General features: G+C 38.6%; 56 protein-coding genes, 2 tRNA genes, 2 riboswitches and 1 other annotated feature. Of the genes, 39 read left to right on the forward strand and 19 right to left on the reverse strand.

Features of this window, described 5'->3' with window-relative positions:
• The first annotated feature begins 77 nt into the window (after positions 1–77).
• The 7 genes from ACMX9J_RS17580 to ACMX9J_RS17610 all read left to right on the forward strand — a co-directional run bounded on the left by ACMX9J_RS17580 (position 78) and on the right by ACMX9J_RS17610 (position 8,518).
• A tRNA-Ser gene (locus ACMX9J_RS17580) sits at positions 78–168 on the forward strand.
• Between the two features lie 20 nt (positions 169–188).
• Positions 189–260: transfer RNA gene (locus tag ACMX9J_RS17585), tRNA-Glu, on the forward strand.
• Between the two features lie 294 nt (positions 261–554).
• Positions 555–2,516 (forward strand): 1,4-alpha-glucan branching protein GlgB, encoded by a 1,962-nt coding sequence (gene glgB, locus ACMX9J_RS17590; RefSeq protein WP_033579577.1) that lies wholly within the window; start codon positions 555–557, stop codon positions 2,514–2,516.
• Positions 2,467–3,618: a glucose-1-phosphate adenylyltransferase gene (locus tag ACMX9J_RS17595; protein WP_016765788.1), complete on the forward strand. Its 1,152-nt coding sequence runs from the start codon at positions 2,467–2,469 to the stop codon at positions 3,616–3,618. Before glgB ends, ACMX9J_RS17595 begins: the two co-directional genes overlap by 50 nt.
• 22 nt (positions 3,619–3,640) lie before the next feature.
• A complete protein-coding gene (locus ACMX9J_RS17600; RefSeq protein WP_025750736.1) occupies positions 3,641–4,666 on the forward strand; it encodes a glucose-1-phosphate adenylyltransferase family protein in 1,026 nt (341 codons plus the stop codon).
• Complete coding sequence (gene glgA / locus ACMX9J_RS17605; RefSeq protein WP_050688669.1) at positions 4,663–6,093, forward strand: glycogen synthase GlgA; 1,431 nt, start codon at positions 4,663–4,665, stop codon at positions 6,091–6,093. The genes ACMX9J_RS17600 and glgA overlap by 4 nt, the downstream gene beginning before the upstream one ends.
• A gap of 13 nt (positions 6,094–6,106) precedes the next feature.
• Positions 6,107–8,518 (forward strand): glycogen/starch/alpha-glucan phosphorylase, encoded by a 2,412-nt coding sequence (locus tag ACMX9J_RS17610; RefSeq protein ID WP_416226064.1) that lies wholly within the window; start codon positions 6,107–6,109, stop codon positions 8,516–8,518.
• A 38-nt stretch (positions 8,519–8,556) separates the two neighbouring features.
• Here ACMX9J_RS17610 and ACMX9J_RS17615 read toward each other — a convergent pair whose 3' ends face one another.
• On the reverse strand, positions 8,557–9,354 hold the full coding sequence (locus tag ACMX9J_RS17615) for a TIGR00266 family protein (protein ID WP_013059569.1): 798 nt from the start codon (positions 9,352–9,354) through the stop codon (positions 8,557–8,559).
• Between the two features lie 94 nt (positions 9,355–9,448).
• Positions 9,449–10,201, reverse strand: a complete 753-nt coding sequence (locus ACMX9J_RS17620) for a TraR/DksA C4-type zinc finger protein (RefSeq protein WP_013059568.1) — start codon at positions 10,199–10,201, stop codon at positions 9,449–9,451.
• Between the two features lie 353 nt (positions 10,202–10,554).
• On the opposite strand from ACMX9J_RS17620, the gene ACMX9J_RS17625 reads away from it, so the two are divergent.
• The 8 genes from ACMX9J_RS17625 to ACMX9J_RS17660 all read left to right on the forward strand — a co-directional run bounded on the left by ACMX9J_RS17625 (position 10,555) and on the right by ACMX9J_RS17660 (position 21,919).
• On the forward strand, positions 10,555–11,976 hold the full coding sequence (locus ACMX9J_RS17625; protein WP_047749710.1) for an isochorismate synthase: 1,422 nt from the start codon (positions 10,555–10,557) through the stop codon (positions 11,974–11,976).
• Positions 11,963–13,717 carry a 2-succinyl-5-enolpyruvyl-6-hydroxy-3-cyclohexene-1-carboxylic-acid synthase gene (gene menD, locus ACMX9J_RS17630; RefSeq protein WP_416226065.1) on the forward strand — a complete coding sequence of 585 codons (1,755 nt, stop codon included), beginning with the start codon at positions 11,963–11,965 and terminating at the stop codon, positions 13,715–13,717. Before ACMX9J_RS17625 ends, menD begins: the two co-directional genes overlap by 14 nt.
• 3 nt (positions 13,718–13,720) lie before the next feature.
• On the forward strand, positions 13,721–14,530 hold the full coding sequence (menH, locus tag ACMX9J_RS17635) for a 2-succinyl-6-hydroxy-2,4-cyclohexadiene-1-carboxylate synthase (protein WP_028411867.1): 810 nt from the start codon (positions 13,721–13,723) through the stop codon (positions 14,528–14,530).
• Positions 14,531–14,546: 16 nt separating this feature from the next.
• Positions 14,547–15,365 (forward strand): 1,4-dihydroxy-2-naphthoyl-CoA synthase, encoded by an 819-nt coding sequence (gene menB, locus ACMX9J_RS17640; RefSeq protein ID WP_013085280.1) that lies wholly within the window; start codon positions 14,547–14,549, stop codon positions 15,363–15,365.
• Positions 15,366–15,447: 82 nt separating this feature from the next.
• Positions 15,448–16,911: an o-succinylbenzoate--CoA ligase gene (locus tag ACMX9J_RS17645; RefSeq protein ID WP_028411866.1), complete on the forward strand. Its 1,464-nt coding sequence runs from the start codon at positions 15,448–15,450 to the stop codon at positions 16,909–16,911.
• Between the two features lie 3 nt (positions 16,912–16,914).
• The gene (gene menC / locus ACMX9J_RS17650) at positions 16,915–18,018 is read left to right on the forward strand and encodes an o-succinylbenzoate synthase (RefSeq protein WP_406900740.1); all 1,104 of its coding nucleotides are present in this window, start codon (positions 16,915–16,917) and stop codon (positions 18,016–18,018) included.
• Between the two features lie 278 nt (positions 18,019–18,296).
• Positions 18,297–18,483: riboswitch (cobalamin riboswitch) on the forward strand.
• Between the two features lie 132 nt (positions 18,484–18,615).
• Positions 18,616–20,859 (forward strand): ribonucleoside-diphosphate reductase subunit alpha, encoded by a 2,244-nt coding sequence (locus ACMX9J_RS17655; protein ID WP_416226066.1) that lies wholly within the window; start codon positions 18,616–18,618, stop codon positions 20,857–20,859.
• Positions 20,860–20,875: 16 nt separating this feature from the next.
• Positions 20,876–21,919: a ribonucleotide-diphosphate reductase subunit beta gene (locus tag ACMX9J_RS17660; protein ID WP_013059560.1), complete on the forward strand. Its 1,044-nt coding sequence runs from the start codon at positions 20,876–20,878 to the stop codon at positions 21,917–21,919.
• A 29-nt stretch (positions 21,920–21,948) separates the two neighbouring features.
• Here ACMX9J_RS17660 and ACMX9J_RS17665 read toward each other — a convergent pair whose 3' ends face one another.
• Positions 21,949–22,152 carry a hypothetical protein gene (locus ACMX9J_RS17665; RefSeq protein ID WP_013059559.1) on the reverse strand — a complete coding sequence of 68 codons (204 nt, stop codon included), beginning with the start codon at positions 22,150–22,152 and terminating at the stop codon, positions 21,949–21,951.
• A gap of 66 nt (positions 22,153–22,218) precedes the next feature.
• On the reverse strand, positions 22,219–22,377 hold the full coding sequence (locus ACMX9J_RS17670; RefSeq protein ID WP_013059558.1) for a DUF1540 domain-containing protein: 159 nt from the start codon (positions 22,375–22,377) through the stop codon (positions 22,219–22,221).
• 207 nt (positions 22,378–22,584) lie between these two features.
• Here ACMX9J_RS17670 and ACMX9J_RS17675 point away from each other — a divergent pair, with 207 nt between their 5' ends.
• From ACMX9J_RS17675 to ACMX9J_RS17685, 3 genes are read left to right on the forward strand one after another with little or no spacing between them, the layout of a single operon-like run.
• Positions 22,585–22,866 (forward strand): DUF2325 domain-containing protein, encoded by a 282-nt coding sequence (locus tag ACMX9J_RS17675; protein WP_028411863.1) that lies wholly within the window; start codon positions 22,585–22,587, stop codon positions 22,864–22,866.
• 54 nt (positions 22,867–22,920) lie between these two features.
• Positions 22,921–23,676, forward strand: a complete 756-nt coding sequence (locus tag ACMX9J_RS17680; RefSeq protein WP_230624654.1) for a hypothetical protein — start codon at positions 22,921–22,923, stop codon at positions 23,674–23,676.
• A gap of 15 nt (positions 23,677–23,691) precedes the next feature.
• Positions 23,692–24,150 carry a flavodoxin gene (locus ACMX9J_RS17685; protein WP_034271367.1) on the forward strand — a complete coding sequence of 153 codons (459 nt, stop codon included), beginning with the start codon at positions 23,692–23,694 and terminating at the stop codon, positions 24,148–24,150.
• Positions 24,151–24,179: 29 nt separating this feature from the next.
• Here ACMX9J_RS17685 and ACMX9J_RS17690 read toward each other — a convergent pair whose 3' ends face one another.
• Positions 24,180–25,217, reverse strand: coding sequence for a cytochrome d ubiquinol oxidase subunit II (locus ACMX9J_RS17690; protein ID WP_028411860.1), 1,038 nt, complete (start codon positions 25,215–25,217; stop codon positions 24,180–24,182).
• A 15-nt stretch (positions 25,218–25,232) separates the two neighbouring features.
• Entirely contained in the window at positions 25,233–26,567 is a 1,335-nt protein-coding gene (locus tag ACMX9J_RS17695; protein WP_028411859.1) for a cytochrome ubiquinol oxidase subunit I, read from the reverse strand.
• A gap of 152 nt (positions 26,568–26,719) precedes the next feature.
• Between ACMX9J_RS17695 and ACMX9J_RS17700 the strand changes: the two genes are divergently transcribed.
• Positions 26,720–26,965 (forward strand): type B 50S ribosomal protein L31, encoded by a 246-nt coding sequence (locus ACMX9J_RS17700; protein WP_013059552.1) that lies wholly within the window; start codon positions 26,720–26,722, stop codon positions 26,963–26,965.
• Positions 26,966–26,994: 29 nt separating this feature from the next.
• On the opposite strand, the gene ACMX9J_RS17705 is transcribed toward ACMX9J_RS17700, so the two are convergent.
• A complete protein-coding gene (locus tag ACMX9J_RS17705) occupies positions 26,995–27,954 on the reverse strand; it encodes a metal ABC transporter solute-binding protein, Zn/Mn family (RefSeq protein ID WP_028411857.1) in 960 nt (319 codons plus the stop codon).
• 83 nt (positions 27,955–28,037) lie between these two features.
• Positions 28,038–29,225, reverse strand: coding sequence for a GTP-binding protein (locus ACMX9J_RS17710; RefSeq protein WP_416226067.1), 1,188 nt, complete (start codon positions 29,223–29,225; stop codon positions 28,038–28,040).
• Positions 29,226–29,344: 119 nt separating this feature from the next.
• Between ACMX9J_RS17710 and ACMX9J_RS17715 the strand changes: the two genes are divergently transcribed.
• Positions 29,345–29,917: a beta-class carbonic anhydrase gene (locus tag ACMX9J_RS17715; RefSeq protein WP_028411855.1), complete on the forward strand. Its 573-nt coding sequence runs from the start codon at positions 29,345–29,347 to the stop codon at positions 29,915–29,917.
• Positions 29,918–29,920: 3 nt separating this feature from the next.
• Here the strand turns inward: ACMX9J_RS17715 and yidD are convergent, their stop codons facing one another.
• On the reverse strand, positions 29,921–30,148 hold the full coding sequence (yidD, locus tag ACMX9J_RS17720) for a membrane protein insertion efficiency factor YidD (protein ID WP_080754454.1): 228 nt from the start codon (positions 30,146–30,148) through the stop codon (positions 29,921–29,923).
• Positions 30,149–30,298: 150 nt separating this feature from the next.
• On the opposite strand from yidD, the gene ACMX9J_RS17725 reads away from it, so the two are divergent.
• The 5 genes from ACMX9J_RS17725 to ytkD all read left to right on the forward strand — a co-directional run bounded on the left by ACMX9J_RS17725 (position 30,299) and on the right by ytkD (position 32,853).
• Positions 30,299–30,772 (forward strand): S-ribosylhomocysteine lyase, encoded by a 474-nt coding sequence (locus ACMX9J_RS17725; RefSeq protein WP_013059547.1) that lies wholly within the window; start codon positions 30,299–30,301, stop codon positions 30,770–30,772.
• 163 nt (positions 30,773–30,935) lie between these two features.
• Positions 30,936–31,376, forward strand: a complete 441-nt coding sequence (locus ACMX9J_RS17730; RefSeq protein WP_013059546.1) for a Dps family protein — start codon at positions 30,936–30,938, stop codon at positions 31,374–31,376.
• 81 nt (positions 31,377–31,457) lie between these two features.
• On the forward strand, positions 31,458–31,883 hold the full coding sequence (locus ACMX9J_RS17735; RefSeq protein WP_014457957.1) for a phage holin family protein: 426 nt from the start codon (positions 31,458–31,460) through the stop codon (positions 31,881–31,883).
• A 74-nt stretch (positions 31,884–31,957) separates the two neighbouring features.
• The gene (locus ACMX9J_RS17740) at positions 31,958–32,278 is read left to right on the forward strand and encodes a hypothetical protein (protein WP_033579584.1); all 321 of its coding nucleotides are present in this window, start codon (positions 31,958–31,960) and stop codon (positions 32,276–32,278) included.
• A 104-nt stretch (positions 32,279–32,382) separates the two neighbouring features.
• On the forward strand, positions 32,383–32,853 hold the full coding sequence (gene ytkD, locus ACMX9J_RS17745) for an RNA deprotection pyrophosphohydrolase (protein ID WP_034271379.1): 471 nt from the start codon (positions 32,383–32,385) through the stop codon (positions 32,851–32,853).
• A gap of 46 nt (positions 32,854–32,899) precedes the next feature.
• Here ytkD and ACMX9J_RS17750 read toward each other — a convergent pair whose 3' ends face one another.
• Genes ACMX9J_RS17750 through ACMX9J_RS17760 form a run of 3 tightly spaced genes read right to left on the reverse strand, consistent with a single transcriptional unit; the run spans position 32,900 to position 35,463 of the window.
• Positions 32,900–33,706: an ABC transporter permease gene (locus ACMX9J_RS17750; RefSeq protein ID WP_416226068.1), complete on the reverse strand. Its 807-nt coding sequence runs from the start codon at positions 33,704–33,706 to the stop codon at positions 32,900–32,902.
• Positions 33,693–34,463: an ABC transporter ATP-binding protein gene (locus tag ACMX9J_RS17755; protein WP_025750714.1), complete on the reverse strand. Its 771-nt coding sequence runs from the start codon at positions 34,461–34,463 to the stop codon at positions 33,693–33,695. The genes ACMX9J_RS17750 and ACMX9J_RS17755 overlap by 14 nt, the downstream gene beginning before the upstream one ends.
• Before the next feature lies 1 nt (position 34,464).
• Entirely contained in the window at positions 34,465–35,463 is a 999-nt protein-coding gene (locus ACMX9J_RS17760; protein ID WP_416226069.1) for an ABC transporter substrate-binding protein, read from the reverse strand.
• Positions 35,464–35,635: 172 nt separating this feature from the next.
• On the opposite strand from ACMX9J_RS17760, the gene ACMX9J_RS17765 reads away from it, so the two are divergent.
• Entirely contained in the window at positions 35,636–36,418 is a 783-nt protein-coding gene (locus tag ACMX9J_RS17765) for an alpha/beta hydrolase family protein (RefSeq protein ID WP_416226070.1), read from the forward strand.
• 54 nt (positions 36,419–36,472) lie between these two features.
• Entirely contained in the window at positions 36,473–36,715 is a 243-nt protein-coding gene (locus tag ACMX9J_RS17770) for a DUF2584 domain-containing protein (RefSeq protein ID WP_028411849.1), read from the forward strand.
• Between the two features lie 34 nt (positions 36,716–36,749).
• Here the strand turns inward: ACMX9J_RS17770 and pckA are convergent, their stop codons facing one another.
• Positions 36,750–38,339 (reverse strand): phosphoenolpyruvate carboxykinase (ATP), encoded by a 1,590-nt coding sequence (pckA, locus tag ACMX9J_RS17775; RefSeq protein ID WP_028411848.1) that lies wholly within the window; start codon positions 38,337–38,339, stop codon positions 36,750–36,752.
• Positions 38,340–38,713: 374 nt separating this feature from the next.
• A riboswitch (SAM riboswitch) is annotated at positions 38,714–38,831 on the forward strand.
• A 132-nt stretch (positions 38,832–38,963) separates the two neighbouring features.
• Between pckA and metK the strand changes: the two genes are divergently transcribed.
• Positions 38,964–40,166, forward strand: coding sequence for a methionine adenosyltransferase (gene metK / locus ACMX9J_RS17780; RefSeq protein WP_013059536.1), 1,203 nt, complete (start codon positions 38,964–38,966; stop codon positions 40,164–40,166).
• A 33-nt stretch (positions 40,167–40,199) separates the two neighbouring features.
• Here the strand turns inward: metK and ACMX9J_RS17785 are convergent, their stop codons facing one another.
• The 3 genes from ACMX9J_RS17785 to ACMX9J_RS17795 form a co-directional block, all read right to left on the reverse strand.
• A complete protein-coding gene (locus ACMX9J_RS17785; RefSeq protein WP_033579587.1) occupies positions 40,200–41,345 on the reverse strand; it encodes a glycosyltransferase family 4 protein in 1,146 nt (381 codons plus the stop codon).
• A gap of 18 nt (positions 41,346–41,363) precedes the next feature.
• Positions 41,364–41,888: a phosphatase PAP2 family protein gene (locus ACMX9J_RS17790; protein ID WP_028411846.1), complete on the reverse strand. Its 525-nt coding sequence runs from the start codon at positions 41,886–41,888 to the stop codon at positions 41,364–41,366.
• Positions 41,889–42,079: 191 nt separating this feature from the next.
• A complete protein-coding gene (locus tag ACMX9J_RS17795) occupies positions 42,080–42,607 on the reverse strand; it encodes a gamma carbonic anhydrase family protein (protein ID WP_028411845.1) in 528 nt (175 codons plus the stop codon).
• A gap of 107 nt (positions 42,608–42,714) precedes the next feature.
• On the opposite strand from ACMX9J_RS17795, the gene ACMX9J_RS17800 reads away from it, so the two are divergent.
• Both ACMX9J_RS17800 and ACMX9J_RS17805 read left to right on the forward strand, forming a co-directional pair.
• Positions 42,715–43,491 (forward strand): alpha/beta fold hydrolase, encoded by a 777-nt coding sequence (locus ACMX9J_RS17800; protein ID WP_013059532.1) that lies wholly within the window; start codon positions 42,715–42,717, stop codon positions 43,489–43,491.
• 31 nt (positions 43,492–43,522) lie between these two features.
• Positions 43,523–44,581 (forward strand): tetraprenyl-beta-curcumene synthase family protein, encoded by a 1,059-nt coding sequence (locus tag ACMX9J_RS17805; protein ID WP_028411844.1) that lies wholly within the window; start codon positions 43,523–43,525, stop codon positions 44,579–44,581.
• Positions 44,582–44,593: 12 nt separating this feature from the next.
• Here ACMX9J_RS17805 and ACMX9J_RS17810 read toward each other — a convergent pair whose 3' ends face one another.
• Both ACMX9J_RS17810 and ACMX9J_RS17815 read right to left on the reverse strand, forming a co-directional pair.
• Positions 44,594–45,163 (reverse strand): class I SAM-dependent methyltransferase, encoded by a 570-nt coding sequence (locus tag ACMX9J_RS17810; protein WP_033579588.1) that lies wholly within the window; start codon positions 45,161–45,163, stop codon positions 44,594–44,596.
• Positions 45,160–46,122 (reverse strand): TIGR01212 family radical SAM protein, encoded by a 963-nt coding sequence (locus ACMX9J_RS17815; protein WP_033579589.1) that lies wholly within the window; start codon positions 46,120–46,122, stop codon positions 45,160–45,162. The genes ACMX9J_RS17810 and ACMX9J_RS17815 overlap by 4 nt, the downstream gene beginning before the upstream one ends.
• Positions 46,123–46,291: 169 nt before the next feature.
• Here ACMX9J_RS17815 and ACMX9J_RS17820 point away from each other — a divergent pair, with 169 nt between their 5' ends.
• The 7 genes from ACMX9J_RS17820 to ACMX9J_RS17850 all read left to right on the forward strand — a co-directional run bounded on the left by ACMX9J_RS17820 (position 46,292) and on the right by ACMX9J_RS17850 (position 53,603).
• Positions 46,292–46,555, forward strand: a complete 264-nt coding sequence (locus ACMX9J_RS17820) for a YtzC family protein (RefSeq protein ID WP_013059528.1) — start codon at positions 46,292–46,294, stop codon at positions 46,553–46,555.
• Between the two features lie 12 nt (positions 46,556–46,567).
• Positions 46,568–46,723: a hypothetical protein gene (locus ACMX9J_RS17825; RefSeq protein WP_013059527.1), complete on the forward strand. Its 156-nt coding sequence runs from the start codon at positions 46,568–46,570 to the stop codon at positions 46,721–46,723.
• A gap of 158 nt (positions 46,724–46,881) precedes the next feature.
• Positions 46,882–48,069, forward strand: coding sequence for an MDR family MFS transporter (locus ACMX9J_RS17830; protein ID WP_028411841.1), 1,188 nt, complete (start codon positions 46,882–46,884; stop codon positions 48,067–48,069).
• Between the two features lie 157 nt (positions 48,070–48,226).
• Entirely contained in the window at positions 48,227–49,549 is a 1,323-nt protein-coding gene (locus ACMX9J_RS17835) for a GntP family permease (protein ID WP_048019676.1), read from the forward strand.
• A 411-nt stretch (positions 49,550–49,960) separates the two neighbouring features.
• Positions 49,961–50,179 (forward strand) — a binding site (T-box leader).
• A 64-nt stretch (positions 50,180–50,243) separates the two neighbouring features.
• Positions 50,244–52,658 (forward strand): leucine--tRNA ligase, encoded by a 2,415-nt coding sequence (gene leuS / locus ACMX9J_RS17840; RefSeq protein ID WP_028411839.1) that lies wholly within the window; start codon positions 50,244–50,246, stop codon positions 52,656–52,658.
• Between the two features lie 239 nt (positions 52,659–52,897).
• Positions 52,898–53,209, forward strand: a complete 312-nt coding sequence (locus ACMX9J_RS17845) for a rhodanese-like domain-containing protein (RefSeq protein WP_028411838.1) — start codon at positions 52,898–52,900, stop codon at positions 53,207–53,209.
• A 214-nt stretch (positions 53,210–53,423) separates the two neighbouring features.
• Positions 53,424–53,603 carry a sporulation protein Cse60 gene (locus ACMX9J_RS17850; protein ID WP_013059521.1) on the forward strand — a complete coding sequence of 60 codons (180 nt, stop codon included), beginning with the start codon at positions 53,424–53,426 and terminating at the stop codon, positions 53,601–53,603.
• Positions 53,604–53,607: 4 nt separating this feature from the next.
• Here ACMX9J_RS17850 and ACMX9J_RS17855 read toward each other — a convergent pair whose 3' ends face one another.
• Positions 53,608–54,879: an NAD(P)/FAD-dependent oxidoreductase gene (locus tag ACMX9J_RS17855; protein WP_028411837.1), complete on the reverse strand. Its 1,272-nt coding sequence runs from the start codon at positions 54,877–54,879 to the stop codon at positions 53,608–53,610.
• Between the two features lie 210 nt (positions 54,880–55,089).
• Here ACMX9J_RS17855 and ACMX9J_RS17860 point away from each other — a divergent pair, with 210 nt between their 5' ends.
• Together ACMX9J_RS17860 and ACMX9J_RS17865 are read left to right on the forward strand one after the other, a co-directional pair.
• Positions 55,090–56,733, forward strand: coding sequence for a putative polysaccharide biosynthesis protein (locus tag ACMX9J_RS17860; protein ID WP_028411836.1), 1,644 nt, complete (start codon positions 55,090–55,092; stop codon positions 56,731–56,733).
• A 50-nt stretch (positions 56,734–56,783) separates the two neighbouring features.
• Entirely contained in the window at positions 56,784–57,500 is a 717-nt protein-coding gene (locus ACMX9J_RS17865; RefSeq protein WP_028411835.1) for a pseudouridine synthase, read from the forward strand.
• Positions 57,501–57,671: the final 171 nt, after the last annotated feature.

A 57,671-nucleotide genomic window follows, 5' to 3' on the forward strand; every position in this document is an offset into this window, starting at 1 on the left:
CCACAGTAGCTCAGTGGTAGAGCTATCGGCTGTTAACCGATCGGTCGTAGGTTCGAGTCCTACCTGTGGAGCCATACGGAGAAGTACTCAAGTGGCTGAAGAGGCGCCCCTGCTAAGGGTGTAGGTCGTGTAAGCGGCGCGAGGGTTCAAATCCCTCCTTCTCCGCCAGTCGTTTTAAATTTAAATATGGCCCGTTGGTCAAGCGGTTAAGACACCGCCCTTTCACGGCGGTAACACGGGTTCGAATCCCGTACGGGTCATCTTAAAAAGGTTTGCATATATGCAAACCTTTTTTTATTTGCGCTTTTTTAAAGATTAAGTAAACAGGAATAATAGTTAGGAATAATTACCATGAATTTTCAGAATAAAAAGTAAGTTTTAAGCAGGATTTTCCCTATATCATATGGAATTATTCATAAAGTAATAAAGTATGAAGAGTATGGAATAAAGAGTAATTTTAAAGAACATTTATTCTATTATATTTGTAGAAAAGGTTTATGTTTTTACTATAAAAGGGAATGAGTGGTAAGAAGCGTATATTATGTGCGTATATTATGTTTGAAGTTAAAGGGGTGGCAAAAGTGAATCTAGCGGTTCAGCCTACTGAATTTGATGTTCATTTGTATCACGAAGGAAACTTATTTCGCAGTTACTCTATTTTCGGTGCGCATCAGGTAACGGTAGAAGGAATTGAAGGCGTACGATTTTGCGTGTGGGCACCTCATGCAAAGGGTGTAAGCGTTGTAGGTGATTTTAATAAATGGAACGGTTTTCAACATTCAATGGTTAAAGTTAATGAAGAAGGTATTTGGATGACATTTATCCCTGAATTAGAACAAGGGACTATTTATAAATATGAAATCATCACACAAAGCAATCAAAAAAAATTAAAAGCAGATCCATACGCTTTCTTCAGTGAAGTGCGTCCAAACACTGCGTCTATTGTTTACTCATTGGATGGGTACAAATGGAACGACCAATATTGGCGTAGAAAGAAAAAACAGCAAAATATATATGAAAGACCACTGTGTATTTACGAGCTGCATGCAGGGTCTTGGAGGACTCATGAAGATGGCAGCCTTTATACATACAGTGAATTAGCACAGGAGCTTATTCCTTATATTGCTGAACAAGGTTTTACACATATTGAGTTATTACCAGTCATTGAGCATCCGCTCGACCGATCCTGGGGATATCAAGGAACTGGATACTATTCTGCTACCAGTCGATACGGTACACCTAAAGAGTTGATGAACTTTATAGATGAGTGTCATCAAAATAATATAGGCGTTCTTTTAGACTGGGTACCCGGGCATTTTTGTAAGGATGAACATGGTCTGTATATGTTCGATGGAGAACCTACTTATGAATACAAAAAAGAACCCGACCGTGAAAACTATGTTTGGGGAACAGCTAATTTCGATTTAGGCAAGCCTGAAGTACAAAGTTTTCTCATTTCGAACGCTTTGTTTTGGTTGGAGTACTTCCACATAGATGGATTTCGAGTAGATGCTGTAGCTAATATGCTTTATTGGCAAAATTCTTCTGGAAAAGCAGTAAATGATGGAGCTGTCAGCTTCTTAAAAAAATTGAATGAAGCTGTTTTTAAATCTGATGAAACGATATTAATGATGGCAGAAGATTCAACGGATTGGCCCCTTGTTACAGCACCTACGTATGAGGGCGGTTTAGGCTTTAATTATAAGTGGAACATGGGATGGATGAATGACGTTTTAACGTACATGGAAGCTGGAGTGGAAAGACGTCCCTATCTTCACGATAAAATGACCTTTTCACTAATGTATGCGTTTAACGAAAACTTTATTTTGCCGCTTTCTCATGATGAAGTCGTACATGGGAAAAAATCATTGCTTAATAAGATGCCAGGTGATTACTGGCGCAAGTTTGCACAGCTTCGACTGCTATATGGATATTTCTTTGCACACCCTGGAAAAAAGCTTTTATTTATGGGCGGAGAGTTTGGCCAATTTGATGAGTGGAAAGATTTAGAAGAGTTAGACTGGATGCTTTATGACTTTGACATGCATCGCAATCTTAACGGATATATGAAGGATCTCATCAAGATTTATAAAAGAAGCAAGCCTTTATATGAATTAGACCATAATCCAGATGGATTTGAATGGATTGATGTTAACAATCATCATCAACAAATTTTCTCCTTTATTCGCAAGTCGAAAGAAAATCAGGAGATTTTTATAGTTGTTAGCAATTTTTCTGAGCATCCATATCATTCTTACAAAGTTGGAGTTCCAGTTGAGACAGAGTACATTGAAGTTATTAACAGTGATGACGAAGTGTACGGCGGTTCAGGCATTGTAAATAAAAAGGCATTAAAATCAGTGGATGAATCGTTTCACGGTCAACCTTTTTGCATTGAAATGAATATTCCGCCGTTTGGCATTAGTATACTACGAGCAAAGAGAAAACGAGGGGAGAGAAAACAACATGTTAAAAAAGAAATGCGTAGCGATGTTATTGGCAGGAGGAAAAGGTAGTCGGCTAAGTTCGCTTACAAAAAATCTAGCAAAGCCAGCTGTACCATTTGGTGGTAAGTATCGAATTATTGATTTTGCTTTAAGTAATTGTACAAATTCAGGTATTGAAACAGTGGGTGTATTAACACAATATCAACCGCTAGTTCTCAATTCATACATTGGAATTGGAAGCGCTTGGGATTTGGACCGACGGAATGGTGGCGTCACAGTATTGCCTCCATACGCGGAGTCAGATGGAGTAAAGTGGTATAAAGGCACGGCTAGCGCTATTTATGAAAATTTAAACTATTTGACACAATATGATCCTGAGTACGTACTGATTCTATCAGGTGATCACATTTATAAAATGAACTATGAAAATATGCTTGATTATCATATAAACAAAGAAGCAGATGTAACGATTTCTGTTATTGAAGTACCTTGGGAAGAAGCGAGCCGTTTTGGTATTTTAAATACAAATAGTGACCTAGATGTAATGGAGTTCGATGAAAAGCCACAGCGTCCTAAAAATAATCTAGCTTCTATGGGGATTTATATTTTTAAATGGAGTATTTTAAAAGAATATTTAGAAATGGATGCACGCAATCCATACTCAAGCCATGATTTTGGTAAAGATGTTATTCCGCTTTTACTAGATGAAAAGAAAAAGCTAATTGCATATCCATTCCAAGGTTATTGGAAAGATGTAGGAACTGTAAAAAGCTTATGGGAAGCGAATATGGATTTGTTATGTGATAAAGACGAGCTTAATTTATTTGACTCTTCATGGAAAGTATACTCTGTTAACCCTAATCAGCCTCCTCAATATATTGCGCCAAACGCCTGCGTGGTGGAGTCATTAGTAAATGAAGGGTGCGTTGTCGAAGGAAACGTAGAGCAGTCCGTGTTATTTCCAGGTGTACAAATCGGTTCAGGTTCTGAAGTTAAGAAAACGGTTGTCATGCCTACTGCAAAGATAGGCTCTAACGTATATATTGAAAACGCAATTGTTCCATCGGACATTGAAGTTCCAGACGGTACTATCATTCGACCGACCAAAGGAAGCGAAGAAGTAATTCTTGTTACTCAAGAATTGATTGAATCAGTTGCTAAATGCATTTAACGAACAGAGAGGATGAACGACATTGAATAATCAAATGCTTGGTATTATTGATGCTTGTACAAACACAACAGCGCTGCAGCCTTTAACCTTTTATAGATCGATTGCTGCCATTCCTTTTGCAGGGCGCTATCGATTAATCGATTTTACGCTTTCTAATATGGTGAACTCTGGAATTTCGAGCGTTGCCATTTTTCCTCGTGATCGCTATCGCGCATTGATGGATCATATAGGTTCAGGAAAAGAATGGGATTTGGATCGGAAGCGAGATGGATTGTTTATCTTCCCTCCTATGACAAGTGATTTACACTTAGAGAGTCCATCACTATTCACGCAGTTCCGTTATCATATTGATTATTTCTTAAGAAGTAAGCAGGAATACGTATTAATTGCTAATAGTTATACGATATGTACAGTTGACTTTGAGCACGTGCTGCAGCGTCATATTGCTTCAAATGCAGATATTACTGAAATGAAGCAGGGTGATAAATCGCTTAATATGTATATTATTAATAAATCTATTCTAGTTAATATTTTGCAAAATGAATCGCATGATTTTTATACGATTAAAGAAATGGTTCGATATATGGCACAATCTCATCGTGTAGAAAAGTACGAACACCACGGATATACGGCTGAGATTTCTAGCTTAGATGCCTACTATAAAACAAGTATGGAAATTTTATCTCCAGATGTTTGGAAGCAGTTATTTATCAACGAACGTCCTGTTTTCACTAAAGTAAAAGATGAACCGCCTACTCGTTACGCAAAAAAAGCGGTTGTGAAAAACTCAATGATCGCAAACGGGTGCGTGATTGAAGGACATGTGGAAAATAGTATTATCTTCCGAGGCGTTAAAATTGGAAAAGGTACGGTCGTTAAGAATAGCATTGTGATGCAAAAAGGCGTTATTTTAGAAAATAGTGTATTAGAAAATGTTGTTTTAGACAAAGATGTGAAAATAGGAAGTAATGAAACGTTGCTAGGTGAGTCAGGTCTACCTAGAGTCATTGCTAAAGGAACAACTCAAGGAGCGTTGATGAAGTCGTGAATGTATTATTTGCTGTATCAGAATGTGTACCTTTTATTAAAACAGGAGGATTAGCAGACGTAGCAGGTGCCCTGCCTAAAGAATTAAAAAAGTTAGGAACGAACGTATGTGTAGTCATGCCAAAGTACGGAACCATTCCTCAACATTATCAAGATGAAATGGTGCTTGAAAAAGTTATTCATGTGCAGGTTGGGTGGAGAAGACAGTACTGTGGGATTGAATCGTTAACGATGGATGGCGTTAAATATATTTTCATTGATAATGAATATTATTTTAAAAGAGATAGCTTATATGGGCACTACGATGACGCTGAACGATTTGCTTTCTTCAGCAGAGCTGTGCTTGAAGCTATCCCATTTTTAGAGAATGAGCCTGATATCATTCATTGTCACGACTGGCATACGGCTATGATTCCATTTTTACTTCGTGCTAATTATGATATGTATGATCATATCCAGACGGTCTTTACGATTCATAACTTGCAATTCCAAGGAATTTTCCCTAAAAGCAATTTATATGAGCTATTAAATTTAAATGAATATTATTTTACTACAAGCCAGCTCGAGTTTTATGGGAATATTAATTTTATGAAAGCGGCTCTTGTATCAGCTGATAAAATTACCACGGTAAGTCCTACATATCGAGATGAAATTCAAATGCCCTATTACGGAGAAAGTTTAGATGGATTATTGCGTCAGCGAAATCAAGATTTAATTGGGATTGTAAATGGAATCGATGAAGAAGCTTATAGCCCAGACGCAGATCAGCTTATATCTTATCCTTATTCTGTAGAAGAGATTGAAGGAAAATATAAAAATAAAAAAGAGCTCCAGCGCTATCTTGAATTAGAGGAAAATAAGGATGTTCCAATTATTTCGATGGTTACAAGGTTAACCCAGCAGAAGGGATTGGATTTAGTCAAGCACGTTTTCCATGAGACAGTTAACTTAGGAGCCCAAATTGTTATTTTAGGAACTGGCGAACACGAGTTTGAGCAGTTTTTCCGTGAGATGGAAGATACGTACCCGCAACAAGTAAAAGCCATTATTGGTTTTAATGAGGAACTTGCTCATAAAGTTTATGCCGGTACGGATTTATTTTTAATGCCTTCCCGTTTTGAGCCTTGCGGACTCGGACAATTAATAGCCTTAAAGTATGGAACCATTCCAGTCGTGCGTGAAACGGGCGGCCTGAATGACACGGTCAAAGCTTATAATGAATATAGCGGAGAGGGAAATGGCTTCTCTTTTAAGAATTATAATGCTCATGACATGCTTCATACGTTAGAAAGAGCTGTTTCATTTTATCACCAGAAAGATGTATGGAAAAAATTAATGATGGATGCTATGAGTCAGGATTATAGCTGGGGGCAATCGGCATTTAAATATAATCAATTGTATTCAAATTTGACATCTACTCCATCGTGAAAGGGTGAGCAGATTGTTCTCTGATAAAAAAAGCTTTCAAGAGGCTTTTTTAAAAAAGCTGGAAATGACATATGGAAAGAGCTTTAAAGAATCTACTGTTCAAGATCACTATCATACATTAGGAAATATGGTGCGAGAGTATATTAGCAGCGATTGGATTTCAACCAATGAAATTCATAGGTCTTCACATACAAAGCAAGTGTATTATCTTTCTATCGAATTTTTATTAGGCAGACTGTTGGGTCAAAATCTGTTGAACTTAGGAATTCGGGAAGTTGTAAAAGAAGGATTAAGTGATCTGAATATTTCACTTGAAAATATTGAGGAAATCGAAGTAGACGCAGGATTAGGAAACGGGGGATTAGGCAGGCTTGCTGCTTGTTTTTTAGATTCTCTTGCTTCACTTAATCTTCCTGGTCACGGTTATGGGATTCGCTATAAACACGGTTTGTTTGATCAAAAGATTGTAAACGGCTTTCAAATTGAGCTCCCAGAACAATGGTTAAGGCATGGGAATTCATGGGAAGTACGCAAATTAGATCAAGCAATCGAAGTGAACTTTTGGGGCGAAGTTGAAATGGTACAGGAAGACGGAACATTCTCTTTTCGTCATGTAAAAGGAGAACCCGTCTCTGCTGTTCCTTATGACATCCCGGTTATCGGGTATAAAACAGATACAGTGAATACACTTCGCCTTTGGAATGCGGAGCCTTCATCATTTCCAGTACATAAAGATGTGATGGAGTATAAGCGTCAAACAGAGGCTGTATCAGAATTTTTATATCCGGATGATACACATGAAGATGGTAAAATATTAAGGTTGAAACAGCAATATTTTCTTGTTTCAGCTAGCTTACAAAGTATTATCAGAGCACATCGAAATACCTATCAAACACTTACAAACTTTCACGAAAAAGTAGCCATTCATATTAACGATACGCATCCTGTACTTGCGATTCCTGAGCTAATGAGAATTTTACTGGATGAAGAAAAAATGGAATGGGAAGATGCATGGCATATTACGTCCAATACCATTTCATACACAAACCATACGACTCTTTCTGAAGCCCTTGAGAAATGGCCGATTGATTTATTTCAACCCTTGCTTCCACGAGTGTATATGATTATTGAAGAAATTAATGAGCGCTTTTGTAAAGAATTATGGGAAGCATATCCAGGAGACTGGCAGCGGATTGAAAATATGGCTATTTTAGCGCACGGGCTAGTAAAGATGGCTCATTTAGCAATTGTGGGAAGTTATAAAGTAAACGGCGTGGCAAAGATTCATACTGATATTTTAAAAGAACGAGAAATGAAAGATTTTTATCAGTTTTATCCTGCTAAATTTAACAATAAAACGAATGGAATTACCCACCGGCGCTGGTTGTTAAAAGCTAACCCGCAGCTTTCCTCTCTTATTACCGAGGTGATAGGAGATAAATGGATTAAACAGCCGCATTCTCTTATAAAGCTCCAAGAGTATGTGGAAGATCCAAGCTTTTTACAAGGACTAAAAACAGTAAAACAACAGCGTAAAAAGCTGCTTGCCGATATTATTCAAGAGCAAACGGGAATTAAAATAGATTCACATTCTATTTTTGATGTACAGGTTAAAAGGCTTCATGCTTATAAAAGACAGCTTTTAAATGTACTGCACATTATGTATTTGTACAATCGATTAAAAGAAGACCCTAATTTTCAAATCGTGCCTCGTACATTTATTTTTGGTGCGAAAGCTTCTCCCGGCTATTATTATGCAAAAAAAGTCATCAAGCTAATTAATTCTGTAGCTGATGTTGTCAATCATGATCCACAAACATCACCGTTTTTAAAAGTCGTTTTTTTAGAAAACTATCGAGTGTCACTTGCTGAGTATATCTTTCCTGCAGCGGATGTCAGCGAACAGATTTCAACCGCCAGCAAAGAAGCTTCGGGAACGGGAAATATGAAATTCATGATGAACGGAGCGTTAACTCTTGGTACGATGGACGGAGCGAACGTCGAAATTAGCGAGGCAGTAGGAAAAGATAATGTCTTTATTTTTGGGTTAAAAGCCGAAGAAGTATTGAGCTATCAGCAAAATGGAGGATACCGTGCCTATGATTATTACCATCATGATAAGCGGATTCGACAAGTGCTCGAGCAGCTCACAAACGGCTTCTTACCTGACACATATGACTTATTCGAGCCTATATATGATTCATTATTAATGCAAAATGATGAATACTACGTACTCCGTGACTTTGACTCATACGTTACGGCACAGCAAAAAATAAACGAAGCTTATGGAAATGAAAATAAATGGCTTCAAATGAGTGCGACGAACATTGCACATTCCGGCTTTTTTTCTAGTGACCGAACGATTGAGGAATATGCATCTGATATTTGGGGAATTCATTCCACTAAAAATTTATTAAATCAATAAATAAAAAAGGTGTAGTCAACGACTACACCTTTTTTATTTTATCTGTTGTCACCGTTTAAGAAATCACCTAAAGAACCAAGGATACTGCCTTCACCTTTACCTCCCGTTGGTGAAACTGCACTTGATAAAACGCGATCGGCTAGTCGACTAAAAGGAAGAGATTGAATCCAAACTGTTCCCGGTCCTGACAGAGTAGCAAAAAACATGCCTTCTCCTCCAAACAGAGCTGTTTTAATTTTCCCTACATATTCGATGTTGTAATTTACATCACGGGTCATGGCCACTAAACAGCCAGTATCCACACGAAGGCGTTCACCCGGCTGCAGCTGTCTCTTATGAATGGTGCCGCCTGCATGCAAAAATGCGAGGCCATTGCCTTCTAATTTTTGCATAATAAAACCTTCACCGCCAAAGAAGCCAGTTCCTAGTTTTTTTTGAAAGTCAATACCAACGGATACGCCTTTGGCAGCGCATAAAAAGGAGCTTTTTTGACAAATAATTTTATGATCGAGCTGCTCTAAATCGACAGGAATAATCTTACCTGGAAAAGGTGAAGCGAAAGATACTTTTCGCTTGTGATATCCGTTATTTGTATATACCGTCATAAATAAACTTTCACCAGTTAATACGCGTTTCCCAGCACCTTTTAGTTTATTAAAAAGTCCGCTGCTGTTGGAGGAAGAACCGTCACCAAAAATGGTTTCCATCTCAATATCATCTTCCATCATCATCATTCCTCCAGCTTCTGCTATCACACTTTCTGAAGGATCTAATTCAATTTCAACAAACTGCATGTCATCTCCATACAATTTATAATCAATTTCATGTGCATTCATTATGTTCACCTCATTATTAATTCTAATCTCCTATTCATTCGATGTCATCTCCCATAGCTCCTACTAAAAATAGAAAAAAGAGTAGTATGAAGAACTACTCCTTTTCAGTGTATGGATCTTTCTCATAGGCCGGTAAATCTCCAAATATGGTCATCGTACCTTCTTCATCCAGTGCATTTTCATATCGCTCATGCTCTTTTGAAGGATAAATAGGAAGAGGCTGTCCATATAAATCGGTAGCGGCAAAGTTTTCATAATCTTCAACGTACCCAATAGCTTCATCCGCCTCAATATAGGTTTCACTATAGTTAGACGTATCTTCTATAAAATCAGAAGGAGATTCAGACGTCCCGTAACGCGCAACGTCTTGCCAAGAATCTTCTGCGTCGTATCCTGTCGTCTCGGTATCGTCATAGTCGTATTGACCAAATGGGTGATGGAGAACATTTTCTTCTACAGGTCTGTGCTTTGGAATATCCTGTGATGGGCTATGTTCTCTACAGTATAAAGTAGTTGGTACAGCCTGAAGTCTTTCAAACGAGATATCTGCTCCACATACTTTGCATGTTCCATACGTGCTGTGAGCGATTGCCTGCAGTGCTTCTTCTATTTCATGTAGCTCTTGTTTTGCATGTTCATTTAGTGCAAGGTCTTTTTCACGCTCGTATGTTTCTGTGGCTGTGTCACCAGGGTGGTTATCGTAGCTTGAAAGTTCTCCTACAGCATCGTGAGCGTCGCTTCGAGTTAGACCAAAATGATCATTTTGATCAAAGTGCGATTGAATATCAGCCTGCTGCTGCTGTAAATTTTGTTTTAACTGACTGATTTCTTGTTTTGAAAGTGTCATGAAGCTCCCCCTTAAAAATTTAGTGTGCTTTTGTAGTATGTGTTAAAAATTCAAAAAAACACGATTCATATTAGGAGGATTTGGGGTATTCATGAAGCTAAGAGAGAAATGGAGTGGAAAATTAAAGAAAGGTAAAGGTTATAGAAAAGGGTATGATAAAAATAACGTTCTTGAGGGCTAAAGAGTACTAAATAGATCATAAAGATTTTTTTATTGGTTTACTGAAAAGGCGTAATTTAGACAAGCGAAATTAATTTTTGCTCATGAATCGCGATGCTAGATTTTTTTGAACTGAAAGTTTATAATAAGTTAGTTACAGACTTAAGAAAAAAAGATGAACGGGGGGACGTAGTGTGATTGCAACGACCGAACAGTTAGTACAAGAATACATTAAAGATGCGATTGAGTGTGCAAAAAATGAAAATCAGCCAAAATTGGTCAGTTTAGTGAAAAAAGTAAGACCTATTGACCCCCTTATTTTTTATGCGAACGGACATGACCAGTTTTATAAAGAACGCTTTTTTTGGAAAGATCCCAACAGTTATTATACATTTGTTGGATTAGGATATGCGCATACTATTTGCACCAATGCGGCAAAAGAACGTTATTTCCACATTGAAAATGAATGGAAGCGCTTTATAAAAGAAGACTTTTATAAAAATAACCAAATTTCCCCTGATGGGACAGGTCCTCTTTTATTTGGAGGATTTTCATTTGACCCAAATCAGTATCGAGAAAACTATTGGAGTGATTTCCCGAGTTCAAAATTTATGATTCCAACTGTGTTATATACCCAGGTAAATAAAGAAGGATATCTTACCGTTAATATGATGGTTAAAGGACAAGATTCTGTAAAAGAGCACATCAATTATTTCGAAGAGGTCCAAAAACTTGTTCTTTGTGAAGAGTACGACGGGGAATCTCATATTTCACCTTTGCTGTTGGAAAAAGAAGAAATTGGGGTAGAGAAATTTAAAGGAAATATTGAAAGAGCTACTACTTTAATTAAGCAACAGGTTATAGAGAAAGTGGTTCTTGCTCGCCAATTAAAAGTAAAATTTAATGAAGATATTTCTACTGAATACGTGCTTCAGCGTCTGTTAAAGGAACAGCCAACTAGCTACACATATATTTTAGAGGGAGAGCATCAGCATTTTATCGGCGCTTCCCCAGAAAGACTAGTACAAAAACAAGGAGATTACGTGTTTTCCACTTGTTTAGCGGGTTCGATTCCAAGAGGAAAGACAAGGCAGGAAGATCACGAACTAGGTGAGGAATTGCTTCAGGATCCTAAGAACTTAATTGAGCACGATGTTGTTGTTCATATGATTAAAGAAGCGATGAATTCTTATTGTTATGAAGTAGAAATTCCAAGTAAGCCAAGTTTATATAAAACAAAGCATATTCAACATTTGTATACACCTGTGAAAGGGCGTATAAAGGAAGATGTGACGCTATTTTCATTTATTCAAAAGCTCCATCCAACACCAGCGTTAGGAGGATATCCTCAACAGGAGGCCTTGCCTATTATTCGAAAGCTAGAATCCTTTGACCGAGGGTGGTACGCAGCTCCTTTAGGATGGATGGATATCAATGGAAACGGTGAATTTATAGTAGGAATCCGCTCGGCTGTTATTCAGCAAAAAGAAGCTGTTTTATTTGCGGGCTGTGGAATTGTAGCAGATTCTACGCCTGAAAGTGAATATGAAGAAACAAAAATTAAATTCAACCCGATGCTTTCAGCTTTAGGAGGGATTATGCGTGGAACACATTAAATCATTAACAACGTATATTGCGTCATTCGTGGATGAATTAGTAGAAGCAAATGTTGAAGAAGTAGTGGTCAGTCCAGGGTCACGTTCAACGCCTATTGCGATGCTTATGGCTGAGCACCCTGATATTCATGTGCACTTAAACATTGATGAACGTTCTGCCGGTTTTTTTGCTCTAGGAATAGCAAAAGCAAAGAAAAAACCAGTGGCGCTTGTATGTACATCTGGAACAGCTGCAGCGAATTATTATCCTGCAGTAATTGAAGCTCACTACTCACGCATTCCTTTAGTCGTTATCACAGCCGATCGGCCGCACGAGTTAAGGGATATAGGTGCCCCGCAGGCAATTAATCAGAATCATCTTTTCGGTCAGTATGCGAAGTGGTTTGTAGATACAGCTTTACCAGAAGAAAGTGCAGATATGAATCGTTATATTCGAACAGTAGCTTCAAGGGCTGTTCATACAGCTCAAGCTATACCGAGCGGTCCTGTACACATTAACGTACCTTTACGTGAACCGATTGTACCAGATTTGTCTATTGAAGATTTATGGAGTCAGGGGAAACGCGGTAAATCATATGTGGCTGCTATTCATGGAGAAGCATCTCTATCTGAAAAAGGATTCGAAGAAATTGCGAAGCGCCTAGAGGGAACAACAAAAGGACTTATTATATGCGGAGATCAAATGTCTTTAAAAGCAGTAGACGGCGTATGCCGTTTAGCTGACGCTTTAAGCTTTCCGGTGCTCGCAGATCCGTTATCACAATTAAGAAGCGGCAAGCATTCAAAAGAAAATGTAATAGAGACATATGATACATTTTTAAAAAGTGATAAGGTTGATGAGCGTTTTTACCCCGAAGTTGTCATTCGTTTTGGCGCGATGCCGGTATCGAAACCGCTATTGCAATTTTTAAAAGCACACGAGCCGAAAGAAATGTTTGTAGTTGACCAAGGTAAAGGCTGGAGAGATCCTACTTTGCGTTCAACAGTGATGATTGAAGCCAATGAAACATTATTTTGTGAAGAACTGATCAAGCGCCTTTCAGCGAATCAAGAGGAGTCTACTTCATGGCTGAGTCTATGGAAAAAGATTAATGCTCAAACTGCACAGGCTCTCAAAACATTAACTTCTGGCCAGGAATGGTTCGAAGGACAAGTAGTTCAAGAAATTGTGGATGTAGTACCTGAAGGCACGGCTTTGTTTGTTGGAAATTCAATGCCTGTTCGAGATATTGATTCTTTCTTCTTAAATACGGAGAAAGATATTCCACTTTTTGTAAACCGAGGAGCAAATGGAATTGATGGTGTGGTTTCGTCTGCTCTAGGCGTAAGCACGGCTTACGATCACACCGTTTTATTTATTGGTGACCTATCTTTTTATCACGATTTAAATGGTCTGCTGGCAGCTAAGATGCATAATTTAAATTTAACCGTTGTGCTAGTTAACAATGACGGCGGAGGAATTTTTTCATTTTTACCGCAGTCAAAACAAGAAAAGCACTTTGAATTTTTATTCGGTACGCCAACTGGATTGAATTTTGAGCATGCCACTCGTCTGTATGATGGCACATTTTCTTCAGCAAGCAGCTGGGAAGAATTTCGACATGCAATGAACCATGCTTTCACAAAAGGCCGGTTACATGTTGTAGAGATTCGCACAACTCGTACAGAAAATGTAGAGACTCATCGCAGTTTGTGGAAACTTGTTTCCGAGGAAATAAATTTGTCAAACGGTGAGGAATAAGCAATGATGTATCAATTAAATGGTGTATCTTACTATGTGCACACCGAGGGAAAAGGAGAGCCGCTGCTGCTTCTTCACGGCTTTACCGGTTCTTCTCAAACCTGGCGTACCTTTATGAAGAAATTCGTTAAAGACTATCAAGTGATTGCTGTTGATATTATTGGTCATGGCCAATCAGCAGCTCCGAAAGAAATCAAACCATATTCAATGGAAGCAGTTGTTGAAGCACTGCATGAGCTGCTTCAACAGCTATCTCTATCACAGGTGAATGTAATTGGATATTCGATGGGAGGAAGGCTTGCTCTCTCATTTGCTCAGCGATATCCACACCTTGTGAAAAAGTTGGTATTAGAAAGCGCATCGCCTGGTTTAAAAACGCGAGAAGAACAAAAGCTAAGAAAAGAAAAAGATGAGCAGCTGGCGAGCCGCATTGTGAAAAATGGAATTGAAGAATTTGTGAACTTTTGGGAGGAAATCCCTCTTTTTCGTTCTCAAAAGCAATTGCCTAGCTATGTTCAAGAAGCGGTGCGTCAAGAAAGACTTTCGCATACAGAAATCGGCCTTTCCAACAGTTTGAAAGGAATGGGAACAGGAGTCCAGCCGTCCCTTTGGGAGAAGCTGGACGATCTGTTGATGCCGGTTTTGCTTATTACAGGAGAAGTAGATCAAAAGTTTTGTTTAATTTCCAAAGAAATGCAAACATTAATACCAAATGCTACTTCTAAAATTATTTTAGGGACAGGCCATGCAATTCACGTGGAACAACCCGAGATTTTTGGTAGAATAGTAAGTGAGTTCTTAGCTACTACATAATTAGGAGGAAATAAAGATGACAGTTGAATGGACATCAGTACGTCAATATGAAGACATTTTATACGAAACATATAACGGAATCGCTAAAATTACGATTAACCGTCCGGAAGTGCACAATGCATTCCGTCCAAAAACAGTAATGGAATTGATCGATGCATTTGCTTATGCTCGTGACGATGCAAGCGTTGGAGTAATTGTATTAGCAGGTGCTGGGGATAAAGCATTTTGCTCAGGCGGAGACCAAAGAGTTCGCGGTCACGGCGGCTATGTAGGAGAAGATGAAATTCCACGTCTAAACGTTCTAGATTTACAGCGTTTAATTCGCGTAATTCCAAAGCCGGTTGTTGCAATGGTATCAGGCTATGCAATTGGTGGAGGCCACGTTCTTCACGTTGTATGTGACTTAACAATTGCAGCGGATAACGCAGTCTTTGGACAAACAGGTCCTAAAGTTGGAAGCTTCGATGCAGGATATGGCTCTGGTTACTTAGCTCGCATCGTAGGCCATAAGAAAGCACGTGAGATCTGGTTCTTATGCCGTCAGTACAACGCTCAAGAAGCACTAGACATGGGATTAGTAAACACGGTCGTTCCATTAGAGCAGCTTGAAGCTGAAACAATTCAATGGTGTGAAGAGATGTTAGAAAAAAGTCCAACCGCTCTTCGTTTCTTAAAAGCAGCATTTAATGCTGATACGGACGGCTTAGCTGGTATCCAGCAATTTGCGGGTGACGCAACGCTTCTTTATTACACAACGGACGAGGCAAAAGAAGGTCGCGATGCATTTAAGGAAAAACGCAATCCAGACTTCCAACAGTTCCCACGTTTCCCTTAAAAAGCTGAAACAGCTTGGTGATTATCATCAGGCTGTTTTTTCAATTTGATTTAGTTAATTAGTATAAAAAGGAGAGAAATTTATGAGTGGCCAAACGATTCCTAATGGGCTTATGCAAAGAGCATATTTGACGCCAAACCGAGTGGCGGTAGAAACACTGCAAACGTCGCTTACTTTTCAAGAGCTTCATAAGCGTGTTCAAAAAGTAGCGCAGCAGCTTTCGTTTAACGGTGTAAAGCAAGGTGATACCATTGCTTTATGCATGAAAAACAGCGTGGAGTTTATTGAGATTTTACATGCGGTTTCTTATATTGGCGCTCGGGTGCTGCTCGTCAATACGCGTTTGACAAATGAAGAAATCAATTATCAGCTAACAGATGCAAACGTGTCGTTGCTTATTACGGATGAAGCATTTTTAACGAGAGAGTTCCAAAGTTCCATTACTCAGCTTCCTTTATCTTCTTTAAAAAGTTCTCCAGAAACAGAAACGTATTTTCAGAAAACGTGGAATCTCGAGGAGACGTTCACCATTATGTATACGTCTGGAACAACAGGTAATCCAAAAGGAGTGCTGCAGACATATGGAAATCACTGGTGGAGTTCCATTGGTTCAGCGCTTAATTTAGGATTAAATGAAAAAGACTGCTGGCTTATAGCGGTTCCTTTGTTTCATATTAGCGGATTATCCATTTTAATGCGGAGCGTCTTTTACGGAATGAAAATCATTTTAGAAGAACGATTTGAAGCAAGAGCGGTGAATGAAGCCATTGAAAACAAAGGAGTAACAATTATTTCGGTTGTCACTTCCATGCTATCGAATATGCTGGATGAATTAGCTGAACGTAAATACCCAAATACATTTCGCTGTATGCTTTTAGGAGGAGGACCCGCACCGCTTACTATTTTAGAGGCTTGTGTGAATAAAGAAATTCCTGTTTATCAAACGTATGGAATGACAGAAACATCTTCACAGTTCGTTACGCTTTCACCTGAAGATAGTTTGCGAAAACTGGGATCAGCAGGTAAACCATTATTTCCGTGTGCAATGAAAATTGTAGATGAGAATGGAAATGAAACACGTGAAGCAGGAGAAATCATTGTTAAAGGTCCAAATGTTACAAAAGGATATTTAAATAAACCTGAAGCTACTAAAAAAGCCCTTCAACAAGGCTGGTTCTATACAGGAGATATCGGGAAAGTGGATGAAGAAGGTTTTCTATATGTATTAGACAGACGTTCGGACCTTATTATTTCAGGTGGAGAAAATGTATATCCAGCTGAAATTGAAAATGTTTTGTTGAAGCATCCCGCTGTTAAAGAGGCCGGTGTAACGGGAGTAGCCGATGGAAAATGGGGACAAGTTCCTGCAGCATGCATTGTTATAAACGAAGACGTTTCAGATGAAGAGTTATCTTTACACATTCAACAATTTTTAGCAAAGTACAAACTTCCAAAGTATTTCGTTCGAGTAGAGGAGCTGCCGCGAACGGCCTCTAATAAAATCATACGCCGGAAGCTATCATCGTTCATACAGAAAGGAATTTAATCGATGATTATCAAAAAAGTACATCTTTATAAAATTGACATGAAGCTTCTTTCTCCTTTTTCAACAAGCTATGGTACGGTCCAGGATCGAGAATTGATTTTGCTTGAAGTAGAAGATGAAAAAGGATTTACAGGATGGGGAGAAGTCGTTGCTTTTTCATCTCCTTGGTATACGGAAGAAACGATTCAGACATGTTTTCATATGTTAGACGATTTTTTAATTCCTTCGCTTCTTCACCAGCAGCTTCAAAAACCAGAGGATGTTCAAAAGTTATTCAAACCTCTAAAGCGGAACAACATGGCTAAAGCAGCTTTGGACTGTGCTGTATGGGATTTGTATGCAAAGCGCCAAAATAAGCCCTTAGCTGAAGTAATTGGCGGAGTAAGGCCTGCTGTAGAAGCTGGAGTGGTAGTTGGCTTAAATGATATTTCCATCATGAAAGAACAAATAAAGACTTATATGAAAGATGGTTATAAGCGCTTTAAAGTGAAAATTAAGCCAGGCGCTGACTATGAGCTACTGAAACAAATTCGAGATGAATTTCCAAGCATTCCTCTTATGGCTGATGCCAATTCAGCCTATACGTTAAGCGATAGTGATTCATTGAAAAAACTAGATGAATTGAATTTAATGATGATCGAACAGCCGTTAAGTTCGGATGATATCCTTGATCATCGATTATTACAAAAGCAAATGAAGACGCCGATTTGCTTAGATGAAAGCATTGTGAGCTATGAAGATGCACGTCATGCAATCGAACAAAAAAGCTGCAAGATTATCAATGTGAAAATCGGTCGAGTTGGCGGAATGTCTGTAGCAAAAAAAATTCATGATTTATGCTCCCTACACGGTGTAAGGCTTTGGGTTGGCGGAATGTTAGAAGCCGGGATTTCACGAGCTCATAACATCGCCCTTGCCACACTGCCTTCTTTCACGATACCAGGTGACATTTCTGCGTCGTCTCGCTATTGGGAAAAAGATATTATTAAGCCCGAAGTAGAGGTAGAAGCCGGAGTAATAAAGGTGAAGGAAAAACCGGGGATCGGATACGATATTGATAAAAAGTTTATCAAAACAATCACAGCATTTGAAAAAGAATACAAATAATTAAAAACCGTTTTTTATGAAAAACGGTTTTTTTATTGATGTTGGCAATGTTTAGTAGAAAAATAGGACAAATTTTTTAAAAAGAGCACATTGTTCCATCAAGCGTGTCAAAACATGTTATGATGGAGTAGTTTGATGAAAAAAGTCGAAGGATTTTATCGTAAAAAACAAAATTATTTTTGAAAATAGGTTGATAGTTTTCTAAGTTGTCCTATATAATGTGTTTATAACATAACACAATATGTTGTTTGTTAAACAATAATAAAATACTATATTTTGTGTTTTCCAGTGAAAAAGGTGTCTGATAAAAAGACTTAAAAGGGAATTTGGTGAAAATCCAAAGCTGTCCCCGCAACTGTGAATGCTGATGAAATAAGGAGATCCACTGTGAGTAAACATCATGGGAAGGCCTTAAAGTAAAAAGAAGCATAAGTCAGGAGACCTGCCTTTTTTATGTCGTTTTATCTTCTTCGGGAGGTGAGAGGGTAGAGCGAGGATTGAGAAAAGACTTAGTGTCTTCTTCTATCTTCGTTCTATTCGCTCACCGAGGTACGGTGAGCGATTTTTTATTTTGAAGTGAAGAGAGGAGCCATATTTATGGTGAATACATTAAAGCCTACAATTCTACATGAATTAACTGCATATATTGAACGTTTAAAAAAAGAATTTACGCAGCTTGATTTTTCTTTGTATGAGGAAAAGGTTATTCAAACTGTTACAGTAAAGGAAAATATGACGGACGAAAAGGTTGCAAACGTACTAATTTTGGCAGCCCTAGAGCGTATTTCAATGGAAGAACCAGATTGGACGTACGTGGCGGCAGACGTCTACTTAAACGAACTATATCGAAAAGCAGCGGACAACCGAGGTTATGATAAAAAAGAGAAGTACGGTTCGTTTTATCAGCTTATTCAAGAACTAACAAAAATCGGCATTTATAATAAACAGCTATTAAAAACATATACAGAAGAAGAAATTAATGAAATTGCTTCAGTCATTATTCCTGAACGCGATCGTTTATTTACATACATTGGATTGCTGACATTAGCAGATCGCTATTTAGCGACATCACATGATAAGCGTGTATACGAATTACCGCAAGAACGTTTTCTTATCATTGCTATGACGCTGATGTCTCAAGAAAAGAAAGAAAATCGAACAGCATTAGTAAAAGAAGCGTACTGGGCGCTTTCTAGTCTATATATGACGGTTGCCACACCAACACTCTCAAACGCAGGAAAGAGCTACGGACAGCTATCTAGCTGCTTTATTGATACGATTGATGACAGCTTACGCGGTATTTATGATAGCAATACAGATTTGGCCACGCTTAGTAAAAATGGAGGCGGAATTGGTGTCTACCTCGGTCATATTAGAAGCCGAGGAAGTGATATAAAAGGTTTTAAAGGCGTATCATCAGGAACAATTCCATGGATGAAACAGCTAAATAATACGGCTGTAAGTGTCGATCAGCTAGGTCAACGACAAGGAGCTATTGCCGTATATTTAGACGTTTGGCATAAAGACATTTTTTCATTCTTAGACGCGCGTTTGAACAATGGTGATGAACGCCAGCGCACGCATGATTTATTCACTGGCGTATGTTTGCCAGATTTGTTTATGGAAAAAGTAGAAGCACGTGAAGACTGGCACTTATTCGATCCTCACGAAGTTCGTACGCTGATGGGCTACTCGTTAGAAGATTTTTATGATGAAGAAGAAGGCAGCGGTTCGTTCCGCACTCGTTACGCTGAGTGTGTAAACAATGAACAGCTTTCAAGAGAAACAGTGCCTGCTATTGAGATCTTCAAGCGCATTATGCTTTCGCAGCTTGAAACCGGAACTCCTTATATGTTCTATCGTGATACGGTTAACCGAGCTAATCAAAACCGACACGCGGGCATGATTTACTGCAGTAACTTATGTACAGAAATCACGCAAAACCAAAGTACAACGGTCGTAACAGAGGAAATTACGGAAGACGGAAAAATTATTATTACAAAGAATCCGGGCGATTTTGTTGTATGTAATCTTTCTTCTATTAACTTAGCGAGAGCCGTAACTGAAGATGTACTTGAACGTTTAATTCCAATTCAAGTACGCATGCTTGATAATGTTATTGAGTTAAATGATTTGCCGGTACTTCAAGCAAAGCTAACGAATCAAAAGTACCGCGCAGTAGGGCTTGGCACATTTGGCTGGAACCATTTGCTTGCCTTAAAGAAAATAGCATGGGAGACAGGTGAAGCGGTAGCATATTGCGATGAATTGTATGAACAAATTTCTTACTTAACCGTGCAGGCAAGCATGAACTTAGCTAAAGAAAAAGGCGCATATCCATTATTTAAAGGCTCAGATTTTGAGTCAGGCGCTTATTTTGAAACACGTGAATACACGAGCGAAGCGTGGAGTGAACTGCGTAGCGAAGTTCAAAGCAATGGGATAAGAAATGGATATTTAATGGCTGTAGCACCTAATTCATCAACATCTATTATCGCGGGTTCTACGGCAAGTATTGATCCGATTTTCCGTAAGTTTTATTCAGAGGAAAAGAAAAACTATAAAATCCCAGTGACGGCACCAGATTTATCGCCAGCAACAAACTGGTATTATAAGTCCGTTTATTTAATTGATCAGCACTGGAGCATTAAGCAAAACGCCAAGCGCCAGCGTCATATTGATCAATCTATTTCATTCAATTTATATGTACAAAATGATATCCGAGCAAAAGAGCTGCTGGATCTTCATATGACGGCATGGAAAGAAAAATTAAAAACGACCTATTACGTACGTTCAACATCAAGTGAAGTCATTGAAGAATGTGAAAGCTGTCATAGTTAAAAGGAGTGAATAATTGATGACAAGCATGTTAAAACGAGAATTAATGAACGAAACAGCTCCGAACCGTTCGACAGGAATCATCAACGGCAAGAGCTCCAATATTCTAAACTGGGATGACGTCCGATTTTCATGGGCGTTCCCTAAATACAAGCGTATGCTAGCTAATTTCTGGACGCCGTTTGAAATTAATATGGGGCAAGATATTAAACAGTTCCCTCAGTTAACCGCTGACGAACAAGAGAGCTTTCTAAAAATTATTGGCCTGCTGGCGCTACTGGACAGTATTCAATCAGATTATGCTAGCAAAGTAGCTGACTATGTAACCGATTCTTCGATTAACGCTCTAATGATTATTTTAGCGCAGCAAGAAGTGGTTCATAATCATTCGTATTCATATGTTTTATCAAGTCTTGTACCAAAAGGAAAACAAGATGAAGTATTTGAATACTGGCGTACAGACGAAAAGCTTCGCGCACGAAATGACTTTATTACAAACGGATATAAAGCATTTAGCGAAGAAGCAACGGTTGAAAACTTTTTGAAGTCTATGGTATATGATGTTATTTTAGAAGGACTTTTCTTCTATAGCGGATTTGCGTTCTTCTATAATCTTGCGAGAAATCAAAAGATGGTGGCGACATCTACGATGATTAATTATATCAATCGTGATGAACAGCTTCACGTTGGGTTATTTGAAAAGATTTTCAAGGAAGTACTAAATGAAAATCCAGCTTATCGTACGGAGGAGCTAGAAACGTTTGTAGTTGAAACGTTCCAAGAGGCAGCTCGTCTTGAAATTGAATGGGCGGAATCTGTTATTGGAGAAAAATTCGACGGCATTACGATGAAAGAACTGCAGCAGTACATTGAATATATGGCGAATAAACGCTGTAATCAGTTAGGCTTCGGTCGAGCTGCTTTCCCAGAAGCACCGATTGAAAATCCTCTTCGTTGGATTATTGCTTATCAAGAGGTAGATTTAGGGAAAACCGATTTCTTTGAACAGAAATCACGACAATATACAAAAGCATCAGATGCAAATGGATTTGATGATCTATAAACACAAAAGCTGACTAATTTCCTTATTGATTAGTCAGCTTTTTTTAAGTGAATAAGTCCAAGTTCTAACGCACGTGTGGTAATTAAGTCATCAATTTCTTCTGGAATGTTTTCAAGTGTTCCCCATTTGTATGTCCATAAATGAGTAAATGATTGTACATAGATTGGAAAGGTTTGTTCATTTGCTTTTATGGCTTCTTCTTTAAAAAAATGAATCAGTTGTTCAGTCTTCATACTAGTCTCCTTTTTTATAATCTTGAAGAGAGAAAAAAGACAACCCAGAGGCTGTCCTTTTGCGGGTTACGCTTCAGTTGGCTTGAACGTTTTACAGTCTGTTTCATAGCTGCTTGCTGCATGTTTTCCGCTATGACTTACTACGTAAATTTCTTCTGCACTGCAGTGATTTCCATTTTTCCAAAAGTGACAGTTATTTACTTCACAAAGAATGTTTTGTTCCAACGTTAACCCTCCTTTGTATGTGATAGCTATAGTATGGTCAAAATTCAACTAACTTATAAGAAAGGTGGTAGACTTTCATTTTAATTGAGAATTTTTATCAATTAAACATTGACAAAGAGAATCATTCTCAATTAAACTGTATATATAGTAAAGAATACAGGTTGTTGTCAAATCATTAAATGAATAATTAATTGGGAGGGAACAAACATGTCATCAGTCATGGTTGTAGGAGGAGACAGGTTAAAGCATATTACAGATCGTCTAGCGGGAGAAGGGTTTAATGAAGTAATTCATTTAGATGGCCGTAAAAGCAATATGGTGAAGCGAGAAATTCCCGAACATATTGGGTTTGTATTAGTTATTACGGATTTTATTAATCACAATATGGCAAAAGTTATTAAAGAGAAAGCAAAAAAACAGCAAAAACCAATTTATTTCGTCAAACATTCATGGAGTGCTATTCGTAAAGTGATTGAGCAAATTTCATGATTTAATTTTTGATCATTATTGAGAATGAATTTCAATTAGGGTGGTGAGACATAGATGGAACCGATGAAAGTGCATATAAAGACACTCTCCAATAACCACATCGAACAATTTATTCGATGTCCGTACAAATTTTATCAGCAGCAGCTTCTTTTGAAAAAGACATCTATAGATTGGAAACAGCATGTTCAAGTAACCGTCCATCAAATCATTAAAACATACTATAGCAAGCCAGTTGAGTATCGCTCAAACCTCTATGTTTTACAGCTTATTGAAAAATATTGGCGTCTAAAGCCAAATATGTTTTCATCACCCATTCACTATTACGATGTGTTAGCTAAAGTAAGTGATTATTTACTGAGGTTTTTAGGCGAGAAAACACATGTGGAGCTACCACTTTTTGTGTTTGAGAAATACAGCGTTTATGTAGAAGAAATTCAAAGCAACCTTTCTCTGACCATTGATTTTGCTGCATGGACAGAGAAGTCTTATACGGTAACAAAATTCATTCTAGATGACCATGAAGAAGTGAAGAACGCAATGAAAGACTTTATTATCGTTTTTTCGAAACAAGCTTTTAAAAAGGTTCCTGAACAAATTCGTTTTTATTCATTATTAACCGGAGAAACAACAACTTATTATATTGCAACAGGCGATTATGAAAAAGCCATACTTCAACTACATATTGTCAAAAGTGTGTTAATGGAACCAAAACATTTTCAAAAGAACTATGCATCCAGTGAGTGTGAAAACTGTCCTCTTAAGCAAGAATGTGATGAAGAAGGGGATGTGCGGCCCACACTGCTGGTGTAAAGGAGCGTCATTTACATGAAGGAAATCTTACTAGCTTATGCGAGTATGTCAGGCAACACAGAAGCAATAGCCGATTTGATCGAAGAAGAATTAGTCAAGCATGGATTGCATGTGAAACGAGCAGAAGTATATGACATTGATGCTTCGGACCTTGTATTGGCAGAATCTATTATCTTTGGAGCTTATACGTGGGGAGATGGAGAGCTGCCAGATGATTTTTTAGATCTTTATGATGAAATGGATGATATAGATCTCAGTCAAAAGCAGATGGCTGTATTTGGTTCAGGTGATTCATCATATGATGTTTTTTGCGGAGCAGTTGATTTAATTGAAGAAAAAATAAAGGGACGCAACGGAAATATAGCTGTTCCTGGTTTGAAAATCGAGCTTTCTCCCTTTGGAGAAGATGTAGAAAAATGTAAGGTATTTGCTAAAGACTTTGCTGAAGTAGTGGCAAAATCTGCTGCTTCATAAGAAAATCCGGTCAAGTGCTGACCGGGTTTTTAATATGGCTTCTTTTTGCTGTATTCTTTATTATCTTTCATAAATAGACGCCAGAAATAAAAGAATCCAGGAAATAAAATCGCAAAGCCAACAATATACACAATAAATAACGAATGGAACGCATCGGGATGTGTAAATCCATTCTCAATCGTTACGTTTGGATACACGACATACGGTAAATGACTTCGTCCGTATACGTAACTTGCTAAGAAATATTGAAGGACGATTGATACCACGGCTAAACGAGGCATTCCTTTTCCTTTTTGAGAAGGCAGCAGCAGAGCAATACCAGCTACTACAAATAGACCTACAGACCCGTAAAGAAGAGGCTTAAACTGCATCATTTTATCATATAACCAGCTGGCTTCTGATTGCATTGTAATCATAATAAAGATAGCCATTAGCAGTGAAAGAGGTCCTGTAATGAGCGCATCGCGCCGATAGACCGCATAAGCTTCCATTTCGTCAGATGACTTCGAATAATCTGCTAATAAAAGAGACGACAGAAACAGGGAAGAGGTAATGGCAAAACCAATAAATGAATAGACGTGCGGACTTGAAAACACTCTTGCTAAATTTAATCGCTGCGTTCCGTCAATTACATCAATAAATCCACCTTGACTTACGGGCAGTACGGCGATTAAAAAAGCAGGAATTAATACGCCAGATATACCAGATACATAAACCAACGCTCTCCGATATTTGAAGCTGCCAGCATAGTGTGAAAACACTAAAAATCCGCTTCGAATAGATAAGAGAAGTAAAATGATACTCCCCGGTACTAGTAGCACTGTTCCAAGCGTAAATGTAGCTCGCGGAAAAAAGCTAAACAGCGCAACAACAATCGCAACGATAAATACATTGGTTACTTCCCAAGTAGGCGATAGATATCTGTTTGCTACATCTGTAGCATTTGTTTTCGTACGGTTAATATAGACCATCGACCAAAAACCAGCTCCAAAGTCCATCGTTCCCATTACAGCATAGATAAAAATGAAGCCCCATATTACAGTAATTGCTAGTAATGAATCACCCATATTCTCACATCCTTTTTAATCTGCTTGCGCAGCAAGCTCTTTAGAAAGCGGATTTCGTCTAAAATAAAACACCAGTACAAGGGCGACTGCGGCCACGAGTACGATATAAACAAGCAAAAACAAGAAAAATAAAATATGCAAATTAGCAGAAGTAGTAACGGCTTCTGATGTACGCATGATGCGGTAAATGACCCAGGGTTGTCTGCCTGTACATGCGAAAATCCATCCGAATTCAATGCCCATGATCGCGAGAGGGCCCGTTGCGACAAATGCCCACATGAAAACTTTAGGGAAGCTTTTCTTCTTTAAAAACTTGTACCAAACAACGCCCACTAGCGCCACTAAAATTAAAATCGATCCGATAATGACCATACCGTTAAACAAGGTATGCACAAAAAGCGGCGGCCAATAATCTCTAGGGAAGTCATTGAGTCCAGTAATCACTGTATTAAAGCTATTACCCGACAAGAAGCTGAGCATCCATGGAAACTCAATGCCATACTTGACTCGCTGTTCTTTTTCATCTGTAAATCCGCCTAAAGCTAATGGCGCATGATCTTGCGTTTCAAATAGACCTTCAGCTGCTGCAAGTTTTTCGGGTTGATATTCGTATACTTTTTGCATCGATTCATGTCCATTCAAAGCTGTTACAAAAGAAAAAATCCCGCCGATTACTAATCCCATCATCAATGCTTTATGATGAAATTTATATTCTCTTGGATTATGTTTTCGCGCACGAAGCATTTTAAAGGCAGCGACTGAAGCAATGACAAAGCCTCCTGTTGTATAAGCAGAAACGGCTACGTGACCGGACGTTACAAAGAAACTCGGATTAAAGAAAGCTGCCCAAGGATCTACGCTTACAATTTCGCCATTTAAAATTCGAAAGCCAGCAGGTGTTCCTTCAAATGCGTGCACGTTTGTAATTAAAACGGCAGAGGCAAGAGCGCCTATTGCTACTAAAATGAGACTGATAATCCTCATTTTTCGAGAAATACGGTCCGCTGCGTATACGTAAATAGAGAGAAAAAGAGCCTCAATAAAGAAAGCATAAATTTCAATTTGAAAAGGAAGAGCCATCACTTTTCCTACGATTTCCATAAAACCCGGCCAAAGCAACGCTAATTGCACACCAGCAATCGTTCCCGTAGGAATAGCGACTCCAAGCAGGACAGCAGCTCCTTTTGTCCAGCGCTGTGCCATAAGTTCATAATCTTTATCTTTTGTTTTGTAGTAAAGAATTTCAGCCAATAAAATCATGAGAGGAATGCCGACGCCAAGAGTGGCAAAAATGATATGTACTCCCATGTTCAGACCAAACATTGAACGTGCAGTAACTAAATGATCCATTCATTTTTCAACCTTTCCAGTAAAGTATTGATAAACCTTATTGTCCACTTTTTACCACGCTTTATGCATCAGAATTGGTAAAACATATAACTTGAAAATAGTAATCATTACGATTATAATAAGTATATATTGTTTTAAAGGAGAGATATTTAATGAAAACAAATATTCATCCAGACTATCGTAAAGTTGTGTTTATGGATACAAATAGCGGGACATCATTTTTATCAGGATCTACAAAACAATCAAATGAGACCGTTCAATGGGAAGATGGCAACACATATCCGCTCTTAAAAGTTGAAATTAGTTCGGATACACATCCATTTTATACAGGAAAACAAAAATTTGCTGATAAAGGCGGCCGTGTGGAACGCTTTAAGCAAAAATATAAATTACAATAAAAAAACTAGCCGAGAGGCTAGTTTTTTTATTAATATAATGCTTTTTTCAACGTATCAATGTTGTGTTGCATAATGGAGAAATAATCTTCTTTATTTTTAACATCGTTTTTCGTTAATGACTCTAAGTTATGAAGTGTTAAAGCTTGAGCTCCCACTTCATTTTTTACAAGCGTAGACACTTTAGGCTTTAAATTTTGGTCAAAGATAAAGTATTTGATATGGTCTTTTTTTGCTTGTTTTACGATGTTTTCTAATTGTTTTTGAGACGGCTCATTTGTAGGAGATAAACCCGCTACGCTAATTTGCTTTAATCCGTATCGTTTTTCCCAGTAGCCGTAGGCTGCATGTGATACTAAAATTTCTTTATGAGGTGCGTCGCCAATCGTTGTTTTTAACTCTTGGTTCACATCTTCAAGCTGAGTCTTTAAGGATTGGAAGTTCTTTTCAAATTCTGCTTTTTTATCCGGTTTTAATTCAACAAGTTCATTTTTAATATTTTCTGCTAATTGAATAGCTAAAATAGGATCAAGCCAAACGTGAGGGTCTGTATCTCCGTGGTGATGCTCTTCTTCATGTGCATGTTCGTCCTCGTGGGCATGCTCATCTTCAGAACTCTTTGCTAGTTCAATTCCTTTTGCAGCTTCTACTAAAGCGACATCTTCATTCTTTAGCGTAGACTGTGCTTTATCTGCAAAGCCTTCAAGCCCAATTCCTGAGTAAACGAATGCGTCCGCGTTTGCGATTTTGACCATTGTTTTTGTGGTAGGTTCAAATGAGTGAGCATCTACACCGGTTGGTAAAATGCTTTTAGCTTCTACATATTTTCCACCGATTTTTTCAGTGAAATCCTGTAAAGGGTAAATTGTTGTGTAAACTTCTAATTTTTTATTTTTATTATCAGATGCGTTATTTGCACTGCTTGAACTGCACCCTGCAAGGGCTGTTCCAATTCCTAATGCCAGCACCATTAAAAGTGGTTTGAATTTCATTATGTTGCTCCTTCCGTTCGTATCGTAACCATTTATGACCTATGTTATTATATCGTAATTATTACGATTTGAAAACTAAAAATTTACGCACTTACTGTAAACTTAGGAAGGGGGTCTTTGAAAGTAGCCCAATCTTGATTCATTTCCTCATTTGTCAGCAAACAGTAGTCTAAAGTTTCAATTATTTCAGCTTTGTTCATATCAATACCAATCAATACAAGCTCGTTAATACGGTCTCCAAATTGTTCATCCCATTTTGCTCGTAATTCAGGTTCTTCCTTTAAGGTTTGTTCCCTTTCCTCTGCTGTGTACGTTGCGACCCATTCACCCGCTCCTTGAATCATAATGGACGTACCTGCTTGAGAAAGAAGTCCTGCCATATGGTTACGTGAAGCAAGCCAGAAAAATCCTTTTGCACGTACAATATCAACCGGCCAGTCCTCTAACCATTTCATAAAGCGTTCAGGATGAAGGGGACGATTCCTTCTATATACAAAAGAAGAAATACCAAACTCTTCTGTTTCAGGCGTATGGTGTTCTTCATTTAATTCTTTAATCCACCCGGCTCCTTGACTAGCTTTTTCAAAGTCGAATAAGTCGGTATGAAGTATGGCTTCAAGTTTTACCTCACTATTAATTGTTTGGATAACAGTGGCCTCTGAGTTTAATTTGTGAAGAACAGCCTGCAGCTCATCTGCATCATCTTTTGTTAACAAATCAACTTTGTTTAATAAAATGACGTTTGCAAATTCAATTTGATCGATTAATAAATCAACCACTTCTCTTTTATCGTTTTCATCCGTTCCTTCTTTGCGGTCTAATAAGCTTTCGCCGGATGAAAAGTCTTCCCAAAAGCGATTAGCATCTACTACAGTGACCATCGTATCTAATGAACATTTCTGAGTTAAATCAATGCCAAGCTCTTCATCAATATAAGTAAATGTTTGAGCAACAGGGATAGGTTCGCTGATTCCGGAAGATTCAATGACAATATAATCAATATCATCATTGTCAGCGAGGCGTTCTACCTCTTTCATTAAATCATCTCGAAGCGTACAGCAAATACAGCCATTTTGCATTTCAACAAGTTTTTCTTCTGTTCGAGAAAATCCGCCTTGTTTAACTAAGTCTGCATCAATATTTACTTCGCTCATGTCATTGACAATGACCGCGACCTTTAAACCTTCTTTATTTTTTAAAATATGGTTCAAAAGAGTTGTTTTACCTGACCCAAGGTATCCGCTTAAAACGGTAACGGGAATTTTTTTCACTGTTATAACCTACTTTCTTGTCTTTAAATAATAATGATTACGATTTAACACTTTTCATCTTATAGGAAAAAGTATTATAATACAAGAAAGAATTTTTTTTATGAAGGAGAAGACAGCAAATGAGCTTATTACAAGATGTTTTAGAATTCAACAAAAAATTTGTAGAAGAAAAGAAGTATGAACTTTACGAAACAAGCAAATTCCCTAATAAAAAAATGGTTATTTTATCGTGTATGGACACAAGATTGGTAGAATTGCTTCCGCACGCTTTAAATCTGCGTAACGGAGACGTGAAAATTGTTAAAAATGCAGGAGCACTTGTTTCACATCCATTTGGAAGTATTATGCGAAGCATTTTAGTAGCTGTGTACGAGCTACAAGCTGATGAGGTATGTGTAATTGGTCACCATGACTGCGGAGCAGGTAAACTTCAGGCGGAACCTTTTTTAGAGAAAGTAAGAGCAAAAGGCATCTCAGATGAAGTGATTAATACCATTGAATATTCTATGGACTTGAAAAAATGGTTAACGGGTTTTGATTCAGTAGAAGAGACTGTTCAGCATAGTGTAGAGACAATTCGTAATCATCCTCTATTTTCAAAAGATACTCCTGTACATGGACTAGTTATTGATCCAAATACAGGAAAGCTAGATGTTGTTGTAAATGGGTATGAAGCAATCGAAAACAACTAAAGCTTAGTGTGATTTTTTCTCAGGTACTTCATCGATGCCACCCGGATGGAACGGGTGGCATTTTAAAATGCGTTTTATAGTCAAATAAGATCCCTTTACGGCACCAAAGCGTTTAATGGATTCAACTCCGTACTGGGAGCAAGTAGGGTAAAACCGGCACCTTGCCGGAAGAAAAGGCGAAATTCCTTTTTGATATCCTTTTATAAGTAAAAGCAAAAGCTTTGCAATCATTTATTATCACGTTCTTTCTTTCGTGTTTGCTCATACTATAAGGGATAGAAGGAATAAAAAGCAACTAAAAGAAATAAAGGTTATTAAATGGATGAAATATATCGGAATTGCATGTTATGATAGGTGAAAGAAGAAAAAAGGAGTGGTATTATGCCATCAGTAGAAAGTTTTGAGCTAGATCATAATGCGGTTAAAGCACCTTACGTAAGACACTGCGGTGTTCACAAAGTGGGAAGCGACGGCGTTGTAAATAAATTCGATATTCGTTTTTGCCAACCAAACAAACAAGCAATGAAGCCGGACGTTATTCATACGTTAGAGCATTTATTAGCTTTTAATATTCGTACTCATGTAGAAAAATACGATCACTTTGATATTATTGATATTTCGCCTATGGGATGTCAAACGGGATACTACTTAGTAGTGAGCGGGGAGCCGACTGTACGTGAAATTATTGATTTGTTGGACGATACGCTAAAAGATGCAATTAACATTACTGAAATTCCAGCAGCAAATGAAAAACAGTGCGGTCAAGCAAAACTTCACGATTTAGAAGGAGCAAAACGCTTGATGAAGTTCTGGTTAGAACAGGACAAAGAAGATTTAGAAAAAGTATTTGGCTAAAAATAAGCAGTCCGCTGGGCTGCTTATTTTATTTGGAAAAAGATGAAGACGTTTCTCCGAGTCTAAAGAAAGGGAAATGTCTCTTTTTATGAAAAAAATGTTTTAATCAACTAAAAAAGGGTACAACTATACTATATAAAGAGTTCACAAAGGAGCGAACAACATGGCAGCAAATGTAAATGAAATTGTTAATAAACAAGTGGCAAACTTTAGTGTAATGTACATAAAACTTCATAATTTTCATTGGTACGTGAAAGGTGAACAATTCTTCACTCTTCATGAAAAGTTTGAAGAGCTGTATACGGAAACAGCTACAATTATTGATGACCTTGCAGAACGCCTTTTAGCACTAGAAGGAAAACCTGTGGCAACAATGAAAGAATCGTTAGAGCTTTCTTCTATTAAAGAAGCGGATGGAAGCGAAACGGCTAAAGACATGGTTGCTTCTTTAGTAAGCGATTTTGATACGCTAACTGCTGAATTAAAAGAAGGAATGGATGCAGCCGGTGAAGCGGGCGATGAAACAACAGGAGACATGCTGTTAGCTATTCATCAAAGCTTAGAAAAACATACGTGGATGTTAAAGTCATTCCTAGGCAAGTAAGTAAAACCTGCGAGCAATCGCAGGTTTTTTTATGATAAGATGGACGAACACTTTTTTTTCACCGGCATATACTGTAGGGATATGACTGCTGAAAGGGTGAAAAAAGTGGATATGCAGAAGCTTTCTGTCTTGATAATTTCAAGTTTAGGTTCACTGGCTTTTTTTTTATTTGGAGAGTGGGACTATTTACTAATGGCTTTAGTAGCATTAGTGGCAATGGATTACTTGACAGGCACGATTGCAGCTTTTATAAATAAACGTTTATCTAGCAAAGTAGGTTTTAAAGGAATTGCCAAAAAAATTTTTATTTTTGCCATGATTGCTGTAGCAAACTTTATCGATTCTGTATTTTGGGAAAACGGTCATATTATTCGAGATGGAGCTATTTTGTTCTATATTTTAAACGAAATGATTTCAATTACAGAAAACGCAAGAATTGTAGGGGTTCCAATTCCAGAGCCGTTAAAAAAAGCAATAGCGATTTTAAAAGACCGCTTTAAATCGTAGAGTGTATAAAAAAAGAATAAGATACACATAAGAAAGATAAGTTGGCACTAGAAAGAAGGAGCTGAATATCTTTCATGACAAAAAAATATTATGTATCTCTGAGTTCAGGGGAAATCAATCAGTCAAATACTGCTTCAGATTGGAATTATGCGATTGAAGCAACAGATGAAGAAGTGGAGCAGCTGAGAACCTATTTAGATCAGCGCGCTTCAAGCGATTGGTCAAGCTTTTGGCGATCCCATATTCCGTATCTGGAATATCATCATGATTCTCAAAATGATATGTACGATAAAACAACAGTTGACATATATGCCATGCTTTATCAGCTGGGAGACGATGAAACAAAATCACATATCAAACAGATGAATATTTTATCTTCAGATAGAACGGAATAAGGGGTAAAATGCAAAGAAAAAAAGTACGAGCATACTTTTCTTATCAGGTATGGCCGTAATGTATGATAAAATAAGGGAAAAATCAAATGGAGTTTGAGTCGACCATGTACACATTTAAGGATGCATATCATAATCAAGTATTTTTATCATTTGAAAAAAATCCATTCTCGAAAACTCCACGTCATGTTTGGGTCGTATGCAGGTATGAAAATCAATGGTTGCTAACGAATCACTCAAAACGAGGTTTAGAATTTCCCGGAGGAAAACTAGAAGGCAATGAAATACCAGAAGAAGCAGCGGTTCGAGAAGTGTTTGAAGAAACAGGCGGAGAAGTCTCTTCTTTAACTTATATTGGTCAATATAAAGTAGTAAGTAAAGGAAAGACCATTATTAAAAATATTTATTTTGCTACGATTGGAAATGTAATTAAAAAAGAAGACTACATGGAAACAGATGGTCCCGTAATGATTGACGAACTACCTTCGGGCATTCAACAAGATGATGCGTACAGCTTCATTATGAAAGATAATGTTTTGCAGTATGTAATGAAATATGTAAAGCGAACATTTTTGTAAAAGCATCATATCAACGAAAATACCCCCGTTTGTACGGGGGTATTTTTTATGAGCGTCGGATCAATTTCTTTTCTAGATAAGCCACGCCTTGGTACATAATCGTAGCGAAAATGGCAATTAATAATAAGCTGAGAAGAACAAGAGTAAAGTTGAAGACTTGGAAACCATAAATAATCATATATCCAAGCCCTTTTGAAGAAACTAAAAATTCTCCTACGATGACGCCTACCCAAGATAAACCGACGTTTACTTTAAATGTGGAAATAATGGCAGGCATGGAAGCTGGAAGAATTGCTTCTTTAAAACAGCGGGTTTTCGTTGCCCCGAAGCTTTTTAGTAATTTAATATAGTTTGGATCCACTTCTTTAAAGGCTGTGTAAACGACGATGGATGTAATGATAACGGATATAATCGCTCCCATCGTTAAAATTGAGAAAAATCCTGGCCCAATTGCTACAATTAAAATAGGGCCCAGCGCTACTTTAGGCATGGCGTTTAAAATAACGAGGTAAGGGTCTAATATATGTGCAAGCCTAGTTGAATACCAAAGGGCCGTTGCAAGTAAAATACCTAGCACTGTGCCTAAAATGAAGCCAAGAACTGTTTCGAATAACGTAAAACCAATATGTTCTGCCAGCGAGCCGTCGGCAAGTTTAATTAAAAATAAATGCCATACTTTAGTAGGGGAACTGAAGATTAAAGGGTCAATCCACTTTAAACGAGAAGCCAGTTCCCAGAAGCTAAAAAAGGCTAAGAAAATGACCAGCTGTACGTTCAGTACTAATCGTTTTTCGCCCCGAACCTTGCGAAGGTAGCTTTCGTGAAGAGTATCTAGGGAGCTAGTGGGTTTCAAGTTGATCAAGCTCCTTCCATATGTCCATAAATAAATCGTTATAGACAGGATGCTGTCGTGCTTCAAACGGAGAGAGGGTTCGTAAAATAGAAGGAACCGTGAATGTTTTTGCGATTTTTCCTGGCTTGGCTGAGAATAAAAAGATTCGGCTGCTCATAGCAATGGCTTCGCCGATATCGTGCGTGACCAAAACGGCCGTTTTTTGATAAGTCATCAGTGTTTTGGAGACAAGTTCTTCAAGCTTGAGTTTTGTTTGAAAATCAAGTGCTGAAAAAGGTTCATCCAAGAGTAAAATAGCGGGGTCAATGGCAAGTGTTCGGACTAAAGCGACGCGTTGTCTCATGCCTCCGGATAACTGGTGTGGATATAGGTCATCTACGCCTTGTAGACCAATTTCTTTTAGGAGCAGCAGTGCTTTACTCTCCGTTTTGTCTGTTAGCTGTCCGCGAATTTCAAGCCCAAGTAAAATATTTTCTTTAATGGTTTTCCACGGAAACAAATAATCTTGTTGAAGCATATAACCGATGTTTGGAACTGATGTTCCGATATTTTCACCGTCTATTGTGACAGAGCCTGACGTTGGTTCAATCAAGCCTGCAATAATCGATAGAAGCGTCGTTTTTCCACATCCGCTTGGGCCGAGAAAGGAAACGAATTCTCCTTCTTCAATAGACAAATTAATATGTTCAAGTGCAGTGGTAGCAGACTTTGTCGTAAGGTACATATGTTGAACATCTTGAATGTGAAGTTTTGTCATATTACTCCCTCATTGCATCTTTTGCGAATTTTGTGTTGACTAGCTTGCTGTGATTAATGTGTCTTGGAAGTTCTCCAGATTCGTCCATGATTGTTTGTAAATGATCCCACTCTTTCTCATCTAATAAAGGGTTAGTTGCAAAGGATTTTTGCGATTTATAGCGGTCAATAACAGTTTTTAGCGTGTCTTTAGGTGTATCTTCAAAATACGGTGCAACCACTTCAGCAATTTCATCTGTGCTATGTGTATTCACCCATTTTTGTGCTTTGTAAATAGCTCGAGTAAATTTAGCTGCTGCTTCAGGGTTATCTTTTAAATAGCTTTCTTTGGCCATAAATGTTGTATAAGGAACTGTTCCTGATTCTTTTCCGAAGGAAGCAACGATATGTCCTTTTCCTTGTTTCTCTAAAATACTAGCCGTTGGCTCAAATAATTGAACGTAATCTCCAGTACCAGAAGCAAAAGCATTCGCAACGTTAGCAAAATCAATGTTCTGAACGAGTTTTACATCTTTTTTAGGATCAATATTATGCTGTTTTAACACATATTCCCCTACCATTTGCGGCATGCCGCCTTTGCGTTGACCAAGAAACGTTTTGCCTTTAAGCTGATCCCATGAAAATTGATCGACCTTTTTACGTGCTACTAGAAATGTTCCGTCGGTTTGGGTTAGCTGTGCAAAGTTGATGACGGGATCACTAGACCCTTGTGCATATACGTAGATTGACGTTTCCGAGCCGACTAAGGCGACGTCGATGCCATCAGATAAAAGTGACGTCATTGTCTTATCTCCGCCCCAAGTTGTTTTTAAATCTACCTTTAGTCCTTCTTCTTCAAAAAAGCCTTTTGAAATAGCGACGTACTGGGGAGCATAAAAGATAGAGCGAGTTACTTCGCCGACACGAACCGTTTGTACAGATGTTGTTTTGCTGCAGCTAATTAGTGGAATGAGTAAAATCATAATAGCAAGCAAAGAAAAAAGCCATTTAATTGGTTTCATAAAGCAAGCCTCCTTAAAGTAATAAAATATTTTATGATAATGTATGTAAAGAAGTGGAAGAAGGTGAGTGCCTATATAACTATGTGGAAAATCAAAGAAGTAGTAGTCAACGACTGAAAGTAAACCTTAGCGGAAGAAAGTAGGCTAGTTATATAAAGAATGGAGGAAAAAAATGAAAGATGGAACAATTCTTTATAAACAGCGTTTCCCATCATCAAATCCTCGCGTGACGCTGTGGGTGATTACATATGCATGTCAAGGGCTTAAGATTAAAGGAATGCTTGCAGAGCCAAAAGAAAAAGGAATGTATGACGGCTTTTTATACTTAAGAGGAGGTATTAAGAACGTAGGAACGGTTCGCCCTGCTCGACTCATTCAATTTGCTTCACAAGGTTTTATTGTGATGGCTCCGTTCTATAGGGGAAATCAAGGAGGCGAAGGAAACGAAGATTTTGCAGGAGATGATCGTTACGATGCTTTTGCTGCTTACGATTTACTGAAACAGCTCCCTAACGTCCACCATGACCGCATTCATATTTTTGGGTTTTCACGAGGGGGAGTGATGGCTTTACTCACAGCCATTGAAAAAAAAGACAGCCGTTCTCTTGTGCTATGGGGAGGCGTCACGGATATGGTGCTGACATATGAAGAAAGAGAAGATTTAAGAAGAATGATGAAGCGGGTGATTGGAGGAACTCCTTCTAAATATCCTGAAAGATACGAATGGAGGACACCTTTGCATCGTGCTCATCTCGTCGAGCCGCCGGTCTTGCTTATTCATGGTTTAGAAGATAAAAACGTCTCAATTGATCATTCCTATCAGCTCGAATCTAAACTAAAGAAGTCCAATAAAAAAGTTACCAGCTGGTATTTTGAAAACTTTCCACATGCTTTTCCACCAAAAGAAAACCGAGAAACGGTAAAGAAGTTAACGAAGTGGATGAAAGCGCAATAAAAGATATGCTACGATAGAAAAAACAAGTAGAATAACAGTGAGGAGTGAGAGAAAATGGGGATGCCGCTAGAATTAAATACAATGATTGTGACAAAAGGCAACGAAAAGCGTGTAACAGATAACATTTTTCAAGTTGAGAAAAAAGGATATCGTTTGTATCCGTTGGATATTCCATTAAACATTCACAAAACGAAAAATGGAGAATGTATTGGAACTGCTGTTGTGCGTAAGGTAGAAATGGAGCAGGAAAAAACCATTGTCACATATGAACTGACAAAATTACATTCGACTAACTAAAAAAACGATCGTCTATAAGACGATCGGTTTTTTATTAGACTCTAGGTCCGCCTAATGTTGAAATGTCCGATGCTACATCATTAAAACGCTTGAAGTTCGCTTTGAATTTAGCGGCAAGTTCAGTTGCTTTTTGGTTATAAGCTGTTGCATCGTTCCATGCTTTAGAAGGCTGAAGCACTTCATCAGGAACTCCCGGAACATGAGTTGGAATCGATAAACCAAAAATAGCATCTGTTACTGTTTCGGTATTAGCTAGTTCTCCTTCAAGAGCTGCTTGAACCATAGCTCGAGTGTAACTTAACTTCATTCGTTCACCCACGCCGTATTCACCGCCGGTCCATCCAGTGTTTACAAGGTAGACATTTACGTTATGTTCATCGATTTTCTTTCCTAGCATTTCTGCATAAGTTGTTGGAGCAAGAGGTAAGAAAGGCTCACCAAAGCATGTAGAGAAAGTAGCCTGTGGCGATGTTACGCCGCGCTCTGTTCCAGCTAACTTACTAGTGTATCCGCTCAGAAAATGGTACATCGCTTGTTCTTTTGTAAGCTTGCTGATTGGAGGTAAGACGCCGAAGGCATCAGCAGTTAAAAAGACAATAGCTGTAGGGTGCCCAGCAACGCTTGGCAATACCGTATTATCAATAGAGTCAATTGAATAAGCGGCACGAGTATTCTCTGTTAAACTATTATCATTGTAATCTGCTACTTTCGTATTTTGATTCAACACTACATTTTCCAGTACTGCGCCGAAGCGAATTGCATTAAAAATTTGCGGTTCTTTTTCTTCGGAAAGCTGAATGCACTTCGCGTAGCAGCCTCCTTCAATATTAAATACACCAGAGCTTGACCAACCGTGCTCGTCATCTCCGATTAAACGACGGTTTGCATCAGCAGAAAGCGTTGTTTTACCCGTTCCAGATAAACCAAAGAATAATGCAACGTCACCTTCTTCTCCTACGTTAGCAGAACAGTGCATGGATAGAATATTGTTTTGAGGAAGCAAGAAGTTCATCACTGAAAAAATAGATTTTTTCATTTCACCAGCGTATTCAGTTCCTCCAATTAGCACAATGCGTCGCTCTAATGAAAGAATAATGAAGGTTTCAGAATTCGTCCCGTCTGTTTCAGGATCAGCTTTGAACGTTGGAGCTGCTACAATTGTAAACGGCTTCACATCATCATTTGTTTTTTGTTCAGCTGAAGGGCGAATGAATAACTGCTGAGCGAATAGGTTGTGCCATGCAAATTCATTAACTACTTGAATTGGTAACTGATACTTTTTATCAGCTCCAGCATATCCATTAAAAACAAAAAGTTCATCCTGTTTCTTTAAGTGGGTTAAGACTTTTTTGTATAGCGCATCGAATCGCTGAGCAGAAATTGGCTGATTGACGGGTCCCCATTCAACCGTTTTTGAAGATACAGCATCGCTTACAATAAATTTATCCAAAGGAGAGCGGCCTGTATATTTTCCGGTTTCGACTGACACAGCACCTGTAGAAGTCAGCGTTCCTTCGCGTCGAGCTAGAATTTTTTCAACAAGTTGTGGAACAGATAATTGGTGTTTTGTTGTTTTTAATTGAAGCAAACCATTTAATTCGATAGACATATCAACAGTACTCATGTGCACTACCTTCCTTTTTTAGCTATTATTTATTCATTAATGTTTGAAATTTATAATTAGTATAACACATTTATTTAATTATTCTATACTATTTAACTAAAAATGTTTGTGCATTATAAAAAAATGTACGTTATACCTATTTTAGACACATGTATATGTGCTAGAAGCGAAAAAAGTGAAGCTATTTCAAGTGAAAGCCTTTTTTTGGTCTGTCTTGTTAACCAAACTTCGTGATCATTCTTAATAAGGTATACTATTTTTAAATTTGAGTATGTTACATTAAAACAGATTCAAACATAAAGAGATGATTTCCATTTGAATGTTGTTGACAGTGAAGCGCTTTTTCATGTATTATATGTCCTTGAACGGATACTCTCTTATCCCGAGCTGGTGGAGGGACAGGCCCTGTGAAACCCAGCAACCATCGTCATTTTTTTGTGTAGACGATAAGGTGCTAACCTGATGCAAGGGCACAACCTTGATCGATAAGAGTGAAAGGCTTATGTAGAATTTGATACCTTTCCTCGATACAAGGAAAGGTTTTTTTATATTTTTTAACGTGTAATGAAAATAAGGGAATGAGTACCGTATCACAATGTATCGTATTTATAAGGAGGAAAACTGATGTCAACACAACGTCGTCTGTTCACGTCAGAATCTGTTACAGAGGGACATCCCGATAAAATTTGTGACCAAATTTCTGACTCAATTCTTGATGCTATCCTAGCAAAGGATCCAAATGCTCGTGTTGCTTGTGAAACAAGCGTAACAACTGGTTTAGTTTTAGTAAGCGGTGAAATTACAACTTCTACTTACGTGGATATTCCTAAAACAGTTCGTGAAACAATTAAAGGAATTGGCTATACTCGTGCAAAATACGGATTTGATGCTGAAACTTGTGCAGTATTAACATCTATCGACGAGCAGTCAGCTGATATCGCTGCTGGTGTAGACCAAGCGTTAGAAGCACGTGAAGGTCAAATGTCCGATGAAGAAATCGAAGCAATCGGAGCTGGAGACCAAGGGTTAATGTTTGGTTATGCATGTAACGAAACAAAAGAATTAATGCCTCTTCCAATTTCATTAGCTCATAAACTTGCTCGCCGTCTAACAGAAGTACGTAAAGAAGAAATTCTTCCTTACCTTCGCCCGGATGGTAAAACACAAGTAACAGTTGAATATGATGAAAACAACAAACCTGTTCGCATCGATACAATTGTTATTTCAACTCAGCATCACCCAGAAGTAACGTTAGAGCAAATTCAACGTAACTTAAAAGAATATGTAATTAATCCAGTTGTTCCAAATGAGTTAATTGATGAAAATACAAAGTATTTCATTAACCCAACAGGACGTTTCGTAATCGGCGGCCCTCAAGGAGATGCTGGTTTAACTGGTCGTAAAATTATCGTTGATACTTACGGCGGATATGCTCGTCACGGCGGCGGTGCATTCTCTGGTAAGGACGCAACAAAAGTAGACCGTTCAGCAGCTTATGCAGCTCGTTATGTTGCGAAAAACATTGTAGCAGCTGATCTTGCTGATAAATGTGAAGTACAACTAGCATATGCAATTGGTGTTGCACAGCCAGTATCTATTTCAATTGATACATTCGGTACAGGAAAAGTTTCTGAAGAAGTACTAGTAGATGTAGTACGCAAAAACTTTGACCTACGTCCAGCAGGCATCATTAAAATGCTTGATTTACGTCGCCCAATTTATAAGCAAACAGCAGCTTACGGTCACTTTGGTCGTACAGATGTGGAGCTTCCTTGGGAGTTCACAGACAAAGCTGAAGCATTAAAAACTCAAGCTTTAGCTAAATAATAAAAAAAATCTCCGTGAAAACGGAGATTTTTTTTATGCCCATTGAATACCTTCAGCAGATTTTTCTACGACATCTTCATATTCTGAAAGCAAATGCTGAAAAATGGCGTCCCATGATTGAGTAAGAGCATAGTGTCTCGCTGCATGGCCAAAGTGAAGCCGCTGGTGCAAATCATCAAGTAAACCTGTAATAGCCGAACTGAATTCTTCTAAGGAGTGAGGTTTGCAAAGGTAGCCGTTTCGCCCGTGCTGAACCATCTGTTTAACTCCTCCTGCATTTGCTGCCACCACGGGAGTTCCAGAAGCAAGAGACTCCAGTACGACATTTCCGAACGTTTCTGTTTCTGAAGGGAAAACAAACAAATCAGATGAAGAATAGATATGAGCAAGTTGCTTACCTTCAAGAAAGCCTGTAAATGTCATATGCTCAGATGCTTGCTGTTGCATTTGTTCTTTTAAAGGACCATCTCCCACAATAAGCCAGTGAACTTGGTGGCGGATATGATCAGGTAAAGATCGGGCAATTTTTAGTAAAAAATCAGCGTTCTTTTCTTTAGCTAACCTTCCTACATACGTTAAGATGTAGGGTTTTTTTATATTATATTTAATACGAATATCAAAGCGGTCATAGTGGGGATGGAACAATTTGTGATTTACCCCTCGCGACCAAATAGCTACGTTGTGAAACCCTTGTTTTTCTAGCTGCTGTTTGGTCACTTCGGAGGGAGCGAATAATTTTTGTACAGGTTTATAAAACCATTTCATATATTTTTGCAGTGGTACACGCATTTTTTCAAGTTCATAGTGAGATAAATAATCATCAAAATTGGTATGATAAGAGCCGACAAGAGGAATACCTAATCTTTTTCCGTAATAGGAGCCGCAAAGCCCCATTGTAAAAGGAGTGGCCAAATGAATAAGAGAAGGGTTGAATTCCTGCAGCTGCTTTTTAATTTTTAGAACGTTTGGCAATGAAAAACGGCTGTTTGGATAAAGGAAAAACGGCATGCTAGGCGAGCGGTGAACATACGTTGAAAACGACCGATTATGAGCAAATTCAGGAGCAAATACCTGGATGGGAATTTGCTTTGATTTGACATACTGAGTAAATTGATAAAGTGTTTTAGCAGCTCCGTTAACTTCCGGAGCAAATGTATCTGTAAATAAAGCAATTCTCATGAGTACTCCTCCTATCAATTAGACTAAAAATATGTTCAGTGAAACAGCACCTGAAAAGATGCCGAGTATCAGGCCTACCATGACATCCGTCGGATAGTGCAGACCTAGATAAATTCTTGAAATGCCTACCGTTACTGCAAGCGGCAAAAGAACGGCAGCGAAGGCTGGGTAAGTAATCATCAGAGGGGTAACTAACGAAAAAATAGCCGTTGTATGCCCCGATGGAAATGAATGATCTTTTAATGGATTTTCTAATACTTTTGTATGCTTTAGTTGAATATAAGGCCGTTGTCTCGGATATAGCTTCTTAGCAATGGCAACAGGAATATGGCTAACGGCTAGAGAAAACGCACAAGCGTAAGCGACGGATGAAGGATGCAGAAATAGCAGCAAGCACGCTATCACAATGGTAAACGTGGCTCCGCCGGCATGAGTTAGTAAACGTAAAAATCTATTTAAGTGCTTTCGATCAAAATGTTGATTTACACTTTTGAATAATCGGCATTCGGCATCGTATACATACTGAATTAACTTGGCTTTCATAGAGTCGCTCCCTTTTTAATAAATACGTCTTTATTATTCAGTTTAATCTTTAATTGTGGAGGCAGTACTAAAACGATGTAAATTAATATGGAAATTTCTTTACAATTGTGGAGAGAATAGAACATGATTAGAGAGTTTGTGGAGATACTAAAAAAATTCCCTCAGTATGAATTTCTGAGGGAACGTTTCCTTTATAATGAAGAATCAGATTTCTTAATAGACTTATAATACTGCCCTTTTTCTACATATTCTGTACGAATGCGCTGCATATCTTTTAAATCCTCCTCAGTCAGAGTGCGGATTACTTTAGCAGGTCGACCGAGTGCGAGAGTATTAGGTGGTATTTTTTTACCGGGAGGCACTAAACTTCCTGCACCGATAAAAGCACCTTCACCAATTTCCGCACCGTCTAAAATAATAGAGCCCATGCCAATGAGCGCGCGTTTGCGGATGATGGAGCTGTGTAAAATAACTTGATGTCCTACTGTCACATCATCCTCAATAAGCAAAGGAGCATTTGGGCTTTGATGGAGTGTTGATTGATCTTGTATATTTACTCGTTTCCCGATAATAGTAGGCGAAACATCTCCTCTAATAACGGTGTTAAACCAAATGCTGCTTTCTTCACCAATGGTGACATCTCCAGTAATCGTGACATAGTCTGCCAGGAAGCAGCTGGGTGCAATATTAGGCATTTTTTCTTTATACGGATAAATCATCAAATCATCTCCCTTTATTAGTTGAAAAAAAGTAGTAAATCTTCTAATGTAAGTGTACAAAGGTTTTTAAAGCAGGTAAACAAAAAAAGGAAGAAGGAGTAACTCAAATGCATAAATGGGAAGCAGTAAATCCAAAAGGCGTTATTGTCATGGTCCATGGAGCAGCGGAGCATCACGGGCGCTATCGCTGGCTGATTGAGATGTGGCGTTCGGTTGGAATGCACGTAATCATGGGAGACCTTCCTGGCCAAGGCTTAACAACGAGAAGAAGAGGACATATCCTATCCTTTGATGAATATGTATATGAAGTGGAAGAATGGGTACGTGAAGCGCAAAAATATGATTTGCCTATTTTCCTGTTAGGACATAGTATGGGAGGACTGGCGGTTATTCGTACGCTGCAGACAAAAAATCTTCCTATATGGGGTGCGATTCTTTCCTCACCTTGTCTAGGATTAAAAGAGCAAGTACCAGCTTACTTAGATATGTTATCTAAAGGATTAAATAAAGTCATGCCGAACAAACTTTTTGATTTGGGTCTTACTGTTGAAAAAGCAACAAGAAACCAAGAAGTTCGAGATGAAGATGAAAACGACTCACTGTACGTTACAAAAGTTTCTGTAAGATGGTACCGAGAATTGATTCAAGCTGTTAACTTAGCTTTTAAAGATATCGATCGTTTGCCGGATGTTCCGCTTCTTGTGATGCAGGCAGGAGAAGATAAAATTATTGAAAAGCTGATTGTTAGACAGTGGTTTGATGAAATAGAGCTAAGTGAAAAAATCTACAAAGAATGGTCTCAGCTGTATCACGAAATCTTTAATGAGCCTGAAAGAGAATACGTTTTTACATACGCGAAAAGCTTTGTTGATCTTCACATTTAATGAGTGCTGTCAGAAATTGAGGTGAAAATAAATGAAGATTCCGTCTCGTCCTATTTCATTAATGAGAAAAATTTATCGAGAAGTGTTTCCCGTCGTTCATCATGAGCTTAACCATTGGCGGGAACGGGCAAAAGAGATTCCTAATAAAGAATTACGCACTCAAGCATTGGCAAGTATCGATACAAAAACTTTTCATTGTGAAGGAGGCGGCATCCTATCGATTTTAGCGAAAGAAAACATGATTGAATGCGTAAAATTTATCGTTGCCTACCAAACAATCAGCGATTACTTAGATAACTTATGTGACCGCAGCAATTCGCTCGATCCTAAAGATTTTGCAGCCTTACATGAATCGATGCCAGATGCGTTGACTCCTCATGCACCTCTTGGGGATTACTATCGTTTTCGAACGGATAAAGACGATGGAGGATATTTAGCGGAACTTGTCCAGACTTGTCAGCAGTCCTTGCGAAAAGCCTGTAATTACCATATCGTCTCTTCACATTTATTAGAACTAGCTACTTATTATTGTGATTTGCAAATACATAAGCATGTTGAAATCAAGGAAAGAGTTCCACGATTAGAGAATTGGTTTGATGCTCACCGGCACAGTGTTCCTGAAATGGAGTGGTATGAATTTTCAGCGTGCTCTGGTTCAACGTTAGGCATTTTTTGTTTGGCCGCTTACAGTTTTCAAGAAGAGATGACCAAAGAAATGACGGAGAAAATAAAAGCGGGATATTTTCCTTATATTCAAGGTTTACATATTTTACTCGATTATTTAATTGACCAAGAAGAAGATAAAGCAGGAGGAGATTTGAACTTTTGTTTTTATTATCCTCACTATCAGCAAATGATGGACCGCTTTTTACATTTTGTTGTAAAAGCGGACGAATATGCTAAAAAACTGCCGGATTATCACTTTCACTGCTTTATCTATAAGGGACTCCTGGGCGTTTATTTGTCCGATCAAAAAGTGAGGGCACAAAAACATGTTCATGTGAATGCACGTCGATTAATCAAAGCGGGGGGAGCACTCAGCTACTTTTTCTATATCAACGGACGCTTGTACCGAATGTTAAAAAGATAAGCCATATGCGGCTTATCTTTTTTCAATAGCAATGATGAACGGAGGATTGTTTTGCTGATTCATGAAGCGATATTGTAAAACATGGACGTCTTTTTGATCCAGATTTTGGACGTACGTTAGTAAATCGTCTCTTTCTTGTTTCCCTTGTTCGTGTCCGTGATAAATAACGAGCACAATCACTCCTTCAGGTGCTAGCAAATCAAGTAACTGCTCAATTGCAGAAATTGTTGTTTCAGAAGTGGTGACGATGTCTTTATCTCCACCTGGTAAATAACCTAAATTAAAGACAGCGCCCGTCACTCGTCCATTAATAGAGTGGGGAAGCATGCTTATATTGCTATGGCTTTCTTGGATAAGCGTGACTCGTTTTTCTACATGATGTTCTGTCAATCGCTGCTGAGTTGCTTGAATGGCTTGGGGCTGAATGTCAAATCCATATACATGACCTGTATCTCCGACTAAGTTGGCTAAGAACAATGTATCATGTCCATTTCCTGCTGTAGCATCAATCGCGACATCTCCTTCGGCCACAGCATTAGTGAGCAACGTGCGGGCAAAAGGCAGGATACGTTCTATTTTCATCTTTCCATCAACTCTTTTTCGTAATATTTTCCTTGATAGCTTTGGCGACGTTCGAGCTCTTGATCAATGGCATTTAATACGCTCCACTTATTTACGCTCCACATCGGTCCGATCATGAGGTCTATCGGTCCATCACCGGTAATACGATGAACAATCATCTCAGAAGGGATTACTTCGAGCTGATCGCATACAAGCTTTACATATTCTTCAAATGAAAGAAATTCAACAAGGCCCTTTTCATACTGTTTGACCATAGGAGTTCCTTTTAGTAAATGAAGCAGATGAATCTTAATTCCTTGAACGTCTAATTTTGCTACTTCCCGTACCGTTTCCATCATCATCTCAGGTGTTTCTAAAGGCAAACCATTAATGATGTGAGAACAAACGCGAATACCGTGTTTTCGAAGCTTTGCTACACCATCTACATAGCATTGGTGATCGTGTGCCCGGTTGATAAGCAGTGAAGTTCGTTCATGAACAGTTTGCAGTCCAAGTTCTACCCATAGATAAGTTCGTTCATTTAATTCAGCCAAGTACTCCACCACATCGTCGGGGAGACAGTCAGGGCGCGTGGCGATAGAAAGCCCAACAACTCCGGGAAGCTTTAAGACCGCTTCATATTTTTCACGAAGCTCCTCAACAGGAGCGTGAGTGTTAGTGAATGCTTGAAAGTAAGCAACGTATTTTCCGTCTTTCCATTTATGATGCATTTTTTCACGGATTTCGTTAAATTGTGTCACAAGATCATCCGCTCTGTTTCCAGCGAAATCTCCTGAACCGGCAGCGCTGCAAAACGTACAGCCGCCGTGAGCTACCGTGCCGTCTCTGTTTGGACAATCAAATCCTCCATCTAAGGCTACTTTAAATACCTTATGGCCAAAGTGGTTACGTAAGTGGTAATTCCAGGTATGATAACGTTTGTTTTCAGATTTATACGGAAATGGGTTTGTCTGATTCAAATCAGCAACCTCCTTTTTACATGCAATATACATCAACAAATTGTATCAAAAACGTGAAAAAGTGCCAAACAAATTTAAGGATGCTTATATTTAACAGGTTCTTCTTGTCGTAAAGGAGAGTAAAGTTGCGCAAAATAAGACAGAAATGAACGAATAGGAGGAATAGACAATGACAACTCGTCAAGCAGTGGATCAACTTATGCAGCAGTGTGAAGATGCTATTCGCTTTGGACAAGGTCAGTTACAGGAAGGCATGAAACAAGAACATTACAATGATACTGAATATACAAAAGCACAGGAAAAATTAGAAAATGCTTATAAAGAAATTGAAGAGTTTTCTCACAGTGCAAATGCACAGCAAAGAGAGCAGCTATATCGCATGCGCCTGCAAGTTCAGCAGCTGCAAAATAAATTGATTACAACTCAGCATTAAGGAGAGGATTTTATGGCAACTCGTTCAAATCAAAATAACCCGGAACAAAAAACAAAAAACGGGATCAACAGCAATGATATTGAGCTAGGAAAAGATTTTGATCCTGTAAAAGAATTAAAAGCACGGAACAGCAAGCGTGCCCAGCCGGTTCGTTCGAAGCAAAAATAAGCGGTAAAAAGGTGATTTTGCATGATATTGTCATGTGAAATCACCTTTTTAAATAGTCAGCGAATTTCAAATAAATTGTCTATATGTAAAAGCATTGCGAACCCTTTAAGAAAAGACTAGAATGTACGTTGGCATTCGAATAGATAGGGGGGAGATCAATGCCCAAGTCACTTTGGTTTTTGATTATTGGTATGCTTGTAAACGTAACGGGAGCTTCGTTTTTATGGCCTCTCAATACAATTTATATAAATGAACATTTAGGAAAGTCGTTATCCGTTGCAGGAGTGGTTCTTATGCTGAACTCTGCTGCAAGCGTAGTGGGTAATTTACTAGGGGGAACGCTTTTTGACAAAATTGGAGGATATAAATCCATTTTATCAGGAATTATTATTACCCTTGTTGCATTAGTGGGACTGGTGTTTTTCCATGGTTGGCCTACATACGTTGTTCTCTTGGTTATTGTAGGGTTTGGATCTGGTATTGTGTTTCCATCTATGTATGCAATGGCAGGCTCAGTCTGGCCACAAGGCGGAAGAAAAGCATTTAATGCGATGTACGTTGCTCAAAATGCAGGAGTGGCTATTGGCGCAGCGGTAGGGGGCGTTGTAGCATCCTATTCATTTACGTATATTTTCTTAGCTAATACAATTTTATACGTTATTTTTCTTCTTATTGCTATTTTTTCATACCGTCATATTTCGGTTACAGTTGGGCAAACGAATGTCCTTAATGAAGCCGGTAGTATTCAGCACAAAACGAAACTGACGGCCCTTCTTATTTTATGTACAGGATACGTATTATGCTGGGTCGCGTATGTTCAGTGGCAAACAACGATTGCTACGCATACGCGTGAGTTGAATATACCTCTTTCTAGCTACAGTTTGCTTTGGACGATTAACGGCATTTTAATTGTAGTCGGTCAGCCTTTGATTGTGCCTATCATTCAAAAAGTAGCAAAGACATTAAAAGTACAGGTTCTAATTGGAACGGTTATTTTTGTGGCTTCTTTCATCATCGTGGTGAATGCCACAACATTTTCGCAGTTCTTAACAGCAATGATTGTGTTAACAGTTGGAGAAATGTTTGTTTGGCCAGCAATTCCAGCTGTCGCAAGTCAGTTAGCTCCATCAGGAAAAGAAGGGTTTTATCAAGGCGTAGTCAACAGTATGGCTACTGCAGGTAAAATGATTGGCCCTCTCTTTGGAGGCGTTATTTTCGATGCGTTTAATATGTCTACCCTGTGCTATTTATTAATTGCACTATTGTTATTTAGCATGTGTACAACATGGATATACGATTATAAATTAAAAGAAAAACGTCAGCGTTCACTAACCATCTCTAAATAAATAGAGGTGGTTTTATTTTTGACTGTTCAATAAACGTAGGAATGTCTTCAGTATTCCTTTAATAATATAGTAAGGGTCGTGACAAGCAAAGAAAGGAGTATATACCTGTAAAAATGTAAGCGTTTTCTAATTATATGACTTCTTGGGGGGCTAGAATATGCTTAGTATGATTGGATTAATTGGAGGATTATTGCTGCTCATTGTATTAACGATGAGAGGCATGAATTTATTTATAGCAGGTCCGCTTAGTGCTTTAGTTGTTGCGTTAACAAGCGGAATGCCTTTATTTCCACAGCTGGTGAAAGAAGGAGAAGCAAATTTTGTTGGGAATTATATGTCTGGTTTCACAGGATTTATTGCTTCTTGGTATTTAATGTTTCTATTGGGCGCCGTTTTTGGAAAAGTGATGGAAGACAGCGGGGCCGCTGATAGTGTTTCTCGCTGGATTGTCAGTAAACTAGGAATGAAAAGAGCAGTGTTGGCGATTGTACTTGCCTGTGCGGTCTTAACATATGGAGGAGTCAGTCTGTTTGTAGTAGCATTCTCTGTCTATCCAATGGCTTTAAGCTTATTCAAACAAGCTGATTTGCCGAGGCGGTTTATCCCTGCTGCTTTAGCATTCGGTTCCGTTACGTTTACGATGACCTCGGCTGGATCGCCTGAAATCCAAAACTGGATTCCAATTGAATATTTAAAGACTAGTCCGTATGCAGGATGGGAAGTTAGTTTAGTTGTAGCGGTAGTGATGGCTGTATTCGGCTACTGGTGGTTAAAGCGCTTGATTTCAAAAGCAGTTAAAAATGGAGAGCGTTTTATATCACGCGAGAAAGATCCAGCAGTAACGGAAAATCAGTCTCTTCCTAATCCGTTATTAAGTTTGCTTCCGCTTGTGGTCGTGCTCATTATTTCTTTTGCACTTCATAAGCCGCTTCAGCAATCTGCGTTGATTGTCGCACTTTTAAGCGGTATCATTGTCACATACATTGTGAACCGAAAACACTTTAAAGGATTTTGGAATGCAGCATCAGAAGGGACGCTTGGAGCGTTAATTGCAATTGGGAATACAGCTGCTGTCGTAGGTTTTGGAGGGGTTGCTAAGGCTGTTCCCGCGTTTGGAGTGGCTGTAGATGCCATGACGCATATTCCAGGCAGTCCGTTGATAGGGGGAGCTATTGCGGTGAGTGTTATCGCGGGGATGACAGGTTCGGCTTCAGGAGGTCAGGCGATTGCTTTGCCAATTTTAGCCCCTCACTATCTAGATGCTGGTGTAAATCCAGAAGCTCTCCATCGTGTAGTAGCTATATCTTCTGGCGTATTAGATTCCTTGCCTCATAATGGTTATGTCGTCACCACAATTAATTCTATTTGCGGAGAAACTCATAAAGATGCGTATGGATCAGTTGCAGCGATGACGGTAGTTGTTCCGCTTGTTGGTCTCGTACTTGCGATTATCCTGTTTTCTTTTGGATTTGGTATTTAATAATAGCTGTTAAAGAAAGTAGAGGCGGGGACAAAAGTATTTTAGCTGAAGGAAGATCCGAACGATAAATCGTTCGGATCTTTTCATTATTATGGTGAACTCGGCTTTTATGTGTTTAGTTGCTTTAAGCTGTTGATTGGAGCGCAAGATGAAGCCTTGCACGGAAATGAACAGTTTTGTAGCAAGGAGTCCAGATATCCTATTTATTCAGCTTTAGATAGGATTAACTTAATTATGTCTAAATCTCTTTGTTTGGCGTTGTATGTATGTTTTTGGGAGAAGTTGTTCATATATAAGAATGAAAGAGGGGATTTAGCAACAAAGCAGTGAGGCAGTGTAGAAACTTTTACAAAATCCGTTGAACAACTTGCAGTTTGCGAACATATTATTTACAATACAAGGTAGTATGATGTAAAAACTATGATAAGGAATAGTAGTGAACGAAGCGAGCTAAGAGAGCTGACGGGTGGTGCGAGTCAGCAAACGGGCGTTCATGAACTCACCTTGGAGTTGTAAATGTGAAGTAAAGTAACATTTACCGTCTATCCGCGTTAAGGAAAATGAGTGAGTACATAATTGTGCTAATTTGGGTGGTACCGCGGGAAGTTTATTCAACCTCTCGTCCCTTTGTTTGAGGGATGAGGGGTTTTTTAGTTTAATTAAATACAGCTGGAGCGTACAAGGAGGATTATGTATGGCTTTTAATCATGAAAAGATCGAACAAAAATGGCAAAAAGTTTGGGAAGAAAATAAAACATTTAGAACAACAGAAGATGAAGGAAAGCGTAAGTTTTACGCATTAGATATGTTCCCTTATCCATCTGGGGCGGGTTTACACGTTGGGCATCCAGAAGGTTATACAGCAACGGACATTTTATCTCGTATGAAGCGTATGCAAGGATACAATGTACTTCATCCAATGGGATGGGATGCATTCGGACTACCTGCTGAGCAGTATGCATTAGATACAGGAAACGATCCGGCTGAGTTCACTGAACTTAACATTAATAATTTCCGTCGTCAAATCAAATCGTTAGGTTTCTCTTACGATTGGGAGCGTGAAATTAATACGACTGATCCTAACTACTACAAATGGACGCAGTGGATTTTCTTACAGCTATATAAAAAAGGCTTAGCTTATGTGGATGAAGTAGCTGTTAACTGGTGTCCTGCGTTGGGAACAGTACTTGCAAACGAAGAAGTTATAGATGGCAAAAGTGAGCGCGGTGGGCATCCGGTTGAGCGTCGTCCAATGAAGCAGTGGATGCTTAAAATCACAGCTTATGCAGATCGTTTACTAGAAGATTTAGATGATCTTGATTGGCCAGAAAGTATTAAAGAAATGCAGCGAAACTGGATTGGCCGCTCTGAAGGAGCTCACGTTCACTTCACAATTGATGGATATGACGAAACATTTACTGTGTTCACAACGCGTCCTGATACGCTGTTTGGGGCAACGTATGCCGTTTTAGCACCTGAACATCCGTTTGTGGATAAAATTACGACAGCCGAACAAAAAGAAGCGGTAGAAGCGTATTTAGATCAAATTAAAAGCAAAAGCGATTTAGAGCGTACAGACTTAGCTAAAGACAAAACGGGCGTATTCACAGGTGCTTATGCAATTAACCCTGTAAACGGTGAGAGAATGCCAATTTGGATTGCTGACTATGTTCTAATGAGCTATGGTACAGGTGCAATTATGGCTGTTCCTGCTCATGATGAGCGTGATTATGAGTTTGCTGTTAAATTTGAACTGCCGATTAAAGAAGTAGTAGCGGGTGGAGACGTTTCAAAAGAAGCTTATACAGGCGACGGCGAGCACGTTAATTCAGACTTCTTAAATGGTCTAGACAAAGAAGAAGCAATTTCAAATATGATTCAGTGGCTTCAAGCAAATGAAAAAGGTGAAAAACAAGTAACATACCGTCTGCGTGACTGGTTATTCAGCCGTCAGCGCTACTGGGGTGAACCGATTCCTGTTATTCACTGGGAAGATGGCACAACAACTGCAGTTCCTGAAGATCAGCTTCCGCTTGTTTTACCAAAAACAACTGAAATCAAGCCGTCAGGTACAGGTGAATCTCCATTAGCAAACATTGATGACTGGGTGAACGTTGTAGATCCGGAAACGGGCAAAAAAGGGCGCCGCGAAACAAATACAATGCCTCAATGGGCAGGCAGCTGCTGGTATTACTTACGCTACATTGATCCAACGAACAGCGAAGCATTAGCAGATGCAGACAAATTAAAAGAATGGTTGCCGGTTGATATTTATATCGGTGGAGCTGAACACGCTGTTCTTCATCTATTGTATGCTCGTTTCTGGCATAAATTTTTATATGATATCGGCGTAGTTCCAACAAAAGAGCCGTTCCAAAAACTGTTTAACCAAGGTATGATTCTTGGAGAAAACAATGAAAAAATGAGTAAGTCAAAAGGTAACGTTGTAAACCCAGACGAAATCGTAGAAAGCCACGGTGCAGATACGCTTCGCCTTTACGAAATGTTTATGGGACCGTTAGATGCATCCATTGCTTGGTCAACAAAAGGGCTTGATGGTGCACGCCGTTTCTTAGATCGTGTATGGCGTTTACTTATCGAGGATAATGGTGAATTAAGCAGCAAGGTTCAAGAAAGCAATGATACTACACTTGAACGCGTATATCACCAAACGGTGAAAAAAGTAACGGAAGATTACGAAGGTCTTCGTTTTAATACAGGTATCTCTCAACTTATGGTATTCATCAACGACGCATACAAAGTTGATGTGCTGCCAAAGCAATACGTAGAAGGATTTGTGAAGCTATTAGCACCAATTTGTCCTCATACAACTGAGGAATTATGGAGCAAACTAGGCCACGAAGATACGATTTCATATGAAGCTTGGCCTGCGTTTGATGAAGCGAAACTTGTAGATGATGAAGTGGAAATTGTCGTTCAAATTAACGGTAAAGTACGTGCAAAATTAAACGTACCTGCTGAGGCATCTCGTGAAGAGCTTCAAGATATTGCAATGGCTAATGAAGATGTTCAAGAGTTCATTGAAGGTAAGACAGTACGCAAAGTGATTGCTGTGCCTGGTAAATTAGTAAACATCGTAGCTAATTAAGTATTGATGTAGAACAGTCCTCCTGACTAAAGAGCAGTCAGGGGGGCTGTTCTAGACCTAAGGGCCTGATGTCCCCCTTTCGGGGTTGACATCAGGCCCTTAGTTAAACCTTTAACTACGATTGGAAAAGCTTAGGTAGGCTGCTGCTTAAGCTTTTCTTATTTAGTGGCATAAAGGTATTTGAATTTGCTACAATAGCGATAGCAAGCTGAATGAAAGAATAGAGAGGAATGACGAAGATGGAAGAAGTAAAAGTGATTACGCCTGAAGAGCTTCAAAAACGCGTTGAAAATGGAGAAGAGCTTCATTTAGTTGATGTTCGCGAAGATGAGGAAGTAGCAGAAGGAATGATTCCAACTGCTAAACACATTCGTATGAATGATATTCCAACTAATGTGGATTATTTCGATAAAGAAAAAGAATATATTTTCATTTGCCGTTCTGGACGCCGCAGTGAAAACGTATGTTACTACCTTCAAGAACAAGGTTATAAAGTAACAAATATGGTTGGCGGTATGTTAGAGTGGGAAGGAAAAACGGTTAATAAATAAGAAAAAGCGCCTTTGACAGGCGCTTTTTTCTTTTGGAATGAAACTTCTACCATTCGACTAAAATGATAGTAGCAAAACAAATGATGACTAAATCTATAAAAGTCTTCATAAAAATAGAGGTAGGAAGAAGTTGGAAATCAGTACGAAAGCCATCATTGAGAGAAGCAGTCCATTCTGATTGAAACAAATTTGATAGGACAAGGTGGTAGAAGCTATGATACAGGTGAAAATGTTTGATAAAGAGCATGAAAAAGATTTAGAGTTTGCGGTGAACCGATTTTTACGCAAATTAGAAGATGAAGACGTCGTGGATATTAAGTACCAAGTCACAGTGGATGTTGATCGTGATGAGCAGGTGTACTGTTTTTCAGCCATGGTTATGTATAAAGCCTAGCATATTATGCTAGGCTTGTTGCAAATTCTCCTGCATTACTGCCAGCCAAACGGCCTGTTACAAGGGCAGAAGTAATATTGTATCCTCCAGTATATCCGTGGATATCAAGAATTTCCCCGCAGAAGTAAAGGCCTTGCATAAATTTAGAAGACATTTCTTTTGGGTGAATTTCTTTAACGGATACTCCGCCTCCTGTGACGAAGGCTTTCTCTAAAGAAAGTGTGCCGTTTACAGCAAATTCAAATCGTTTGCACATTCTCGAGAATTCTCTCAGTTTTTCATGCTGAAGCTGTCCCGCTAGCGCTTGGCTATCAATGTCTGCTTGCTCGAGTAAAAATAATAGATAGCGTTCAGATACAAAACCTTTTAAAACATTTTTAATCGCTTTTTTCGGCTCTTCTTTTGTTGTTTTGACTAATTGTTGAAAAATCTCTTCTTCGTTTTGGCTAGGAAATAAATCAAGAGACATTTGAACAGTGTTGCTTTTTTGTTTCTTTAACTCTTTAACAACATATTGGCTGCAGCGAAGAGCGGCAGGGCCAGAGATACCAAAGTGAGTGAAAATCATATCCATCTGATGAGTGATGACAGGTTTGCCTTTTTTATTAAGTACGCTTAGTCCTACGTTGCGAAGCGATAGACCTTGAAGCGTTTTTGTTTTAATAAAGTGTTCGCTAGATGTAATAGGAACTTCTGTTGGGTAAAGTTCAGTAATTTTATGACCTGCATCTTTTGCCCATTGATAACCGTCTCCTGTCGAACCCGTATGAGGCACTGATTTTCCGCCTACTGCAATCACAACGCTTTTCGTTTGGATTGCTTCTCCGTCTTGAAGTACAACTTCTTTCACGGTGTTGTTTTCATAGTTTACGCGTTTAACGGCTGTGTTTGTGCGAATTGTTACACGAAGACGGTGAAGTTCACTAATTAATGCATCAACAACAGATTGTGCTTTATTGCTAACCGGAAACATACGCCCGTGATCTTCTTCTTTTAATTTAATTCCAAGGCCTTCAAAATAGGAGATGATATCTTCGTTATTAAAAACAGAAAACGCACTGTATAAAAAGCGTCCGTTTCCTGGAATGTGTTTAATAAGTTCATCAATCGGAAGGCGGTTTGTTACATTACAGCGGCCCCCTCCAGAAATGGCAAGCTTTCGTCCAAGTTTATTGCCTTTATCAATTAATAATACGTTTGCACCTGACTCACCAGCTGCAATCGATGCCATCAAACCAGAAGGTCCTCCTCCGATTACGACTACATCATATATCATACTTTCACCAACCTGTCTATTCTTAAAAAATTTTAGTTTGTTCACTGACAAATCTCTCAACATTGGATAAAATGGGCTATAGTCTTTGTTTTTTAGCTTGTTGACGAGTGTGAGTGAGTATAAGACCTTTCTTAGTGTATACTCTCACTTGCTTCTTTTCAATTCTATCATTATTATCAGTATGTAACATTAAGTATCGGAGGCAAACGTATGTCTGATTCAAAATTGTTAAGAGGGACCTTTGTGCTAACGCTTGGCACTTATGTATCCCGAATTCTGGGAATGATTTATTTATTTCCATTTGCGATCCTTGTTGGAACCGTAGGGGGAGCACTGTTTGGTTATGGATATAACCAATATGCTATTTATTTAAGTATTGCTACAGCCGGTATGCCAATGGCCGTATCGAAATTTGTATCAAAATATAATGCACTCGGTGATTATTATACGAGTAGAAGAATGTATCGGGCCGGCATGAAATTAATGCTTGTCACAGGAATACTTGCATTTTTACTTTTATATTCGTTAGCGCCTGTTATGTCTAGAATTACACTTGGAGGTTCTGATTTAAATAACTCCTTAGAAGATGTAGTAATGGTTATGCGAATGGTTAGTGTTGCGTTAATTGTAGTACCGATGATGAGTTTAATGCGAGGATTTTTCCAAGGTCACCAGTCTATGGGACCCACAGCTGTTTCACAAGTAGTTGAACAACTTGTGCGGGTTGTCTTTTTATTAGCATCCACTTATATCGTCATCAAAGTTGTACATGGGAGTCTTGCGCTAGCCGTTGGATTTGCTACAATGGGTGCTTTTGTAGGAGCTCTTGCTGGACTTGCCGTATTAATTTGGTACTGGAAAAAACGAAAGCCTCATCTCGATAAAATGGTGAACGAGCAGACGGTAACGCCTACGCGTATTTCTACCGTATCCATTTTTAAAGAGCTGCTTACGTATTCATTGCCCTATGTATTTGTCAGCTTAGCTATTCCGCTTTATCAGTATGTGGATCAATTCACATTTAACCGTGCGATGGTAGCGGCTGGACAAAAAGAAATAGCGGAGTCCATGAACGGAATTGTTCAGTCTTATGTTCCAAAGCTTGTGATGATTCCTGTTTCATTAGCTACTGCATTCGGTTTGACTCTTGTACCAACGATTACACGTTCATTTGTGAATAAAGATTATAATGTATTGCAAAAGCAAATTGATCAAACATATCAAACGATTATGTTTCTTGTGCTGCCAGCATCTGTAGGGTTAATGGCTTTAGCTGGTCCAGCATATACGTTTTTCTTTGGAACAGATGCATCGGATGCGGGTGGAAATGTCTTGCTTTATTATGCACCCGTAGCTTTATTGTTCTCATTTTTCACGGTTAATGGAGCTATTTTACAAGGGATCAACAAACAAAAGTATGCTGTTTTAAGTCTATTATTTGGATTGATTGTGAAAATTGTCGTGAACGTGCCATTTATTCTTATGTTCCACGAGATCGGTTCAGTTTTAGCGACAGCACTAGGCTATATCGTATCTCTTGTTTATATGTTTGCGCTTATTCAAAAACACGCAAAATATAACTACAGTGAGTTTATAAAACGCTCTGTGCTCATTCTCATTTTTGTTGCGATTATGGGAATCAGCGTAAAAATTGTTTCAGTAGTAATTGGTCTGTTTACAACCCCAGGACGATTCTCTGCCACGGTTATTACGATTATAGGAGCAGCAGTAGGCGGCCTTATTTACTTTATTATTACCTATCGTTCAAGCCTGCTTGAAAAAGTAATGGGAGCGAGGGTAACAGGTGCAATTGAACGAAAGATACTGCGCCGAAATAAACAGCGCAGTGCATAAGAAGATGACTCGTTAGAGTCATCTTCTTTTCAAAAAAAGGAGGATATTACATGCGTTTGGATAAATTGCTTTCTACCATTGGGTACGGAAGCCGAAAAGAAGTTAAAGGTCTTTTAAAGACTGGAGCTGTTAAGGTAGACGGTACAGCGGTTAAAGATGCTAAGGTACATGTTAATCCAGATGAACAAGAAATAACTGTGCATGGCGAAGCCGTTTCTTACCGAGAATTTGTTTACTTTATGTTGCATAAGCCGCAAGGTGTCATATCAGCGACGGAAGATTCTCTTCATGAAACAGTTTTGGACTTATTGGAAATTGACGATGCTGTGTATGACCCATTTCCGGTAGGGCGTTTAGACAAAGATACAGAAGGGCTCTTGCTGCTGACAAATGATGGTCAGCTTGCACATCAGCTGCTATCTCCTAAAAAGCACGTTCCTAAAACGTATTTTGCAAAAATTAATGCGCCGGTGACTGAAGAAGATGCTGAAGCATTTAGACAGGGTGTCACTCTTGATGATGGATACGTAACAAAATCAGCAGAGTTAAAGGTACTAACAAGCGGTGTGGAATCAGAAATTGAATTAACGATCGTTGAAGGGAAATTTCATCAAGTGAAGCGTATGTTTGAAGCAAGAGGAAAAAAAGTAACGTATTTAAAACGTTTATCTATGGGAGCTTTGCTATTAGACGAGTCGTTAGATTTAGGAGAGTACAGGGAGTTAACGGAAGAAGAACTAGCTTTATTACAAAAATCAAATGCCTAAGAAGAGGCGAAAGAAAAAGGAACCTAAGTCTAAAATGGTTCCTTTTTTTGTCCACTTTATTCGACAAGTGAAACATTTCACGTTAAAGCACTTAAACGAGTACCAACTCTGCTTGACGTGCAAATGGAGCGGGGGACTATGCACTCGTCCAAGTCTTGACTTTCTACTGCG

The sequence above is a fragment of the Priestia sp. RMT2NF4 genome (genome assembly GCF_047872835.1).
GTDB classification, from domain to species: Bacteria; Bacillota; Bacilli; order Bacillales; family Bacillaceae_H; genus Priestia; species Priestia zanthoxyli.

Excerpts from the sequence above, each read along its gene's own strand:
- ACMX9J_RS17820 (WP_013059528.1), top strand. The coding sequence starts at position 46,292 with ATGACAACTCGTCAAGCAGTGGATCAACTTATGCAGCAGTGTGAAGAT.
- ACMX9J_RS17725 (WP_013059547.1), top strand. The coding sequence starts at position 30,299 with ATGCCATCAGTAGAAAGTTTTGAGCTAGATCATAATGCGGTTAAAGCA.
- ACMX9J_RS17805 (WP_028411844.1), top strand. The coding sequence starts at position 43,523 with ATGAAGATTCCGTCTCGTCCTATTTCATTAATGAGAAAAATTTATCGA.
- ACMX9J_RS17615 (WP_013059569.1), bottom strand. The coding sequence starts at position 9,354 with ATGAATGCACATGAAATTGATTATAAATTGTATGGAGATGACATGCAG.
- pckA (WP_028411848.1), bottom strand. The coding sequence starts at position 38,339 with ATGAGTACTGTTGATATGTCTATCGAATTAAATGGTTTGCTTCAATTA.
- ACMX9J_RS17705 (WP_028411857.1), bottom strand. The coding sequence starts at position 27,954 with ATGAAATTCAAACCACTTTTAATGGTGCTGGCATTAGGAATTGGAACA.
- ACMX9J_RS17740 (WP_033579584.1), top strand. The coding sequence starts at position 31,958 with ATGACAAAAAAATATTATGTATCTCTGAGTTCAGGGGAAATCAATCAG.
- yidD (WP_080754454.1), bottom strand. The coding sequence starts at position 30,148 with ATGATTGCAAAGCTTTTGCTTTTACTTATAAAAGGATATCAAAAAGGA.
- ACMX9J_RS17860 (WP_028411836.1), top strand. The coding sequence starts at position 55,090 with ATGTCTGATTCAAAATTGTTAAGAGGGACCTTTGTGCTAACGCTTGGC.
- ACMX9J_RS17700 (WP_013059552.1), top strand. The coding sequence starts at position 26,720 with ATGAAAACAAATATTCATCCAGACTATCGTAAAGTTGTGTTTATGGAT.
- glgB (WP_033579577.1), top strand. The coding sequence starts at position 555 with ATGTTTGAAGTTAAAGGGGTGGCAAAAGTGAATCTAGCGGTTCAGCCT.
- ACMX9J_RS17835 (WP_048019676.1), top strand. The coding sequence starts at position 48,227 with ATGCTTAGTATGATTGGATTAATTGGAGGATTATTGCTGCTCATTGTA.
- ACMX9J_RS17695 (WP_028411859.1), bottom strand. The coding sequence starts at position 26,567 with ATGGATCATTTAGTTACTGCACGTTCAATGTTTGGTCTGAACATGGGA.
- ACMX9J_RS17665 (WP_013059559.1), bottom strand. The coding sequence starts at position 22,152 with ATGAAGACTGAACAACTGATTCATTTTTTTAAAGAAGAAGCCATAAAA.
- ACMX9J_RS17645 (WP_028411866.1), top strand. The coding sequence starts at position 15,448 with ATGAGTGGCCAAACGATTCCTAATGGGCTTATGCAAAGAGCATATTTG.
- ACMX9J_RS17850 (WP_013059521.1), top strand. The coding sequence starts at position 53,424 with ATGATACAGGTGAAAATGTTTGATAAAGAGCATGAAAAAGATTTAGAG.
- ACMX9J_RS17770 (WP_028411849.1), top strand. The coding sequence starts at position 36,473 with ATGGGGATGCCGCTAGAATTAAATACAATGATTGTGACAAAAGGCAAC.
- ACMX9J_RS17765 (WP_416226070.1), top strand. The coding sequence starts at position 35,636 with ATGAAAGATGGAACAATTCTTTATAAACAGCGTTTCCCATCATCAAAT.
- ACMX9J_RS17715 (WP_028411855.1), top strand. The coding sequence starts at position 29,345 with ATGAGCTTATTACAAGATGTTTTAGAATTCAACAAAAAATTTGTAGAA.
- ACMX9J_RS17680 (WP_230624654.1), top strand. The coding sequence starts at position 22,921 with ATGGAACCGATGAAAGTGCATATAAAGACACTCTCCAATAACCACATC.
- ACMX9J_RS17810 (WP_033579588.1), bottom strand. The coding sequence starts at position 45,163 with ATGAAAATAGAACGTATCCTGCCTTTTGCCCGCACGTTGCTCACTAAT.
- ACMX9J_RS17690 (WP_028411860.1), bottom strand. The coding sequence starts at position 25,217 with ATGGGTGATTCATTACTAGCAATTACTGTAATATGGGGCTTCATTTTT.
- ytkD (WP_034271379.1), top strand. The coding sequence starts at position 32,383 with ATGTACACATTTAAGGATGCATATCATAATCAAGTATTTTTATCATTT.
- ACMX9J_RS17685 (WP_034271367.1), top strand. The coding sequence starts at position 23,692 with ATGAAGGAAATCTTACTAGCTTATGCGAGTATGTCAGGCAACACAGAA.
- menC (WP_406900740.1), top strand. The coding sequence starts at position 16,915 with ATGATTATCAAAAAAGTACATCTTTATAAAATTGACATGAAGCTTCTT.
- metK (WP_013059536.1), top strand. The coding sequence starts at position 38,964 with ATGTCAACACAACGTCGTCTGTTCACGTCAGAATCTGTTACAGAGGGA.
- ACMX9J_RS17595 (WP_016765788.1), top strand. The coding sequence starts at position 2,467 with ATGTTAAAAAAGAAATGCGTAGCGATGTTATTGGCAGGAGGAAAAGGT.
- ACMX9J_RS17795 (WP_028411845.1), bottom strand. The coding sequence starts at position 42,607 with ATGATTTATCCGTATAAAGAAAAAATGCCTAATATTGCACCCAGCTGC.
- ACMX9J_RS17675 (WP_028411863.1), top strand. The coding sequence starts at position 22,585 with ATGTCATCAGTCATGGTTGTAGGAGGAGACAGGTTAAAGCATATTACA.
- ACMX9J_RS17655 (WP_416226066.1), top strand. The coding sequence starts at position 18,616 with ATGGTGAATACATTAAAGCCTACAATTCTACATGAATTAACTGCATAT.
- ACMX9J_RS17620 (WP_013059568.1), bottom strand. The coding sequence starts at position 10,201 with ATGACACTTTCAAAACAAGAAATCAGTCAGTTAAAACAAAATTTACAG.
- ACMX9J_RS17845 (WP_028411838.1), top strand. The coding sequence starts at position 52,898 with ATGGAAGAAGTAAAAGTGATTACGCCTGAAGAGCTTCAAAAACGCGTT.
- ACMX9J_RS17730 (WP_013059546.1), top strand. The coding sequence starts at position 30,936 with ATGGCAGCAAATGTAAATGAAATTGTTAATAAACAAGTGGCAAACTTT.
- ACMX9J_RS17785 (WP_033579587.1), bottom strand. The coding sequence starts at position 41,345 with ATGAGAATTGCTTTATTTACAGATACATTTGCTCCGGAAGTTAACGGA.
- ACMX9J_RS17755 (WP_025750714.1), bottom strand. The coding sequence starts at position 34,463 with ATGACAAAACTTCACATTCAAGATGTTCAACATATGTACCTTACGACA.
- ACMX9J_RS17830 (WP_028411841.1), top strand. The coding sequence starts at position 46,882 with ATGCCCAAGTCACTTTGGTTTTTGATTATTGGTATGCTTGTAAACGTA.
- menB (WP_013085280.1), top strand. The coding sequence starts at position 14,547 with ATGACAGTTGAATGGACATCAGTACGTCAATATGAAGACATTTTATAC.
- ACMX9J_RS17760 (WP_416226069.1), bottom strand. The coding sequence starts at position 35,463 with ATGAAACCAATTAAATGGCTTTTTTCTTTGCTTGCTATTATGATTTTA.
- ACMX9J_RS17825 (WP_013059527.1), top strand. The coding sequence starts at position 46,568 with ATGGCAACTCGTTCAAATCAAAATAACCCGGAACAAAAAACAAAAAAC.
- ACMX9J_RS17855 (WP_028411837.1), bottom strand. The coding sequence starts at position 54,879 with ATGATATATGATGTAGTCGTAATCGGAGGAGGACCTTCTGGTTTGATG.
- ACMX9J_RS17800 (WP_013059532.1), top strand. The coding sequence starts at position 42,715 with ATGCATAAATGGGAAGCAGTAAATCCAAAAGGCGTTATTGTCATGGTC.
- ACMX9J_RS17865 (WP_028411835.1), top strand. The coding sequence starts at position 56,784 with ATGCGTTTGGATAAATTGCTTTCTACCATTGGGTACGGAAGCCGAAAA.
- ACMX9J_RS17660 (WP_013059560.1), top strand. The coding sequence starts at position 20,876 with ATGACAAGCATGTTAAAACGAGAATTAATGAACGAAACAGCTCCGAAC.
- menH (WP_028411867.1), top strand. The coding sequence starts at position 13,721 with ATGATGTATCAATTAAATGGTGTATCTTACTATGTGCACACCGAGGGA.
- leuS (WP_028411839.1), top strand. The coding sequence starts at position 50,244 with ATGGCTTTTAATCATGAAAAGATCGAACAAAAATGGCAAAAAGTTTGG.
- ACMX9J_RS17790 (WP_028411846.1), bottom strand. The coding sequence starts at position 41,888 with ATGAAAGCCAAGTTAATTCAGTATGTATACGATGCCGAATGCCGATTA.
- ACMX9J_RS17735 (WP_014457957.1), top strand. The coding sequence starts at position 31,458 with ATGACTGCTGAAAGGGTGAAAAAAGTGGATATGCAGAAGCTTTCTGTC.